Genomic DNA, 51,300 nt, shown 5'->3' on the forward strand with positions numbered 1-51,300 from the left:
CACGACGAGGACGAGGATCACGACCACGACGAGGATGAGGATCACGACGAGGAAGAAGACGAGCACGGACACGGCGAGGACGAGATTGAACGCATCCTTCTCGACTCACGGCGCCGGAATTTCCGCTTTACCGGGGGATTGCGCGACCTGGGGAAGGCCGTTGACGAATTCGTTCTGAAACTGAACCTGACCGACTGGAATCACAAGGAGATCGAGTTCTTCGAGAGCGGGGCACAGCATGTCGGCACAACCTTCGACCAGCAGGAATTCGTCTACCGGGGAGTCTTCGAGCAGAAAAAGGTTGGACCGTTGAGCGGTCGCTTCGGCTTCTGGGGACTGGATCGAGAATACTCGGCAGTCGGGGAAGAAGCGCTGTCACCCCCCATCGATCAGACCGGATTCGCCCTTTTTGCCCTGGAGGAATTGGACTTCGAGACCACCAGGTTCCAGTTTGGCGGCCGAGTGGAGACCCAGCGCTACCGGCCGGGTCTTACCGACCTCGGGGGAGATCATGCAGACGAAGAGGACGGTCACGGCCATGACGAGCACGATCACGGGGCCGAAGAAGGCGAGGAAGTCCCCGAGGCCGTCAATCGCACCTTGACCGGAGCATCGGCGTCAGCCGGCCTGCAGGTGGACACCTGGAGTGGAGGATCGCTGGTCGTCAACTACTCCCACTCCTTCCGGGCTCCCTCCCTGGAGGAACTCTACAACTACGGCCCCCACGCGGGGACGCTGTCCTTCGAGATAGGCGACCCGACCCTTCGCCCGGAAACGGGTGACGGCATCGAAATGTCCCTGCGCCACAACAGTCGGAGTCTGAGAGGAGAACTCAACCTCTTCTACTACAACTTCGACAACTTCATCTTTCCCTTTGCACCCGGGACAGTCGCAGGTGGGTTACCGGTGATCGAATTCACCCAGCTCAATGCCCGCTTCCTGGGAACGGAAGCCAACCTCGACATCAACCTGAATCCCAAGCTCTGGCTCAACCTCGGCATGGATTACGTGGATGCCCAGGAGACCGACCTGGGCACACCGCTGCCGAGAATTCCTCCGCTTCGAGGCAAGCTCGGGTTCGACTTCAACCACCGGGGATTTCGGGTCGCGCCGGAACTGATCATGGCCGCTCAGCAGCACCAGACCTTTACCGGAGAGACCCGCACACCGGGATACGCCGTGATGAACCTGAAGGCCTCTTACACCTTCGCCCAGCCGCACCTGGCCCATCAGTTCTCGTTCAAGGTCTTCAACCTGAGCGACCGGCTCTACCGGAACCATTCCTCATTCATCAAGGATCTGGCTCCCGAGATTGGGCGTGGCATCCGGGTGACCTACACAATGCGATTCTTCTGATCTTGAACTGGCCAGGACCGCGCTGGTGGCGAGGATGGAATTGGTAGGACAGGAAAGAAAAAGAGGAACAAGAGGATCCCGCGAAGGGACACTAGGATCAACTGAGGGGAATCGAAGCCAGAATTGAAAAAGTTAGGTCGGAGCAGCTCGTGAAGCGGCGAGGCCGAGGCGCTCTCACTCAAAAGCTGAATTTACAGAGCCGGACGCCGGTCATGGAACGGATCCCTCCGGTTGAGTTCGGGAAATAAGGAAAAGTCGCGGTCTCGGGTGAGCAGGAATTCAACGCCGTGGGCGAGACAGATCGCCGCAATCCGAGCGTCGTGCACGATGGCTCCCCGTACTCGCGACCGCTGAACCAGGACACCCAGAATCTCCAAGAAATCGTCTGTCTCACCGAGAAGCCGATTGCCTGGCGACGCCGTCCAGGCTTCGAGCTGCTGCCAGGCAAGTAGCGGCGGAGTGGCTGCCTCCCTCCAGATTCGGTGATTGGTCACGACGCTTAGAAACTCGTAGCAGCAAGGCCAGGGAATGGCCCAAACCCTGTCTCCTTCAGCCAACTCCCGCAAGACCTCACGAGCTGCCTTGTGCAATCGTGACTCCCTGCGGTGGGCATAGACCAGCAAGTTCGTATCGACCGCAATCAATGTCTCTCCGGCTCTCCGTAAATCATTCCACGCAGGTCCTGCCACGAATAGGCCTCCAGCGGGTCGGCAGCCTCCGGATTCCCAGTGCTCAGATCCGGCAACCGGTACCGGTTCCGTGATTCTGGCAGGGAGAGCAGTTGACGGAGACCCTCCTCCACCACGGAACGCAACGAACACCCTTTTTTCCTAGCGTGCTGTTTGGCGCGTGTCAGCAACTCGTCATGGATATCAATCGTCGTCTTCATGAAAACCATACTAGCAATATTGAAACGTATGGGCAAACCATATCCATAGTCGCCGGACCAAGTCGCCTAGTTTGCCCAGAACCGGTGGGCCCGGGCTAGGTAGTCCCATCCAGAGCTATTCAACCAATTTTCCGGAATCCAGATGGGCTCATTTCATCGCCGGGATCATTTCCGGATCCATAGGCCGGCACGGCTTGTGCTGCTCTCGGGAGAGGTAGTAATTGCAGGGCTTTGGCGGGCCTTTTTGCGACTTCTGAGACCTTGCCGTTGGCCGAAACATCCCCGTGTGGTAGGGTTTACGTTTTTCCGGGCTGCTCTTGAGAATCTCAACCGCCACAGGGAGGAAATGGCGGAAGCCTCCGGCAACATCCTCAGGAATCCGGGGAGTGCACGGCTGGTGTGGAAAGAGAAGCAGACTTGGACTGCGGCACGACCTCGGATGCCGGTGGCGTCTTGGCTACGTCGATCCTGCCACGGACGACGGCTCCGTCCTCAATGAGGATCCGCGGCGTCCTCACGTCGCCATCGATCGAGCCGGTATCGCAAAGCCTCATGCGCTCAAGGCAGACTATATTCCCTGTGATGTGACCAAGAACCGTCAGGTTCCTGGCTTCGATGTCGGCAATGATTCTTCCGTTGGGGCCGACGGTCAAGCTGTATTCCGGAAGCCGGATGGTTCCCTTCACTTCCCCGTCAACAATAACGTCTTCGAGTCCACTCAGAGTGCCCTCGAATCTGAGGGATTCTCCTATGTTGGCTGTCCTCATTTGACGGCACCTTCCGGATTCAACCGCGGCTTTCCTGTCGAATGATCAGGGGTTTGGTTTTCTTGGCCGCCGGGAAGTTCATGTCTTGTCCGAGGGACTCGATCTTTCCATGAATGACCGCTCCCTCCTCAACCACAATTCGGGGTGTCTTTACCGTACCCCTGACTGTGGCGGTCTTGAGAAGCTCGATCCTCTCCGAGGGAAACATTTTCCCGGTAACCCGCCCGAACACCGTGATCTTCCTGGCCTTGATGTTGGCTTTCACGTTTCCGTTGGGACCGATGGTCAGGTCGCTTTCCGGCAACTCGATGGTCCCTTCCACGGTGCCGTCAATAAAGACATCTTCCTGGCCGGCAAGGGTTCCGGTAAGCACCAGCGATTTTCCGATGGCCGCGGTTCTACCGGCGCCTCCACGGGCGGATCTTGCCGCAGCCGGAATTGCGGGAGACGATTGGACAGGCGGCCCGGGATTCAACGGGTCGGACTTCGACGACAAGGACTGGGATTCCATTCCAGAGCTATTCCCTTTCTGCATAGCGCCTCGCTAGTCTTCAAGGAACGTCAGAATGACCGCTAAACTAATGACTCTACATGAACTCACCCGGGATCGCCACGTTTTTCCAGGGCCATCTCAGGAACGGCGCCGGCTGCGAACCCGGATCGGTAGCGCCGTTCAGGACGCAGGCGCAACCGCTTCATCCACTCCTGTCTCACCTTCGGAACGTGCGATGATGGCCGCGCCGCAGGAATCGCTGAAGACGTTGACCACGGTGCGGTACATGTCCAGGGGACGGTCCACCGCCAGCATGGCGCCCACGATCAGCTCCACCTGAGGTCCTCTCAGGTTGACGGCCTCCAGAACAATGAAGATCACCACCAGCCCGGCGGAGGGCACGGCCGCCGCACCAATGGAGGCCAACAGCGCCGTGAACACCACCAGCAACTGCTGCTCCAGACCCAGAGAAACCCCCATCGCCTGAGCGATAAAGAGCACCCCTGCGCATTCGTAGAGAGCCGTGCCGTCCATGTTGACGGTGGCCCCCATCGGCAGCACGAAGGAACTGACCCGGTTAGACACCCCGACCTTGTTCTCCACGGCATTGATGGTGACGGGCAAGGTGGCACCCGACGAACTGGTGGAAAAGGCCATCACGATCGGCTCGACCATGTTCCGGAAATGCACGATCGGATTGATCCCGCCAAGGAAGCGCAGAACCAGCGGCAAAGTGAGCAACAGGTGTATCGTCAGGCCGCAGACCAGCATCAGGGCATAAAGACCCAAAGCCTTGAAGGCCCCCAGGCCCGTGGTGCCTACCAGGCGCACGATCAGGCCGAACACTCCCAGAGGAGCCACGATGCGAATGATTCCGCCGGTCAGGCGCATCATGGCTTCGAAGCCTGCCTCGAAAAAGTTCAGCAAGGGCTCACGGTAACGATCCCGGAGACTGCTGATGCTGATGCCCACCACGATCGAGAAGAAGATGATCGAGAGCATATTGGGCTTTGCCGCTGCCGAAACGATGTTCTCGGGCACGATGTCCAGGATCAGGTCCACGGGAGACTGGATGACGGTGAGATCGGGCATCTTCTTTGTCTCGGCATCCACAAGGTCTGCGCCGACTCCAGGACGGATGGTGTTTACCATCACCAGGCCCACCAGGCAGGCGGTCAGGCTGGTCATTACGTAGTAACCCAGGGTTTTCCCGAACAGACGCTTCAAGCCGGCCCCTGCCCCGACCGAAGCCACACCCGTAATGATTGAGGTCAGCACCAGGGGCACGATGATCATCTTCAGCAGACGGATGAAGAGGTCGCCCAGCCAGCCCACCTTGTCAGCCAGGGTCTCCCCGCCGATCAGACCGGCAACGATGCCCAGCAGCATCGCAATCGCGATCCGCCAGTGCAGCTTCTTGTGCCAGGGTTGGCCGGGTGCGGTGTCCATAACGGCGGGTATTCTACGCGAGTTGTTTCCTGAAAACAATCAGGCTGGAAGGATCTGCCGGTCGTTAACCCACTCTCGGTGTGGAAATGCGGTCCAGGGGATTGCGCCTCAGCCGCCGACCGGAAGCTTGGGTGGAATTCGGACGCCCCCGGTCAAGTAGGTGCTTTACTGAACTTCCACCCTGCCCCGCGAATCGTTCCGGAAAAAACGACCGATCGTCAATAAGGAAGAACCACGAATGGACACCAGCACAATTCGTCGATCCATTTATTGGTGTTCATTGGTGATTCTTCATCTCCCCTCGTGGGTGCCGACTAGAACTCCACTTTCAGACCGACCTGGAGGGTGCGGGCGGAGAAAGCCGAGCTGATCAGGCCGAAGTCGGTAGTGTTGGGATTGTGCATGTTGACAACCCCCAGGCCGGTTAGTCCCGAGGTGCTGGTCACGCTGAAGTTGGTGTGATTGAGGACATTGAAGGCGTCCACTCGAAGCTGCAGCCGCGATTCTTCCGTGAAGGGCAGCGCAACGCTTTTGCGCAGGCCCACGTCCAGCGTGGTGAACCAGGGGCCGCTGACAGGAGACATGGCCAGACTTCCCGCCTGCAGAAGGGCCGGATTCTTGAAAACGTTGGGATTGCCGAAGCCGCCCTCGGAAATGAGGCTCGAGTCGAACAGCGTCACCCGGCCGTCCGGGTGGCGGTGGGCCCCGGTCTTGGTCTGGAGAGCCTTGATATCGATTCCCTCCAGGTGCACGGTATTGGTCAGCGCACGGGAACCGCCGCGATTGATGGTTCCTCTTTGGGAGATGATGTTGACCACCTCTCCTGACCGCATCCTGAAGAATCCGCTGAGGTCCCAGCCGCCGGCGATAGTGTCCAGGATGCTGCCGCTGTTCATCCACCGGCGTCCGGCGCCGAGGGGAATCTCCCACACCCAGTTGCCGTTGAAGGTGTGGGTGATGTCGAAGCCGGGACGCAGGATCTCCAGCTCCGGCTGGGCGTTGTCGAAGAGCCCCCGGAAGTTGGACTGGCTGCCGGAGAAATTGGTCAGCACCTTCCCCCAGGTATAGTTGAACTGGCCCGTCAGTCCCGAGCGCAAGCGCCGCCTGATCTCGACTTGGAGGGCGTGGTAATTGGAGAAGGCGTTGTTGCCCACCACGTCGCTCACGAAGGCGTTGGGATTGCGCAGGAAGTAGCTGGCGGGCAGGGTGGCCCCGAAGCGCTCGCCTCCCTCCCCGTTGAGGAAGAAAATGCGGTTGGGGGCCACAAAGCCACCGATATACTGGCCGATCTCACCGTTCCGAATCCAGTTCTGGACGTACCCTGCCTGCAGGAAGCCCGCTAGACCCAGTTGCGGAAAGACCTGCAGCGGCTCGCCCACCCTGGGATCCCCGTTGGCCGCCAGGTTGCGTTGGGCGCGCCGGAAGTCCTCGATGAAGCCCGGGGGCAACAGCACCTGGTTGAGATCGATGGCCCGGGTCAGCTTGACGCCGTGGTTGCCCACGTAGCGCAACTCGACGGCCGTGTCCTGCATGAGCCTGTGCTGCACCCCGATGTTCCACTGCTGCACGTAGGGGGTGCGCATGTCGGGATCGATGGTGAAGAGGGCTGCCGTGGAATCGGCCAGAATGCCGTCCCGGGCGGTGCGGGGAATCCGGAACTCGGGAACCGGAATGGGAACCAGCCCGCCGCCGCTGACCGTGCCGCTGAGTCCCGACAGGGACACCGACTGGCTCAGGCCGTCGTTGCCCCGCAGGGCATTCAGCACCGTGGTAAAGCCGTTGTCGACCACGTAGTTGATGCCGTAGCCGGCCCGGATGACGGTCCGGTGCCCGGGCCCGGGCTGATAGGCGATCCCGATGTTGGGTGCGAAGTTGTTGCCGTCGCCGGTGTAAAAGGGCCTTCCGTTGGTGGAGCCGGCCAGATCCACTACGGCGTCCGGATCCAGCACCGCTTGCCACCCGCCCACCGGAAGGAGTGCCAGTCCCTTGGCCTCGTCGGGCACCGAGTGATACTCCCAGCGGAAGCCGAGGTTCAGGCTCAGGCAGCGGCTGATCCGCCAGGTGTCTCCCATGTAGAAGTTGACAAAGTTCTGCTTGAGCAGGTTGGTGTTGGAAGCCCCGTCGACGAAGCCCGAAATGGGCGAGGCCGCGTTAAAGGTCTGATCGGCGCCGTCGACAAACCCTCCCAGGGTTCCCAGGAGTCCGGAGGCGGCGCTGAGTTCGCCGGAAGCGATCCCTCCGGGAAAAATGTCGGGCACCAGCGGATCGGGGTTCCCGGGACCGAACCCCAGGGTGTAGGTGGGTACGGTGCCGGCGTCATTGAACTGATCCACCTGGGTCAGGCGCACGCTGCCCCCCACCTTGACGGTATGGTTCCCCTTGACCCAGGAAATGTGGTCCATGATGTCCACGTTGCGGGTGTCGCGCCCCTGAGCCATAAAATCCCGGACGGGATTGCTGAAACCACCCCCCAACGACAGCCGGTAGCCCAGGGGAAAAGTCTCATTGGTGAAGAAGCGGGGATTCGAACTCTGGTAGCCCACCCTGGCCTCGTTGGTGACGTTGGCCTTCAACAGGCTGTTCAGGGCAAAGGAAGCCAGCCGGCGTTTGGAGTCTTGCCCGGCGCCCGGCAGACCCGGAAAGACGGAGCCGATACTGTTGAAAACCGAGTTGGGGGTATCCAGCCGAAACTGGTGGAAGGTCCCGGTGAAGGAGTGGCTGGGGGTGATCTCATAGTCTCCCCGCAGCACAAACCAGTCGGCATCGCTCTTGTCGATGCTGTTGAAGCGAAAGCCGGAAGTGTTTCTTCCGTCGCCCACGCTGCTGTCATTGGGCAGCGGGGTCGTATCCACAAGGGAGGCGATGGCCGGGTCGGGACTGAACCCGGAGAGCTCGAAGAGGTTTACCGTGGCAACCTGGCCGTTGTCCTGCCTGACGTAGCTGAAATTGCCGGCACGGGCCGACGGGGTCAGGACGGTGCGGACCACCGATGCCGTACCGGGGCTGCGCTCCTCCTCGTAGTTGAAAAAGAAGAACAGCTTGTCCTTCAGGATGGGACCGCCCACGTTGAAGCCGAACTGGTGTATGAAAGTCCGTTCCTTGTCGAGGCCGGCGGCATTGTTGAAGTAGTTGTTGGCGTTGAGGGCATCGTTGCGGTGGTAGTAGAAGACCTCGCCGTGATAGGCGTTGCCTCCGGACCGGGTCACGAAATGGGTCTGGGAGCTTCCCAGGCCGGCGTCCACGTCGGCATTGGCGGTGGTAATGCTCACCTCCTCGATGAAGCTCTCCTGCACCGGAATGGTTCCGAAGAGGGCGTCGGTTCGAATGAAGGTGTCCTGGTTGTTGATTCCGTCCAGGGTGAAGTTGTTGAAGGTGCCTCTCCCCCCGTTGATGGAGACCGAGCGCGTCCCCCCGGGACTGGTCACGCCGGCCTGGGTAAGCGCCAACTGGACCACGCCGCGCCCGTTCAGGGGAAGATCCTTGACCTGCTCCCGGTTGAGGTTGGTACTGATTTCGGCGTTGACCTCGTTCATCACGGATTGAGTCTCGGCCGCCGTCACCACCACCGTCTGGGTCACCACACCCACCTCCACCACGATGTCGACATTGGCGGGGGCGCCCAGCGCAACCTGAACGTCTTCGACCAGGGCCGTCTTGAAACCGTCCGCGGCCGCTTCGACGCTATAGGTCCCCTGGGAGACGTTGGGAAACACGTAGAGACCTGAGCTGTTGGTGGTGGTCTCCCGGGCCACGTTGGTGGCGGCGTTGGTCAAGGTCACCGTCACGCCCGGCACCACGGCGCCGGTCTGATCCAGCACCCTGCCATCCACGCGGGAGGTCAATAGTTGACCGCCGGCTGGGATGGCCGCCGCAAGCAGCACCGCCGCAAGGACAACCACACTCCCACCACGCACCAAACCTTGAATTGCAAACGGTCTACCGAACACGATTCGCCTCCTGGGGCCACCCTGACCCGAACTTGTCAAACCAGAATTCTCAAGGCGGCCATAACCACTGTTGGCAGGGGGGCAATCGGACGAATAAGTCAGTCCCATCGCCAACTGTCCACCCTGCACAATCACAACTTCACCTCTCTCGATTGTGCATTAAGTTCACAGCCTTTGCAAGCGGTCTAGAGACGAGTATATGTGGGGAGAATGAACATACAGGCGGGGGCAAACAAGCTGCAAACCAGAGTCCGTCACCGGAAACATGGCCCGATTCACCCTACCCATTGCCCGGGGCTCGGGTACAATGCCCTTGGCGTGGGTACACGTATGCGGAGCAAGTCAGACGAAATCATCGACAGGTAGCGAGGAGCGAACAACATGACCAGTCAACAGGGAGATCAGCCGTTCAGAGTGGTGAATGTGGACTGCGACCGTCCGGATGAAGACAAGGAACGCCTCTATGCCCCGGAGAGAAAAGCTGTCGGGGACCTGGGAGGGGAGTTGATTCTGCTGTCGGCGCAGACCGAGGATGAGATCATTCGAGCTTGCGCCGGAGCCCGGATCATCCTGACCGAGGGCTTGTTCACACCCATTACCAGGAGAGTCCTGGAGGCCCTGCCCGATTGCTGGGCCGTGGGCCGCTACGGGATCGGAGTGGACAATATCGATGTCGAGGCTGCCACCGACTGCGGCATCGTGGTCTTCAACGTGGCCGACTACTGCGTGGAGGAGGTTGCGGACCACGCGGCGGCCCTGGTGCTGTCCTGTGCCCGGCGCGTGGTCATCCTCGACCGCCACGTGAGGGCTGGCGGTTGGGACCGACCTCCGCTGGAACACCCGTTGCGCCGCATCGGTCGGCTGACGCTGGGACTGGTCGGTTTCGGCAACATCGGACGCCACATGGTCCCCCGGTTGCAGGGATTCGGCATGCGCATTCTGGCCACCGACCCCTACGTGGATCCCCGCTTGGCTGCTGAAGCCGGCGTGGAGCTGACCTCGCGGGAACGGGTCCTGGGAGAGTCGGACGTGGTGTCCCTGCACACCTTTCTAGCCGCCGGGACCCGGCACCTCATCGGCGCTCCCGAGTTGAAGCTCATGAAGCCCTCGGCGTTTCTGGTCAATACCAGCCGGGGCGGCGTGGTGGACGAGACAGCGCTGATCCAGGCGCTGCAGGAACGGCGGATCGGCGGCGCCGGTCTGGATGTGACCGAGGAGGAGCCACTGGGGGCCGACAGCCCCCTCAGAAGGCTGGACAACGTGGTGCTCACACCCCACCAGGGATCCAGCTCGGTGGAGTCGGGCCAGGACCTTCGCCGGGGCGTGACCGAGGCCCTCTCCTGCATGATCCAGGGATACCTGCCTCCCTTCGTGTTTAATCGCTCCGTCAAACCCAGAGGGGAATTGAGCCCCAGGCCGGTGTAGCTTGTCTGAAACACCCCTGTTTCGCCCCGATGAGTCGTCCCGTCGTATGGGTCGGCAGCGCGCCTAGGTAAAAAGTGAATAGTGGCCAGTGGTTAGTGGCTAGTTATTTAATCGTCACGTTCAGCATCTGAAACAAACCTGTTTCACTCTCATATGATCGGCACGGCAGGGTGGAGGCGGGGCTGATCACTGACAACTGACCACTGATCACTATTCACTCCCTTCCTAACCCCAGGTCTTCAGCGGATGGCGGCGATCCTTGAGAGGCAGGTCCACCCTGGCTCCGGTCTTCTGCGACTGGTAGACCGAGGTGATCATTTCGATGGTCCAACGCCCATCCTGCTCGCTGCAGGCCGGCTTGCGGTCCTGCTCGATGGCCTCCAGCAGGTCGGCGACCAGCAGGGCGTTGCCCAGGGTGCGGCTGTCGGCCCGGAAGCGACCTGCTGCCGGCGGTTTCGCCTCGATGGGCTCCCAGCGGTGGGTCTCGTCGGGCAGCCAACCCGGTGAGCGCAGGATGTAAGGCCGGCCCCGCGGATAGACGTCGTTCGGCAGGTGAATCACGCCCCTGCTGCCATAAATCCAGAGGCCGAAGCGCTTCCGGTCGGTTCGATCGCTGGCCTTGGAGCCGAAGTAGGAGTGGATGCCGCCGGCGAAGCCGAATACCGCCGCGATCTGATTGCCGGCTACCGGTCCGACAGGTTCGGTAGCCTCCCTGGCCTGCCCGCGGCCCACCTCCTTGCCGTCTTCTGAGACGTGTGCGAAGACCCACTTGGGGTCGCCCAGGAAGTAGCGCATCATGTCGCAGATATGGGAACCCAGCACCATCAGGTCCTCTCCGCCGGCGCGCCGGTCCTCCTTGCCCCGTCCCCGCACCTCCTGGATCATGCCGATCTCGCCGGCTTCAATCATCTCCTTGACGCGGATCACAAAGGGAGAGGTCCGCATCTGGTGGGCCATCTGGACCTTAACATGGTTCCGCTCCACGGCCGCCACCATGCGGTCGGCATCGGTCAGGCTTGGGGCGAAGGACTTCTCATGGAAGATGTGGCAGCCGGCTTCGGCGGCAGCCGTGGTCATGGCCGCCCGCTGGTCCAGCCAACGCGGAGCGATGGCCACGATATCCAGCCTCTCGCGGTCCAGCATCCGGCGGTAGTCGCGGTAATCCCGCCGGGCGCCGGTGCGCTCCCTGGCCCGGGTGCGGCCCTCGTCGTCCGGGTCCGCCACCGCCACCACCTCGGTATCGTCAAAGACGCGCCACACCGTATCGAGCCCGTGCCCGTAGTTGCCGCGGCCGGTGTGGCCAATCACGCCGACGCGGTACTTTTTCCGTCCCGCCCAGCCCATAGCCGCCAGTCCTGCCAAGCTTGCCTCTAGAAAGGATCGCCGTTTCATTACAAGGTTTCCGAAATTATACTCGTCCAGGTTCAAAAAATGACAACGGCGGTGCCGCTGACGCTCACCATCAGCATGCTGCCCTTTCCGCCCAGCACTTCGTAGTCCAGGTCGATTCCCACCACGGCATTGGCTCCCAGGTCCCGTGCGGCCTGCTCCAGTTCTCCCAGGGCGATAACCCTGGCCTTGGCCATTTCCTGTTCGTAGGCGGCGGACCGGCCTCCGATCAGGTCCCGTATCCCGGCAAAGAGATCCTTGACCAGGTTGGCCCCCAGAATGGCCTCACCGGTCACGATGCCGCGATACTCGCGGATGGATTTGCCTTCGATCGAGGGAGTTGTCGTCAGGATCATCTATTACCTCCGGTTGGTCAACCCGCACTTCCCACCGGGCCGCTGGATGAGTGATAAATAATGAGCTTTTTGCAAAATTCGCAGCGAGGCAAGTCATCGTGCCGGCAAACCTGAGGTACTGCCTTTTTCAATATCGGGTGCGACTTGGTGAAAAATGCTGTCTAAGCACAAAAGTCACAAGTTGTGTTTTTGTGCCTTTTGTGGCCATTCCCGGCAAACGTCCCGCTGCCGAATCTTGCAAGAGGCTCGTGAAAAAAGACAGCTCAGGCCTGCTGCTCCGAGCGCGGTGCCGAGGTTACGCTCTGCTTGACCCGCTCGCCCAGGTGCCGCCAGAAGAGCCAGCCGGCAACCAAGGGACCTGCCGCCGCCAGGCCATAGTGCAGCAGGGCTCCCCCGTAGGGTTGGTCGACCGCCTGCTGGATCAGACCCAGAGCCAGGTAGGAAGCCAGCGCCAGAGGGATCAGGCCCGCCTCGGTCCGCAGATAGATATAGGCGGCCAGCAGCACGGCGCCCAACAGCAAACCCATGACCAGCCATTCCCCCAGACCCTCGACGTCGGCGCCCTGCACCGCCAGCCCCAGCAGGATCAGCAGGCCGCCGGCGTAGCGGCGCCGGCTCCAGCCGCGGGTCAGGACCTCCACGAGGGTGACCGTCACCAGCAGGACGCACAAGAGCGTGAGGTATTGGATGATCGCTTCCATCAGCGGACCGATTGCCGGCAGGTAGTCGTCCATCACTCTGAACTGAGGCCATGCCGGAGCCTTGGCGGCGGCAAAGGCGGTTGCCAGCACCTCGAGACCCTTGGCTGCGACCCCCATTGCCACCCCCAGCGCGATTTTTGCGCCGGTGGGTTCATCGCCCCAGAAACCCGAGGCCTTGACCCAGCCGAACAGCAAGGCCACCAGGAGAGAGAGAAAGAGGATCCCGATGAGGCTGCCCGCAATCAGCGCCAGAAGCTGGTGACTTAGTGGCGCGGCCGTGGTCAGATTCGAGGTCAATGCCGGCCATCGATTGAAAAAGACAATCAGACGGAGCAGAATCAGGATAGAGGCCAGCCAGAAGAATGTCCGAGCCGAAAACTTCCCCCGGCTCCACCGGATCAGCGCGACCACGGCTCCGACCACCGCTCCCAGCACCAGCAGGCCGCCGCCGACAATGCCGAGGATCCTGACAAGATTGCCGCGGCTGCGCTCGTCCCGCTCCCAATCCTCGGGCAGGTGAACCAGGCGGTAGACGTCGGACACTTCGTCTCCCGCTACCACAACCGCTACCCGGGCCTCGCCCTGCGGAAGCGACTGGGTCCGATCGGCAAAGACAAAGGTCCAGTCCCTGCGGGCCGGCCGCTGAGAGGGGTCGGCCGAAACCTCCTCGAGATCTCCCGTTGCCAGGCCGAAACGGCCCGAAACCGCGGCCTGGGCCTTGGACCGCGCCTCCTCCTCGGACAGGGCCGCTCCCTCCCGGGCTTCCGGAAGCCTGTGGATCACACGGGGGACCGAGTCCGGGTCGGCCACAATCACCCGGTACTCCTCTGCCCGCTCCTCCACGCTGCCTTCAAAGGTGGCATAACGAATCCTCCAGTGCGCCCCGGGCACGTAGGAACCGGCCAGTTGGCCGTGGGCCTCCCGTCCGGCCGTCTGCCAGACAAAGCGGCCGGACCGGGTCGGCTCCCCCCGGACGGAGACCATCTCCCGCCAGGACGGAGGAATCTGAACACCTCTCTCCTCCAGCGCATCCCGGGCGATCGTCACCGCCTGCTCCCGGTCCACCTCCAGCGCGGGCACGTCCGTCTGGAATCTCCCCAACAGGACCCAGACCGCCAGCCCGGCAATCCCGCCCAGGAGCAATCCGGACCGCAGAGCCGGAGACAGGACTGGAACGCTCGCCACCGGCGGCGCTTCCGTCTCGGACTCGGACTCTCGGGCCGGAGGGGGACTCCAGGCTCCGTTCAACTTGTCGGGCGTCAGAGCGCTCCATTCCCGGGACCGCCATCTGACCCACCCGATGGCGCCCAGGGGAACCAGGGTGAGCAGGACCACCAGGACCTGATCGATCCAGACGCCGGGCGCCTCGGACACGAACAGCGGAATGGCGAACCAGACCACGTCGAAGGCGAAGTGGAGCACGATGGCCGGCAGCAGCCCATACCTCAGGTAGATGGCGCCGAAGAAAAGGGACGGCAGGATCAACTCCACCACCCGGGCGTAGGCGGGTTGGGTGGGATAGGCCGCGTGGCCGGCCCCGAAAATCAGCGCCTGCAGGACCATGGCGGCTCCGATCCAGAGCGCCGGCTTCCCGAAACGACGCCCCAGCAGCGCAGCGCCCGCCAGGGGGACGGCCCGAAACAGGCACTCCTCCCAGAAACCGGCCTGAAGCGAAATGGCAATGGATGAAAGCCAGGGCAGATAGGTCGCCAGCACATCCGGCTCCAGCAGCGCATTGGAGGGGGACCACCAACCCAGCACGTTGTTGGAGAAGAAATAGAGAGCCACTTCATACCCGAAGAAGAGCGGCACCAGTAGATATCCCGCCACCGTGTATCCCAGGACCGGCCTCGTATTGGCCACTCCCCGAGATCCCAGTTTCCAGAATTGAATATGGTGGGGAAAGGCCTTCCGCGAGAGCGACTCGGCGGCCATGAAGGAGAGAGTCAGCACAATGCCCAGGGCCACGAACTGGACCAGGGCCCCCACGATCTGGTCGGCCAGGAATCCCTGCCGGGACAAGGCCGTGTCATAGTTCATCCAGGCCAGCGGCAACTGGTTGAGGGCCACCAGGCCTTGCAGAGAGGCAACCAGCAGACCCCAGAAAAGGGCTTGTTTCCACAGCACCCATCCCCGGCGCAGGAGAAAAAAAAGACCGATGAGACACCCGCCCAGGATATAGACCAACACCATGGCCACGCCTCCAACGGTCCCGATGGTGGTGTTGGAGGAGCGCATCTCCTGGTAGCGCCGGTTGAAGGACTCGGGCACCTTGATATAGCGCCCGATCTCGGTGAACCGGTCCCCGCTCACCGTCAAACGCAGCCGGTAGCGAGCTTCCCCGATATCCCGGCGCCGGTGCTCGTAGACCAGCCGATGATCGGTTCGCCCTCCCGGCTGCACTTCCTGGGCGTGCTCCACCAGTTCATAGGGCCCAAGTTCGATTCCCAGAATCTCCTTCAGCCGGGATTCGGCCAGATGTCGGGCCTTCTCTTCCGAGAGCGTGGCTCCCGGCTGGTCTTCCGGGAGCGTCTCGCGAAACCCCCACAGCTCTCCGGCCGGGGTAAAGCGAATCAGGCTCTCGGTGGTCTCCTTCTCGCGAAAGTGTCGGACTCCCCAGGTGTAGGCGGAGTAGAGGTCGCTGGCCATCACCCTGGTGAAAGCCTCCTTGCCCCCGCCCTCGAGCTCGATGAAGTTCTGCACCTGAGAACTCGAGCCGAAGGAGGCCGCCTGCTCATAATCCTGCGGGCCCCAGTGGTAGCGACCGGCCAGCTCCTTGGCCCGCTGCAGGGCGGTGGCCCGATCCATCTGAAGATCCAGGGTGATGAGAGGGAAAGCCTCCCCAAAATACCGGTAAGCCCCCACCAGGGAACTCAGCGAGAGCAGCACCAGCACGATCCAGAAGAGAGGGCGATTGGTTTTCATGGGTATTTGTCCAGATCAATGGTCGATCGATTGTGCAGGGCTTCCTGCAAACTGACACCTGCAGTGCGTCAAGAGCTTTTGGTGCAAGAGAGCGCGTTCCGAGACAGCGAAACTCATCCATCACCTGCTCGGCTGAGTGGAAGATTCAAAACGCCCACCTACCAGTCCGGCGTTCCAAAAAGGTGCCAAGCCCTGCCGATTATGCCACATGGACGGCCAAATGCAGTCGGACACCCTACAGCTCAGTCCCTGAATCGAAATGGATTATGAACAACCCTCACACAATTTACATCCGGATCTCTCCGGCGTGTCCTGGCGGCCGGGAGATGCGGGCTGGACAAAGCGATTTCCTCGGACATATTCTTGCAGAGCGGGCAGGGGCACCCGGGGAGAGGAAGGAGCACGAATCGTTGGCGGCCTCAGGAAAGTCGTATCATATCCGCGTTCAGCTTTCTGCAGCCCTCTGCAGATATGCCGGGTGTCCCTCGGAGCTGGCGTTATCGGCCGCCACTGTCGGCTCGGCCCTGCGGCAACTCGAGCCAAGCCATCCCCGGCTGTATCGCTCCATTTGCCAGGAGTCGGGGGCCCTTCGCCCCCATGTCAACCTCTTCCTCAACAGTGACCGAATCGACGAGTTGAACGGAATGGACAGCCGGCTTCAGCCAGGCGACATCCTCACCGTTCTACCCGCGGTTTCAGGAGGTTCTCCGTGCCGGAACGGGTAATTCTCTCGGTGGGAACCAAGAAGGGACTCTTTGTGGCCGAAGCGACCAAGGACCACAGCGGGTTTGACCTGCGCGGGCCGTTCGGAGCCGGCGCACCGGTCGATGCCACCCTGATCGACAGGCGGGGCGCCCCCCGCATCTATGCCTCCAGCCGCAACATGTTTTTCGGCATGAAGATCCTGGTCTCCAGTGACCTGGGCCGTAAATTCCGGGAGACGGGGTCGTCGCCCGCCTTCTCCAAGGAGGATGGACGCACCCTGACCAACGTGTGGGCGCTGGAAGCGGGCGCCGCCGAAGGGGAGCTGTTGTCGGGAGTCGAACCCGCGGCGCTCTTCCGAAGTCGGGATGGCGGAGACTCCTGGGAGCTGGTTTCCGCCATCAGCAACCACCGGCACGCGCCTCACTGGCAGCCTGGCGGCGGCGGTCTCTGCCTGCATACCATTATCCGCTCGGAGAACCGAGTGCACCTGGGGATCTCGACAGGAGGCCACTATCTGAGCGAGGATGGTGGAGAAACCTTTGACGCCTCCAACCAGGGAATCGCAGCGGCATTCCTGCCGGACCCCTATCCGGAGTTCGGCCAGTGCGTCCACAAGATCGCCGTGCACCCCGACAATCCGGAAAGACTCTACATTCAGAATCACGGCGGCTTCCCCGAACAACCAGGCATCGGCGTGTTGCGCAGCGACGACCGCGGCCGCAGTTGGCGGTCAATCGCCGAAGGGCTTCCCTCCGATTTCGGGTTGCCGATCCTCATCCATCCCCACGACCCCGAGACCGTCTTCGTGATGCCGCTGGAACCCGTGACCCGCACCTGTCCCGGAGGCGCGCCCGCGGTCTGGCGCAGCCAGGACGGAGGCGGTTCCTGGAGACGCCTGAACCGGGGACTTCCCGAAAGAGAGAGCTACTTCACCGTGCTGCGGGATGCCATGGACTTCGACCGGCTGGCCTCGCCGGCGGTTTACTTCGGGACCACTACCGGGCAACTCTGGATGGGTCGGGACGGCGGGGAGGACTGGACGTGCCTGTTCCATTCGCTGCCGCCGATCCATTGCCTCAAGGCCACCGTAGTGTGACAGGGGCCATCTTGGGCACAGGGCAGAGGAGACCCATGTCAATCCCCTCAAAGACCGTCAACCGCCGGACCTGGCTGGCCGGCGCTCTGTCTCTGAGCTCACTGCCCCTGGCCGCCTGCCTGAACCGCCGGTCGACGCCTTCGGAAACCACCGCCACCGACTTTTCGCGCTCTTTCTGCTACTACATCCCCAAGAACCAAAAGATCCTGGTCCGCATCCAGATCGAATGCCGGTGCGAGGTCTTCGACCGTTCCAGCGGCCGCTCCGACGAATACTTTCTGACCGTGCGGACCCAAACCGGCCTGAGGACCGACCCGCCGTCCGCCCACCTCGATCCGGGTTACGACTTCTGGATGATATTTTCCGGAAAGCATGTGTTGATCCGGCGCGTCCATACCTCCTCCTACAACCTGAACCCCAGCCGGCCGGCAGTGGATCGGTTCCATTCCAGCGGTTGGCGCCTTCAGCCCAGTCCGGCCAGGTTGCTAAGCTCCGGAAAGGAGATTCGCGAAGCCGTCCAATCCTGGCGTCCCCTGGTGGCCGTCAGCGAGTTCGTGGGCGATGATCCTTCACGTGGCTACCGGATCGAGTACCCGGTCAAATGGGCGGACGGAAATCCGGATGACACCTTCCGCGTCGAAACCGGCCCGGTGGTGCTGCTGGACCCCGATCGGACCGAGGTGGGGCGCAGCCTGGAGTTCGACGATTTTCAGTGGGCCTACCTCGACTATCGCTCGTTCGACCGGGTGCGCTGTTTTCTGGAGAAGCCGACCTCCATTCTGTCGGGGGCCACCTATCAGCCGCCCGACCGCCTTCCACGCCGACATCCGGCCCTGACGGGCAAACAGGTCGCCCAAATCCGGAAGCGCCTCTTCAGCGGGTGGAAATCGCCCCTGCCCTTCGACCGATTGCGCAAGCTGTTTCAGACCGATCACCATTCGGCCGTCGACCATCGACCGGTATCCACCACCCTTTACGCCCTCGATTCACCGGCTGATGAACCGATGGCGCACAACGCGGCTCGTCCCCGGGCAGAAGAGATCGCATCCTGAAAGGAGCTTACCCGTGAAGACACGCCTTGCGCACTACCTGCTGGCGGCAGTAATGCTGGCCACTCCGACTTGCGGTCCGGGCTCGATCGGGCCGGACGCCGGCCAATCCCGGACCGGTCTCTTCGAACAAACCGACGTGTTTGTCGCCGGTCAGGACGGCATTTCCCAGTTTCGCATCCCGGTGCTGCTGACCTCCACCAGCGGGACTCTGCTGGCGTTCTGCGACGCCCGGGTGGAAAAGCCGGGAGATCCACCCAACAACATCGACCTGGTCATGAAACGGAGTACCGACCAGGGCAGGACCTGGGGACCGCTCCGGGTGTTGCTGGACGTCGGCGAGGGCGCCACTGCCGATTCCTGCGGGCTGGTGGACCGGCAGACGGGCACGATCTGGATCTTCACCGTCTACTGCCCGGTGGGAGTCGGCACCCGCACGGCCAAGCCGGGACTGTCCGGAGATACCTTCATGTACTGGGCCATCAAGAGCACCGACGACGGCCTGACCTGGTCGGACAGGATCGACTTGACCCCCATGTTCAAGAAAGCGGAGTGGAACTCCGGATCCCCCGGACCCGGCAAGGGCATGCAAATGCGAAGCGGACGCCTGATCGTCCCCAAATATTTCGTAAGGGACGGCTACGCCGCCTCTCACGTGGTCTTCAGCGACGACCATGGAGAGTCCTGGACGATCGGCGGCGAAGCCTATACCAACGGGACCACCAACGAGAGCCAGGTGGCGGAGTTGAGCGACGGAACCCTATTGCTGAACATGCGCGGGACCGAGGGGAACCGGCGCAGAATCAGCAGAAGCAGCGACGGCGGGATGAGCTGGTCGGAGGTTGCGCTGGATCCGGCTCTGGTCGAACCTCGCTGCCAGGCCAGCCTCTCCAACTTCACCAACCGGCTGGACCACGACAGGGACCGGTTCCTCTTTTCCAACCCGGCCGCCCTGGAACGCAGGAACATGACGGTTCGTCTCAGCTACGACGAGGGCCGCACCTGGCCTGTCTCCCGGCAGATTCATGCCGGGCCCTCCGCCTACTCCTGCCTGACGGTGCTGCCCGACCTGACGGCAGGCTGCCTCTACGAGCGAGGCGACCGGACCCCCTACGAAAGGATCACCTTCGCCAGGTTCGACCTGGAATGGCTGACCCGCGGCCAGGACAGGATGAAGGGGGAAGTTAGAAGTTTGAAGGGTGAAGGATGAAGTTTGAAGGATGAAGTTTGAAGGATGAAGTTTGAAGGATGAAGGATGAAGGGTGAAGGGTGAAGGGTGAAGGGTGAAGTTTGAAGGATGAAGTTTGAAGTTTGAAGGATGAAGGGTGAAGGATGAAGTTTGAAGGATGAAGTTTGAAGGATGAAGGATGAAGTTTGAAGGATGAAGGGTGACTAGTGAAGAGTGGAGAGTGAAGAGCTATTTGATCGGCACGCAAAGCATCTTGTCGAACTCGGCGCAGTCCTTCCATTAAGCGCAGGCAGTTCATCAGGCCCTTTTCGGTTGCCCAAGCTCTCGACTGACCACTCTCCACTCTTCACTTTTCACCTAACCGCGCCGCCGTCCCATACGACGGGGCGGCTCACAAGGAGTGAAACAGGGGTGCTTCAAGAAAGGCCTGGCCCATGAACTCTCTCATCTCCGACAGCGTCTACCTTCGCGTGGGCAACCGCCGGCAGTTCTTCTTCGACGACCTGCTGCTGGAGCAGACCCAGAATCTGACGCGGCGCTTCCATTCCCCCCAACCGGCGGGTGATCGCCCCCTCCTGGTCAAGGACCGTCCCTGGGAGCACGTGCTCTATTTCACCTGCAATACCTGGAACGTGATTCAGGATCCGCAGGACGGCCTCTTCAAATGCTGGTACGAGGACTGGCAGATCGACGATTTCTCCAGGGCCGTCTCCTGGGTCCGCCCCTCGGACCGCAAGCTCTGCCTGGACCTTCACCGTTCCTGTCCCTCCCGGGTGCTGTACGCCCAATCCGAGGACGGGATCGCCTGGGAAAAACCTGACTTTGGGATCGTGACCGAAAAGGGCCGGAACACCAACGTGGTGCTCGGCGGCTACGAGCCGGTAGGACCGGCCCACTGCGCCTATGTTCTGCTGGATACGCTCGAAACCGACCCGTCCCGCCGCTACAAGGCAATTTTCGAAAGCGGGGCCAGCCAGGAAGCCGAAGACCCGAGCGGCGGGACCTTTCGCAGCGCTTATTCCAGCGACGGGATCCACTGGAAGGTCCATTCGGAGCCGGTCCGCTACGGCCATTGTGGATCGGTTGCAGGCGACGTGGTGACGGTTTCCATCGATCCGGAATCGGGCATCTATCGTCTGAACGGACGCCACCCCAACATGGGCTCCAACGTCGTCCAGGACATGCGCAACCCCACCGACGGCGGCTGGATTGCCCCCAGCTATCCCCATCGGTTCGGACAGGAAAGGCGGCGGCGGATTTACCGGATGGAGAGCAGCGACATGATCCACTGGTCCACCCCGACGCCGCTGGTTGTGCCCGACCACGAAACCGACAACATCGACGACGAGTTCTACGGCATGGAGCAGTTCCGGATCGGGGACGACTGGCTGGGACTGCTCAACGTCCTCCACAACACCGACAACACCATGGACGTCCAGTTGACTTATTCGCGCAACGGGAAGGACTTCAAGCGGATCCGTCCGGGACAGCCCTGGCTGGCTCCGGGGGCCGAGGGAAGCTGGTATCCATACATGGCCACCGTGTGCAGCAAGCCGATCGAGGTGGGCGACGACCTGTACGTGTACCACGGCGGCGCCAATGTCCATCACGACTGGTGGATGGTGGGATTCCACGAGGGGCTGGAGGTCGCCGAGAGCGGCAAGCTGGAGGGGGTGAACTACGCCCTGGGCCTGGCCAAAATGAAGCGGGACCGCTTCGTCTCGCTGGCGGCGGGTCCGGCCCGCACCGGGATTCTGGCGACCCGGCCCATCTTTCCCAACGGCGGCAGCCTGGTCGTCAACCTGAAATGCCATCCAGGAGGCCGGTTGCAGGCGGCCATCGCCGACGGACAGGGAAAAGTGCTGCCCGGATTCGAACGCCAGAACTGCCGGACCGTCGCGGCGGATGGCGTGAGTTTGCCGCTGCGGTGGCAAGGCCAATCCAGGATTCCCGCCGAGAGTTTCCTGAAGCTGCACTTCTTCCTGCAGAACGCCGAGCTGTTCAGCTTTCAATTCGTCGAGGAGGGTTGAGGGGGACCAAAACTAACACCCAAGACCCTGTGACAACTGACAGTAACTGGTGAGCGGGACGGCGCACATCCGATTCCAGTCCGATTTGTCGATGACCGGCCGGTTCATCAGCTCGATCATGTCGTCGAATCTGCGAAGCGCGGCGCAATCCACCAACTTGGGGTCCGCCGCCGTTCGGTGCCGCGGCCAGGCGTGGTCGCGGGCGTGGCGCCAAAATCGGCTGTCGTGCTTCGAGCCGCAGGAATAGTGCCAGCCGACGAACAGGCCGTAGCAGAGCATGTTGTTGACGAGAAATCGATTGACCACCGGAGCGTCGCGCTCGAGATACTCTTCCGAACGGTTGAGCCGCATTTGGAGAACCATCCCGATCTGGAACTGCGCTGAAACGATCGCCGTTGCTTCCAGGGGTTCCATGAAGGTGGCCGCGTTGCCGATGCGGGCCACCGTGCCATCGTAGATGTGACGATGGACGAAATTGGGAAACGGAATGACGGAGCGTTGCTCGAATTCCGTTACGTCATCTGTTTCAAGGAAGGCGTCAAAGTCCGATTCGACTTCGGCAAGGCTGGACAAGTCGCGGTTGAAGATGTACCCGTAGGATGTGTGTACCGTCAGCGGAATGACGAATATCCAACCGTGGGGACGCGCAACCGCGCGGGTATAGGTGTGCCGCAGAACCGGCCCCTCCGGCTCTTCCCTGACGATGGCCGGACAGCGACGGATGACGGCCGTATTGGTGGGGATGAAGGAGATGTCGATATGCTGTTCCGGATGCAGTTCCCTTGGAAAACCGCGGGCATCGAACACCAGGTCGTAGCGTTCCGGCGCCAGACCCTCGAATTCCACTTGGGCGCCGCCCTCCACCCTGGCGATGTCTAGCACCTTGGCGTCGATGTGGCGCGCACGCGTGCTTTCCTCCAGCAGCTCCGCCATGGAGTCGGCGGACAGGTGGTAGGCGTAGGAAACCTGTTGCGGCGTGAAGTAGTGGGTGAAGTCTCGATGGCGCCGACCCCATCCCTCGAACGCCACGCCGTACTTGCGAGTTCCATTCAGGCGCTGCTGGATGGTTTCATGAGGAAGATCGGTCAGTTGCCGCAATTCCTGAACCAGGCTCGGCCAACTGCCTTCACCCACTCCGATGACCGGGATGCGGGAATCGTAGATGTGGTGCAGCTCGTGGTCGCTGTCGGGATGAAGCCGGGTCACGCTGGCAGCCGCCATGCACCCCGCGGTTCCTCGCCCGACAACCGCGATCTTCCGTAAGGATTTACTTCCCGGCTGTATCACTCCACACGACTTCCATGTATGTCGGTTGACGGCCCCGTGTTGGGATACCTGAAGGTGCTGTAGGCACAACAAGCTACCACAATCCCGCAATCGTCGTCCTTGCACTTGACCTCGGCTCGGCGGGATTGCGTATAATTCGCTGAATCTTTCGCCCAAGCCGGATGAGATTTTCCTTGTCAGTGCTTGTTCTGCATGAGGTAGCTGCCCAAGGCCGTGTTCAATAATCCATTTGACTCATTTCACAATACGGTTGCCGAAGCCAAGGAAGAGCGCGAACAGCTCGACCGGCTGCTGACGATTTCCACACCGCGGGAACGTCTGCTGGTCTCCGTCGTCGGCCTGGCTTTTTTCGTCCTGGTGGCGTGGTTATTCTTCGGCAGCGTAGCCCGTAGCGTTGCGGTTGACGGTGTGCTGGTAGAGGCCGGCGAGAACCCGGTAGTGGGCAACCGGTCTGTGCGGGCGCTGGTCTGGGTTCGGAGCGACGTGGCGCCGCAGATCGAGGCCGGCATGCAAGCCGTGGTGAAACTGCCCGCGGCAGATGGAGAAGCGAAAACACTCGATGGACAGGTTGCGGGCATTGCCGCCGTACCCTTGTCCGATGGGCTGGCAGTCTTTGAATCCGCCGGACCGGCGTCTGTGCACCGCGTTGAAATCGCGCTCGATGAAGGCCTTGATATTGCTTCCCTTGCGGACAGGAAATGCCGGATCGTCATCCAACTCGGCAAGCAATCTCCCTTCGCACTTTTCCGAATGAGGCGAAATTAGGATGCCGCCGAGGGTCTCCAAAAGGCGAAGCAACAAGGCCGCGTCCGAGGTCTCCAAAAGAAGGATAACCACGCCAATTCTGTTGCAGATGCACGCATCGGAATGTGGCGCCGCCTGCCTTGGCAGCGTACTGGCCTACTTCGGTCGCTGGGTGCCGCTGACCGAACTGCGCGAGAAATGCGAGGTGAGCCGCGACGGTAGCAGCGCCGCCAGCATCTTTCGCGCCTCCAAACACTATGGGCTCCGCTGCAGCGGACTCAGCCTTCGCGCCAATCAACTGAAGAAGCTGCAGTTGCCCCTGATCCTCTTCTGGCAATTCAGCCACTTCGTCGTCCTCGAAGGGTTCGACGGCGACCATTTCCATCTCAACGACCCGTCCACGGGGCGGCGCAGGGTTCTCGCCGAAGAGTTCAACAAGAGCTACAGCGGCATTGCGCTGCGGTTCGAGCGGGGCGCCGATTTCAGACCCGGTGGCGAACGGCCCGGCTTGTTCGGGCAATTGGCCGGTTTGCTCGCCGGATCATGGAGTGTGCTCGCCTGGGTGATTGCCTGCGCGCTCATGCTGGCGTTGCTGGCGCTGGTTGTTCCCGCATCTCTCAGTGTATTCGTGGACGATGTTCTGCAAAGCCACGGGCCCTGGGGTGGGTTGGTGGCAGCGTTGCTTGGCGGCGGGATCCTGGTTTACATCCTGTCCCTGCTCAAGCACCGATTCCTGAAGCGTCTCGCCATCCGGATTTCCGTGATTGGCTTCAATCGTGGCATGTCACGGCTGCTGCGGTTGCCGGTGGAGTTTTTTCAACACCGGCTGGTCGGCGATTTGACCGATCGAGTTTCATCCACCGACAGAGTCGCGAAAAATCTGACGGACCAGTTTCTTGTGCTCGTAATCGACATGGCCATGAGCGCGGTCCTGCTCATCGCGATGTTTGCCTACGATGTCCTGCTCGCGCTGATCGTGCTGTCTCTGGCCCTGCTGCACGGATTGCTGGCCCACTTCCTGAACCGGCTCCGGACTGTTCGAAGCCAGGCGATGAGGCGCGAACAAGGATTGCTGATTGGCGTGGGCATGCAGATGTTGAGCCATGCCGACAACCTGCGCATGACCGGATCGGATGACCGGTTCTTCTCTCGCTGGAGCGGTCAGCAGGCGCGCGAACTGCAGGCGCGCCAGCTCGTTTCCGAACTGGGCTCTGTCAGTACGGCGCTTCCGGGCCTGATCACGACACTTCGCAGCGCGGCGGTCCTGGGCATTGGGGGAAGCCTGGTCATGACCGGGGACATGACCCTGGGGATGCTGGTTGGGTTCTATATCCTGGCCGAGATGTTTCTGGCGCCCGTGGGGCGATTTTTGGAGTTCGCCGACAAACGCCGGGCGCTCGAAACCGACTTGCAACGACTGGAGGACATCTTCAAGACGGCTGAAGACCCCGTTTTCAACCGCCGCAGTCCGGAAACGGCGTCAATCCCCACCTTCAATGGCCGGCTCCAACTTGCAGGCCAGCTCGAAATGCGAAACGTCTCCTTCGGTTTCAACAAGAGCCGGCCACCCTTGATCAAGGACTTCAACCTGGTGATCAAGCCGGGACAGCGAGTTGCCGTGGTCGGCCCCAGCGGTTCCGGCAAGTCGACTCTGGCGCGCCTGGTTTCGGGCATCTATCAGCCCTGGTCGGGCGAAATCCTGTTTGACGGCCATCCGCGGGAAGAGATTCCCGAGGAAGTCCTGCGGCGGTCCATTTCCATGGTGGATCAGGAAGTTGTGCTTTTTTCCGCGTCCCTGCGCGACAACATCACCCTTTGGAACCCGGCCGTTCCGGATACGGCCATCGTCGACGCAACGCGAGATGCCTGCATCCATGACGAAATCCTGGTCAGGCCACAGGGATATTCGACCCTGGTCGAGGAAGGCGGGGTGAATTTCAGCGGCGGCCAGCGGCAGCGGCTGGAAATTGCCCGTGCATTGGTGGGCCATCCGACGGTGCTCATTCTGGACGAGGCGACCAGCGCGCTGGATGCAGCCACGGAGGAACACGTCGACGAGGCCTTGCGGCGTCGCGGTGTCACCTGCCTGATCGTGGCCCACCGTCTGAGCACCGTGCGGGATTGCGACGAAATCATCGTGCTGGACGAGGGTGTCGAAGTGCAGCGCGGCACACACGACGAGTTGATTGCGGACCGGGATGGCGCCTATTACAAGCTGGTGAGGTCGGGCTGATGCCGGAATACAGGTCAATAGCCGAACTCGCGGGACGCTCCGGCACAACTGTGCCTTGCGCCGGCAACCTGCCTTTGAAACTCGACGACCCGGACAGCGTCTGGTTCATCGATCAAGGCGCCGTCAATCTCTTCCTGGTCGAGTTCAAGGACGGGGTGGAGCAGGCGGCGCCGCAGCACCTGATGCGCCGCCAACCGGGCCGGTTGCTGCCGGGTGTCGCACCGGACCAGCGAGACAACGACGACGACACCACGCTCAGCCTGATTGCCAAGGGATCGCCAGGCACGCTTCTGAAGCGCCTGCCGGCATCCTTGCTGTCCGAAGTTCATCCGGCAGAACTGGCGGAACAGATCGATACCTGGCTGACCGCCATGACCGACACCCTTTCGCGTTTTGCAGTCCGCCTTCCGCGACCGACCGCTCTGGCCGAACCCGGACTCACGCAGACCCTGGGCCCTTGTACGTTATCGGCACGGCGAGGCGTGGTATGGGTGTCGGAACCGCCGAGTGGCGCAAGCCTTTTCATGGACATGGTTGACCGGGCGGAGCTTGCCGAGGCAAGCGGCCCACGGGAAGCCATGATACCGCTGACGCGGACAGCCTGGCTCACCTTGTTCGACGAGGCAACACTCTCGGGCGAATCGACTGAAACACTGGCCAAGCAAGGCAAGCTGCTGCCGGCGCTCGCCTCCTTTCATTCGGTTGCTTTCGGCATGGAACGCCTCAACCGGCGATTGGCCGTGGTCGATAATGCCAATCTCGAACGCGCGCGCACAACCAGCCGCCACACGGCCGAAAAAGCCGCCCGGCAGCGGCTGTTCAATATTTATGACCTGCCGATGGACGGTGATGCCCGCGTGGAGGACACGGCTCTGGCGGATGCCCTGGAAATCATCGGCAGGTACCAGGGAATCGATTTCCGGATTCCAGTCCGTTCGGGATCTTCCGACTCTCCGGTGGGCCTGGTTGACGTTCTCGATGCGTCAGGAGTACGCGCCCGGCGGGTGAGATTCAGAGCCGAGGGCGCCTGGTGGCGCGGCGACAGCACCGCCATGCTGGCTTTCCGCGCCGAGGACGGCCGGCCGGTTGCGCTTTTGCCGGGAATGTTCGGACGCTACCGGGAAATCGACCCGATCAGCAAGCGCAGCGTTCGCATGACGGCCGATCGCGCCGGAGCTTTGGGGACGGAAGCCTGGATGTTCTATCGGCCATTGCCGTCGGGGAGCGCGAAGCCGGCAGACCTGCTGAGAATGGCTCTGCGTGGATCGGCCGTGGATATGGCGCGGTTGCTGATTGCGGGGCTTCCGGGAGGCCTGATCAAACTGCTGCCGGCACTGGCGCTAGGATTTGTCGCCAACCATATCGTGGCGGGTGGAAGCGCCGGAACGCTCTATGCCGTGGCCGTGACGCTGGCCGGGTTCGGTCTGCTCGGCGCGCTGCTGCACCTGCTTCAAAGCACAGCCATGATGCGGCTCGAGGGGAGCTCGGCCTCGCGGGTCGAAGCTGCCTTTTGGGACCGCCTCATGCGCCTCCCGCCAAGCATTCTGCGCCGCCACCCAAGCGGCGATCTGGCCATGTCGGGAATGACGTTCCAGAATCTTCGCGATGGCATACGAGAAATCGTCGCCGATGGCCTGCTGTCGATCATCTTTTTGCTTCCGGTTTTCGGCCTGATCTTCTTCTACGATTCCACCCTTGGGGTCATCGCTCTCATCTTCAGCCTGGCTTCCTTGCTGGTCAACCTGGCCCTTGGGTTGCGCCAGATTCCACCTTACGGGCGGATGATCAGCGCCACACGTCGCGTAGCCGGCCGGCTGTTCCAGATCGTAGGCGGAATCGCCAAGCTGCGGGTGGATGGCGCGGAAGGGTCGGCTTTCGCCATCTGGGCGCGGGATTATCGCGAGCAGAAACGGGCGGAGATTGAAGTCGGCGCACTGGAGGGACATTCGCGGGCATTCGGCGCCGCGCTCCCCTTTCTTGCCGGTGGGGTACTGCTTTTCGCGGTGGCTGCCGGGGACGGCCGCGGCGTCCCGGTCGGCGATTTCCTGGTCGTCTACATTGTATTCATCGCCTTCCAGTCCGCCATAGCCCGGCTGGGCGAGTCCTTCGGTACCGTTGCCGCCATGCTGCCGGCGTTCGATCAGATGCGTCCGCTGCTCGCCCCGGTTCCTGAAACCGAGGTCGAAGGAGAGCCGGTCGAATTTCTGGGCGGCGACATCCTGTTCGACCACGTTTCCCTTCGCTACGATCCCGACGGTCCTCTGGTTCTCGAGGATGTCACCATTCACGCCGGCCCTGGTGAATTCGTCGCGATTGCGGGCGAGTCGGGTGCGGGCAAGAGCACCCTGTTCCGCCTCGCGCTTGGAATCGACCGGCCATCGGCCGGCGCCGTGTATTACGATGGGCGTGATCTGAGGCACCTGAACCTGAAACAGGTGCGACGGAAAATCGGCGCGGTGCCGCAGTCGGTCGGACTCCATCCTCAGGACCTCTGGGACAACCTGGTCAGTCACCACCAGGAAGTGGCCACCGAAGAAGTATGGTCGGCGGTCCGGCTTGCCGAAATCGAAAAACAGATCAAGAGCATGCCCATGGGCATGATGACCATGGTCGGCACCAGCGGTGCCGTCCTTTCAGGCGGCGAGAGTCAGCGGGTCACCATCGCCCGCTCGGTGATCGGCGCCCCGCGAATCATGTTGCTTGACGAGGCAACCAACTGGCTGGACAACGAATGCCAGGCCAAGGTCATGCAGAACCTGGCTGCCCTGACCTCGACCCGGATCGTCATCGCCCACCGCTTGTCCACGCTGGAACAGGCTGACCGCATCTACGTGTTGCAGGCTGGAAGGGTTGTGCAAAACGGCTCCTTCAAGGAACTCATGGAGGTCGACGGGGTGTTCAGGGAGCTGGTCAAGAGGCAGATCGCCTGATCCGAAGTATCAGAGTGGAAGGCATCCATGAAAAAGGTCATCGAGGCAGCAGAATTCCTCGAAACCAGAGCTGGCGAAGACAACGAATTTCGAGCACGCCTGCTCGCAAGTCCGAAAGATGCCATCGAGCAGGAATTTGGGGTGACGCTGCCCGCGGACCACGAGATTCACGTGCACGAAGAATCCTATAACGCAACCCACCTGGTGCTTCCGCCGCCTGGCAAACTCAGCCGGGAAGAACGGGAGGAGGCCAGGACCGGCGCGGCCTCACTCGAATTTCTCAAAAAGACCATGCACGATCCCGCGCCTCCGATTCGTTCCCATGACCCGAAGCCGCAGGCTGCCGGGGTGCATTCCCTTGCACCCGAGGCACTCTCGAAAGCAGGCCGAGAGAGCATCCGCCGCGGTCTCGCATTCCTGGAATCCACTATCGACGACCATGGAGCCTGGCACTGCATCCGGTACAACGTAGCCAACCCCGATGTCCCACGGCATTTCGAAAAACCTCCGTTTGTATCGGCTCTCTGCGTGCTGGCGCTGAAAAGTTGCGATGAAGCGCGGGCCAAAGCCATGTGCGCGGCTACCAGGGCCTATCTTGTCAACACCATCGAGTATCCGGGATTCTGGCGCTACTACCGCCATCTACCCCAGGATCTCGACAGCACGACACTCTGTTCGCTGGTGATCGGAACTCACCCCTGGATTCTTCTTGGAAGGAACGTTCCGGGGATATTGGCCAATCGCGACAAGGAGGGTCGTTTCAAGACCTGGATGCTGGCGAAAGACGAACCCAATGTGGTGGCGACCTTTCGCTTCGAAGCCGACCCCGTGGTCAACGCCAATGCCATTGCCTACCTGGGCGACCACCCCGAAACCAGGCGTGCCCAACGATGGCTGGAGTCCTTGATTGCGGAGGATGGCCTGGAAGGCTCGTCGAAGTGGTACCCCGACACGGTCGCCATCTACTACGCAATCACCCGCGCCATGGTTCGCGTGCAGCCTGCCCTCGATCGCCTACGTCCCGTTATTGCGGATCGAATCCTGGGCTTGCGCGACCGGCAGGGAGAATTCGGCAACATCCTTCAGACCGCTCAGGCGGTGTCGGCGCTCCATAATGTCGGAGGGCTTGAAAGCATCGACGCCAGGCGCCAAGTGGAGAAGTTGACAGGTTCACAACGTGACGACGGTAGCTGGCCGGAGCTTCTTGCGTTTGGCGACCAGTCGCTGAAGTGGGGCGCGGCAGGGCAGATAGGACATGGCTCTGAATCCGTGACCTCCGCGTTTTGCGTCGAAGCTCTGGGGCGCCTCGTCGAAATCCTGGGAGCCTGAAGGATTCGCAGGTTACGACTTCCGATGGTAAGATGAACCTCCATCCAGGGAATCGATAGCCCAACAGAGACACTGCCATGCCGCAAGATACGGCCATGGGTAAAGGTTTGGGCCCGAACAAGGCCGACGTCACACCCTACATCGAGCCGTCAATTCGCAACGCCCTCCCGCACTATCTGCCACTGGGCATTTTCCCCTTGATTCTTGTCGCCGCCATCTATGGCGGCTGGTGGTTGTTGCCGGCCTTTCTCTTCATGAGCGTCGCGGGGCCGCTGGATCGCGCACTGGGTCTGGACGGGCGCAACATGGACCCGAGGAACACACCGGAACGCCGGCTGCTGTGGCACAACTTGCCGGTCTGGACCTGGGCGTTTCTGTGGCCACCGACCCTCATTTTCGGCCTCTGGCAAATCCTGGTCGCCAATCGGTTCGCCATCTGGGAAGACGTGCTCCTGGCGATCATCTTGACCATGGAAGCGCAGGCCGTATTCGTCGTCGGTCACGAACTGATTCATCGGCGTTCCGCCTGGGAACGGCGGCTCGGCGAATTCCTGCTCGCCTCTGCATCCTATCCGCAATATGCCACCGAGCATGTCTACATCCACCATGCCCAGGTCGGCACGCCCCATGACGTGGGATCGGCTCCAAAAGGAGAGAGCTTCTGGAGATATTTCCCCAAGGAAGTGGTAAGCAACCTCACCAATTCCTGGGAAGCCGTTCGACAACGCCTGGCGCGGCGACGTCTGCCCCGGTGGCACTACAGCAATCCCTTTTGGCGCTACGGCCTGGCGGTCGCCTTCTGGTATGGACTCGTGTTCTGGATGAGCGGGATCCTGGCGGTGCTGGTCTTTGCCTTCCTGGGGCTGAGCTGCGTCTTTTCCATGAAGATCAGCAACTACTTTCAACACTACGGTTTGCGCCGGGTCCGACTTCCCAACGGCCGCTGGGAAAAGGTGATGCCGCGCCATTCCTGGAGCGCCGACTGGAAGTTCAGCAACTGGATGTTCTTCAACATGCAGCGCCATGCCGATCACCATGCGGTGGCATCCCGCCACTATCCGCTGCTCCAGGTTCGCGGCGCCGATGAATCGCCGGAATTGCCGGGAACCTACGCCGACATGATGAACATCGTGCTGCGGCCGAAGCGCTGGTTCGAGAAAATGGATCCGTTGGTGGACCAGTGGCGCAAGCATTTCTATCCGGAAATCGATGACTGGAGCGCCTACGACAGCCCGATTTCCGCGGCCCGTCCCGACGCCTTCGAGGCAATCGTCGAAATCTTCGGCGCCGCCCCGCGACTCGCCAGATCGATCGAACGCAATCCGGAACTTCTCGACAACTTGCAGGACCGGGAGTTCACCGATCTCGACCTGCCGAAAGGATTCGGACCGAATCAGGAATACGAAACGATTGCCAGGCGCGGGCTTACCAGGCTTTATTGGACGCACGAAATGGGTGTCCGGGAAATGAAGGACCTGATCGCCGAACTGCCGACGGCCGATGCCGGGGAAAGCGCCGAAATCGTGCGAAACTGGTCCAACGACAAGGCATTTCAGGTCGGTATGCACCTCGTGCGGGGAAACCTGTCGCCGGACGAGGCAAAGACCGCGCTGTCCCATCTTGCCGAGGCTTCCATATCGACCGTGCTTGCCGCCGTGGTCGCGGATGTTGTCGACAAGGTCGGGCCGTTGCGGGCGGGTGGGGTGGCTGCCATATTCCTGGGCGATCTTGCCAGCCGGGAAGCCTATCCCGGAGTGGCGATCGACATGCTGTTCGTCCACGACGGACGGAAGATTGGCGAAAACGATCGTCTGTGCCGGCGCTTCCGACAAGCCCTGACCGACCTGGCAAAGGACAACCTCCTGTTCTCCCCCGTGCGGCCCGATTCGAATTCCCTTCTGGCGCTGCCGCTATCCGAACTGGCCGAGCATAGTTGCAGTCCTGCTTCCGGCAAGGTTCCCGTCCTGAGCAGGGCGCGCTGCGTGTTCGAGTGCGGCGATTCCGAAATCGGCCGCCGCTTCGGTGAAGCCCGGCGCGAAGCCCTGGCCGAATGCGGCGCCAACGAGTCTCTGATTGCCCGGTTGCAAGTGCCCTCGGAAGACCCCGCCGAGCCGGGCGTGTCCGCATACCTTCATATGCGCGGCGGGCTGGAGGATGTCGAAAGGGCCGCACGATACCTGCAGTTGAGGAGTAACGGAGCCGGTCTCGACGATCCGGCTCCGACCGCCGCAGCGGTGTTCAAGGGCGCCGGCTCCGAGCCGCTGGCTCAAGCCGCGGCCATGTGGCGGGACTTGCAGGGCATCACCAGCCTCATCGGCGAGAAAGGATTCGACCTGGCCGGGGCAAGGCCGAAGGTCAAGTCTCTTGTTGCCAACGCTTGCGGGCACGAGGATTTCGATGCGCTGGAGTCGCTGGTCACCGAAACCGCGTCCCGCGCTGCCGCCGAGATCGACAGGCTCCAGGCGCGCGCATGAACGCGCCGGCCGATCCGGCGCGGAAATCCCAGATGCCAGTCCGGACGGACACGGAACCCCGACAGGGAATATTGGTCAAGACGACCCCCGCGGACCTGGGTCCGGTCGAGCTTCCCGCTCTTACCCCCCATCTGCAATTCCACCCTGTCGGCGTACAGCAGACCCTGCTGGTTTCCGAATCGTTCAATACCCTTCTGCACGGCAAGCTGTACTCCGATCTGCTGCCGTTGCTCGACGGCCGGCGCCAGCAAGACACGATTGTGGCGGCGCTTGAGGGAGCCCACGCCGCCGCCGATGTTCTTGCCGCCATCGTTTCGCTCTCTGCCAAGGGCTATGTCGTCTCCGGCAACCATGGCATGGACCGATGCCGGGCGGCCTACTGGTCGTCGCTCGGCGCCTCGCCAGGCTGGGTCGAACAACGGTTGGTGGAATCGCGCGTCGCAGTTGAAGGTGACGACGGCCGCCTCATCCGGCATCTGGAAGCGAGCGGCGCCGGCATGGGGACCGGCGATCCCGGGCTCACCGTCATTGTCTGCGACGATTACCTCGGAGCAGGCCTTGGGGAAGTGAATCGGCGCCAGCTCGAGGCGGGAAAGCCCTGGACGCTGGTGCGGCCGCGTGGCATGGAAGCGCTGTTCGGCCCCGTCTTTCGCGCCGACGGACAAGGACCCTGCTGGGACTGCTTGGCTTTCCGCCTGCGCGGCCATCGGGAAGTTCACCATTTTTTGCGCAACGTTGCCGGCGAGGAGTCCGCCTTCAAGCCCTTCGCAACTCAACCCGCGGTTCTTGAAGGGCTGTACGGCTTGATCGCCGCGGAAATTGTCAAGTGGCTGGTGCTGGATGAGGCGGCCCCGATGGACCGACAGGCGATCGCGTTGAACGTCGGCACGTTCGCAAGTTCGCACCATCGGGTCATGCGCCGGCCTCAGTGCCCGACCTGCGGCGACGAAGGGATGCGCCGGCCGGATCGGCTTCCGGCCCCGCTGTGTCTGAAATCCAGTCCCAAGACCCATCGCAACAGCGGCGGCGCGCGCACGGTGGCGCCCGAAGTCACCCTGGCGAAATACCGCCACCTGGTGAGCCCGACCAGCGGTGTCGTCACCTGGCTCAAGCGTACTACCGATGAGACCGATCCCTGGCTGCATGTCTACTGGGCCGGCGCCAATCTCGGCATGAGAAGCCGGAGCCTGAGCTCGCTGAGGCGCAGTCTGCGCAGCAAGAGCGCCGGCAAGGGCAGCACACGAGAGCAATCCGAGGTCAGCGCCCTGTGCGAGGCGCTGGAGCGCTATTCGGGCGCCCGTCATGGAGACGAGATCCGCACCCGCAAGCGACTCGCCCAGTTCGCCGGGGGAGAAGAGGCCATCCATCCCAACGATGTCCAGCTCTTCAGCGACCATCAGCTTGACAACGCGGAGAGCATCAACGCCAAGGGCCACCCCTACAACATCGTCCCGGCGCGTCTCGATCCCGACGCCGCCATAGACTGGACACCGGTATGGTCGCTGACCCGGCAGCAGCATCGCTACCTGCCCACCTCCATGCTCTACAGCATGCCGGCCGAAGAGCGCGGTCCCTCGGACCTGGTCGCCGATTCCAACGGCTGCGCCGCCGGCAATACCCTGGAAGAAGCCATCCTGCAGGGCTTCTATGAACTGGCCGAGCGCGATGCCTTCGCCATCTGGTGGTACAACCGGCTGCGCGTGCCGGCGGTCGACCTCGTCAGCTTCGACGACGATTACCTGGCATCGGCCTCCGACTACTACGCCCGCTGGGAGCGGAGTCTATGGATGCTCGACGTCACCTCCGATATCGGCATTCCCACCTTGGTTGCGATCTCGCGCAGACCGGACGCCCAAACCGAGGACATCATCTACGGCGCCGGCGCCCACTCCGACCCGCGCATAGCGGCCCTGCGCGCCATTTGCGAATTGAACCAGTGCCTTACCTGGCTGCCGCGCCCCGGGAGGGGCGACGGGCGGCCCATGATCGACGATCCTCTGGCGCTTTGGTGGTGGAAGACCGCTAGACTGGCTGATTGCTCCTGGCTGGCGCCTTCGGCAGAAGAACCTCTCCGCCAGGCTTCGCAGTATTCGGCGATTGAAACGACGGACACGCGCGAAGACCTGGAATATTGCCGCGCGCTGGTGGAAGCCAGGGGAATGGAATTCCTGGTGCTGGATCAGACCCGGCCCGACATCGGCATGCCGGTGGTGCGAGTCATCGTTCCGGGCATGCGCCATTTCTGGGCAAGATTCGCGCCCGGGCGCCTCTACGACGTTCCGGTCACCATGGGCCGCCGCGGGCAACCTCTCGCTGAAGCCGATTTGAATCCCGCACCGGTAGTCGCATGAGCAGACGAAATGGATATTGACCAGGCAGTCACATTGACTCAGGACCGTCTCGCCCAAGAGGGCGACACCATGGGTGAATTGCTCGGGCACTTTCGGAACAGCATCTCGCCGATTCTTATCGGGGATCCGGAGTGGGACCGCATCCTCGACTGCGCCGGGAATCTTCCGATCGCATTGGGCGCCCTTCCCTTCGGTTTCGAGCTGCCGCTGCATGTACGCAGGCCCGAGGCGGACTTCGGCGTTTCAGTGGCCGGCGGAACCCGATCGGCGGCATTCTTCCGCGAGCGCGCACGGACCGACCGGAACGATGACACCGCCAGAGCGATCACCCGCCTTTTCAGGCAAACGGATGCCGAGACCTCCCCTCTGCGCGACATCGTCGGACGCAAGTTGATGCTGGAATACGACATCGGCTCGGCCCGGCAGGCTGAACGTCCGCTTCCGGGAATGTTCCTGCGGCCCGGCGAACGCCCGATTGTCGGAGGCCGTGGTCAGGTGGACGATGTCGGCAGGGTGGTTGACGCTCTCGTTTCCTGCGTAGGTTGGGAGAGGAATGACGCCGAGCGGGAGAACGTCGAGCGAGCTTACCGGGCGCAGCCGGGAGATACCCGCCTGGATTCGTTCGGCGTATTCCCGTCGCGCTCACGGTCAATCCGACTGGCGATCATGGGCTTCAAGGCCCAGCAGGAACTATGTGCCTACCTGGAAAAGACGGGTTGGCCCGGTCAACTCCCGGCTGTCGAATCCGTTATTTCACGCTTCAAGGAACGTGCGAATATCGTTAGGACCGGGGTGAATCTTGACGTGCGGGAAGAAGGTCTCGGTCCGACGCTCGGCCTGACGCTCATTGTCAAGCAGCGATATACAAAGGACTCACGCTACTGGCTCGACGGCCTGACCGACTGGGATCCCTTCCTGGATGCCCTGAGCCATGAGGACCGTGTCGTTCCGGAAAAGCTCGGGGCGCTGGCCGGCTGGGTTTCCAGACCGACGACGCTTTTCGGGAAGTCCGGGCGTTTTGTGCTGCTGCGCGGCATTCACCACATCAAGCTCGTGATATCCGGAAATCAGCTTCGAAAAGCCAAGGCCTACGTGTTCATGGTGCTTTCCGCAGCGGTCTCTTCCTGACGCGGGTAAAAGACAAACCCCCACCAGCCCCGCAATGCAACGGGAGTGATGGGGGTTCAGTTCAAGCTACGCAGGAATGCGGACTCGGAGTATTCCGCATCCAGCCCGGCACCTTCAACGGCAATTGGGACTTACCAGCAGCAACAAAGACCGGCTGAGACGGCCTCGAGCTGTTCCTCGGTAATGTTCGGATCCGGCGGCAAGGCGAGATGCACCGTCTGCATGTCGCTCTCGTGGACCTTGATGTTCATCGAATCGGGAATCGTGATGCCCAATTCCTCGCTGATGGTCGTCTTGGGGTCAGCGAGAAGCTGTTGCCTGAAATCCGCATCCAGGGCGGACTTCTCAACAATCTGCTGCAGCATTTGATCGCCGCTTCTCATGGCAATTCTCCTTCCGTTGTCTGTGACGAACGAGTGCCAGACAACGTCAAAGTGTTCACTGGCTGGTCACAACACATATATGCCGCAACTCTAACAAAAATATGCCGCATATTCAAGTCCGAAAAATGCCGAAAAATTCGGTCCGGTGTGCATCGGCTCAGGGCGAAGGGCCTTTTCAGCCTGGTGGTTTGGATGGAAGTTCCCTCCGCGGGCTACCATCCGGTGGGGTCGGCAACTCGTGACGGTGGGAATGGACAAAGCCCCTAGCCGTGCCGTGCCGATCATGGGGACGCTGGGCCCGCCTACGCGAGACGGAGATCCGGCCGCGGGCAGGATGAGAATAAGTCAACCCGGGGTCATGTAGGAAAGATCCCAGTCTCCGAGCCTGGTGAGAGTGCTTCCCGGGCGCTCCAGCCCGGGAGAGCCCTGGCGAACCCAGGACTGAAGATCCTCGCGTTGGCCCAGGCGCCGCAAGGCGTTCCAGGAGGTGCTGAAGTCGTTGCGGGAGTTTGTGTCCCAGAAGAACAGGTGGTCGATGCCCGCCTCGTAGAGGGCGTGAGCCCGTTTGCGGTAATCCTCCGCATCCACCTGACGCGGCATGAGGTTGAGCGCCAACCGGCAGGAGGTGCCTCGGGTGATCCGCTGAAAGAACCGAGCGTCGCCGGGGTCCATCCAGGAAACGGCGCCGCTGTTCAATCCCGTCACTGAGGTGTAGGGGATGATGGCGTCCACCAGTCCCTCCCGAACCCAGCCTTCCACGTCCATGGCGTAGTAGAGGTTCTCCTCCCGGCTGCTCATCACGATGGCCGTGACCTGGATCGGCTTTTCCCGGTTCTGCTCGCGGGCCGCCTCATCCATGGCCTGGCGGACCTCCCGCATGAACCGGGTCAGAAAGGTGGCGCGGTAGGAAAGCCAACGGGCGTCTTTCGGATCCAGCCCGGTTGGATCCATTCCGTACCGGGATTTGAAGCCCTCGACTACGGGAGGCTCGTATTCCACCAGCGGCGGGCGCCGATTGTAGAGAAGACAGACTCCGTCGACGGGATAACCGGCGACTTCCTGCAGGATGGAGACCACGAACCGCCGGACTTCCGGGTAGGCGTAGGAAAGGCGAGGAGTATTGCGACCCCGGCGATCCACCCCCCGCCACTCGGGATGGCGATCGTAAAACCCGCGACTGTTCCACTCCCGGTGCGGAACCGGGAAGTGGAACCCGGCCGTCCGGTAGGCGGCGTGAAACTCCAGGCCGGCCCCATGGCAAGCCTCCAGGGCCACCCGAAAGGGATCGATATTCTTCCGCCGCAGGGTGCGCCAGCTCTCCGCGGCCAGCCGGTCCCCGACCCGGTAGGGATCCTCGATCCAGTCGTCCGAGGGCATCATCCCGATCCTGGTGAAGTAGTTGCAGCGATCCCCGGAGGCGGCTTCCCAGTACAGCCTGGAGAAATCGGTGTGGCGAAAGGGCTCGACCTCACGCCGGATGTCGGCCACGCTGACGGGTCGAAAGGAGTAGTGATAGCTCCAGGCATCGTTGTGGGCCCAGAGCCGCCGGTTCTTGCCGCCTTCCCGCTCCTCCTTCAAGCGCCGGACTGCCTCCTCGGACAAGGGCACCAGCTTGATGTAGGCCACCCAGGCTCCGTGGGAGGGATTGCCCACCGAGCCGGGATCATCGGGGACCACCCGGGAGGTCCATTGCCCCATGACGATGTCCTGGCCCGTCAGGTCGGCCGCCTTCCAATAGACGTCGTCGACGCGGTACCTCCGGCTCGGATTCGAGCGGTGGGATATCAGGGAGAAGGCGCTGTCCGTCTTCAAGCGCACCAGCAGCCGGGTGTTGTCCTCGTTGTAGCCGTAGGATCGAATGCCGAAATAGATGGCGTGCCAACCCTTCCGGTCCAGGGGACAAGTTACCGGAGGCGCCGCCGTGTTCTGTCCGGCAACCAGCATGGTCCCTTTCAATCGATCGGTCTGGTAGTCCAGGAGTCTCCAGCGATTTCTCCGTGGTTTGCGGGAAAGCACCGACGCCGGCCGGCAACGCCCCAGGTCGGTGAGGTAGATCGCTTCTCCCGATTCCGAGGAGGCTGCCGCGGACCCGGGTGGCGCAGCCTTCAAGGACGACAGGGCCGCGGAAGCGCCCGATACCATGGCCGCTGCCTGCAGGAACTGGCGGCGGCCCACTGTTCCCCGCCCGGGGGCGTCTTGGCTGTTCATGGTGGCGGCGATAATATCGAGCGGGGGTTCTGCGGTCAATGGTAGCGGACCCAGAGCTCGACCTCGGTCAGCTCCAGCTTGGCCGTGACCATGGGATTGCGTTTTTTGAGGAAGAAACGGACTTCGTTGCTGCCGGGCTGGGGGTAGGGGCCCTCGGTCAGGTCGATCTCGATCCAGCGCTCGCCGAAGGCCACCGGGTCGGCCTGGCAGCGATGCCGGTCGCGGGGAATGGGCGCTCCGTTCAGATGGACCTCCCACTCGTCGCTTTCCGGGGTGATTCGGGGAACCCCCAACTTCAGGCCAACCTCCTTGACCAGCCCGGAGGCTGCTGCCGCCGGGAGGTCATCGCCCACAATCAGGGAAACGGAATGGCCGCCGGCCCGGGTGTCCAGCGTCCTGGGAATCTGCCTTGGGATGTCGGCAAGGTCGTGCCTTGCGTTGGGCAGCAGGAAGTAGTGCTTGTCCCGCAGCCGGATGCCCTCGGGGTCGCCGATCTCGCGCAGGATCCTGCGGTCGTCCTGGCAGAGGGGGTGGGGTCGATGGTTGAAGAAGTTGTAGAGGTAGAGGCTGTCCACCCCTGCCTGCCAGTACCTGGACGCCGCCGCCCGGAACTGCTCGTCGCTCACGTCCATTCTCTGCTCCAGGCAGGGCGCCACCGTAATGGAGGTGCCGGAGGCCAGCTCCAGGAATTCTTCCACCGGGACCTCCATGTTGAATCGAATGTAGTGCTTGGGCACGACCGAATCCACCAGGCCTTCCTCGACCCAGGCCCGCACGTCCAGTCCGATCTGCAGGGCCCCTTCCAGGGTCCTCGGCACCAGCACCTGAAGCTGTAGTTCCCTGCCCTTCTCGCGCGCGATTTCCTGCATGCGGCGGCGCACCTTCCTCACGAATTCCGTCATGACGGGAGCCTTGCCGCGGGCCTCCTCCGGCTTGAAATAAAAGGGGTGCCTCAGAAAGTCGAGCTCGAAGCCCTCGATGTCATAGCGCTGGCAGGTTTCCTCGATGATGGCCAGGTGAAAGTCGTGGATCCGGCTGTGGGAGAAGTCGAAGAGATGCCTGGAATAGTGCTTGGAATTGCCGCCGATCCGCAGTTCCGGATGCTGGTGCCAGAAGGTTCCGGTCCAGAAGTTCTTCTCCGGTCCCTCCCTGGAGTAAGCGAAATGGGCATCGTTCATGCGCTGCGAAACAAAATACTGAAGCCCTCGCTGGTGAGCCCGATCGCCCAGCACCCGCACCGGGTCATTCCCCTGCTCCACCAGGTGGCGGGCGTTCTCCCCTCGTCGAAAATCGGCGGCGCTGGAGTACTTCCCCTTGGCCAGGTCCCAGGCCCTTTCGCCCACCTTGGTGTCATGCAGGAAGACCCGCGGGAGCACCAGGCAGTAGACGTAGCGGTCGACCGGGGTTCCCGAGAACTGGTCCACCAGGTCGGTGAGCTCCTCCACCTTCATGGGGTAGCGGTGGGGGATGAACACCACGCTGTTGCCGTCGTCGTTGTAGATCAGGCGCGGCTTGCCGGTCTTGCTCCGAGTCGTGCGCCCGGCGCCCGGAGTCGGGGCCGCCGTAAGCAACCCGGCGGCTCCGGCGCCGACCTTGAGAAACTGTCGTCTTGTGGCCATGGGATAGATCCGTTCAAGGTTGAGCGATCAGAGGCAGGTGAGGGACATCCCCCGATGGTCTTTTCAGGGTCAGGTCCTCGAAGAGAAGCTGGGGCACGACCAGAGATACCACCGCGGACGACACCGGACCCGAACCCCTGAATAGCAGTGAAGACAAGGAAAAGCTCGGCGGGGGGCGAAAGGTCGTATGGTAGGCGGTCAGGGTCTCCGAGGCGGCCACGATGTCCCGGAAGCTGGACTCGCTGATCCCCAGCAGCTCGGCCTTTCGAATCAGCTCCTCCCGGCCGTCCGGGAAGATCTTGAACGCGAGGGTCACCGGCTCGAGGTTCGATCTCCCGCTCTCTTCCGGCAGCATGAACGCGAACCGTCGCTCCCGTGACAGCGTCATTTGCGGGTTTCCGAGACGGCGCACGACGATCCCGAAGTCCAGTCCCCGTTCCTCGACCAGGCCAAGCAGTTCCTCCCTCATCTCATCCCGGCTCATTCCACCCCGTGGAACCACGAAGAGATTGGAGGGGGACGGGCCCACGCTCCTCCGATTCCCGGTGCTATTCGACACGCCCGGAACCGGACTGCGGGTCGCCAGCAGGGTCTTCAGAATCCCCCGCTGCACCAGCCGGGTCTCGCCGGCAGGCACGCCCTCGTTATCCACCTTGTATCCGCCCAGCAGCGGGACCTGGCCATGGGTTTCCACGGTCGGATCGTCAACGATGCTGAGAAACCTCGGCAGGACCCTGGCGCCCAGCTTGTCCAGGAACGGGTTCTTCGGCCCGGCCCCGAATCCGCCGAACGGGAGGAACCGCGGTCCGTCGGTCACGGGAGTCGGCAAGGCGACAAGTCTGGGCACCAGAACCTGGTTCACCAGTTCCGCCGCCGCCTGTCCTTCGAACAGGACCGGCCCGTTGTAGCGGTCGACGAACTCCGCTTCCCGGAGTTGAACCAGCCGTTCCGCCATTCCCCGAATCCGTCCCGCCAGGTCCGTCCGGTCCGGCAGCTCCTCCCACCGGCGACCATGGGCCGCGACGAAGTCCTCCAGCTCCGTCCCATCGACCGCCCGCGTGCCCGCCAGAGCGTGAACGGAGACGGACGGCGACCTCCGGGTAAAGGAAGACCCTTCGCTGTTGACGAAATAGGTCGTCCCGAGCCGGAGATCGGCCCGGACGTTGGACGTAAAGACGCCCGCAATGCCCTTGAAGACGGCTGAAAGCCCCTTCACCAGCGTCTCCACCCGGGCCGCATCCGGCAGTCGGCCGGAGGGGCTGTCGTCGGTGTATCGGTAAGGCTCCTCCCGGCTGAAGTCGGGAACTTCCTCGACGCGAGTCCTGTTCTGTAGAACGGCGCGTTTCTTGGCGAATTGATCCAGAGCCTGCTTGTAGGCGCTGTCGGTGGCCAGCCAGACCTGCCTTCTCAGCTCCTTGTAATCGTCGGCCAGCGGCAGGCCGCGCATGGAGCCGAATCCGGATTCGAATCCGGACAGATCGAAGAAATTGGTGTTGTCGAGATCGTAATCCCCCACCCTCACCTCCACCGACAGGTAACGGTTGGAAGAGCCTTCTCCGCGGTTGAGCACTCCCCCCAGGCTGGCCGCAATCCCGATGCTCTTCGTCTCATGAACCCAGTAGGCGACGTAATAGGGTTTCCGCATGCCTTCGAGTTGCAACTGGTCCATGGTTCTCGCCAACTCGTCCTTCAGGGCCTTCATCAGCACGCTTTCCTCCGCCTTCAGAGCAGGGCCTGTCGACAGAAGGGTGAACGAGAGGACACAGAGGTGGACACATTTCATGAGATTGCTCCTCGAACGCCAGCTCCCGACGCTGCGGTTACTCCCAGGGGGCAGGAAGTATGGGTGCCCGTTCCTGGGATTTCATCTTCTTCTGGACCTCGATCTGTGAAACCAGCACCGCCGGGGAGACGCCGGCCACCGGTACGCCCCCGGACTCGGCCCCACAGATGCCGTTGAAGGCTCCCAGGCGATTGTCGGCAGCGGTAATCTTGCTGAACGTGGTCAGGGGGGTGCCGATCAGGTCCACGCCGCGCACCAGTTCCTCCCGGCCGTCGGAGTGGATTCGATACACCATGACCGGCAGGACGTTAAAGGCATTCGGAGTCCTTCTCCCAGTATAGGTGAATCCCCCCTGGACGTCTTCGAAGTAGAGCCCAAAGGACTTGCCCTCCTTCTTCACCAGGTCGATCAACTGGCTCTTGAGATCTTCGCTGGAGTGGGGCTTGCTGACTTCGACGAACAGGTTCGACTGGCGCGCCACCGGCGCCAAGCCCGCCTGCTTGCGGCCGTGTCCATTCGAACGGGAGAACCCCTCGACCGGCGTCCGGGACATCAGGAAGTTCTTCAGGACGCCGTTCTCGATGACAGCCACCCTCCGCGCCTTCACGCCCTGGTTGTCAAAGCGATAGGAGCCAACCAGATCCATCGACTCGATGCGCCTCACCGTAGGATCGAAGACGACCGAGAAGATCTCCGGCAACACCTTCCGGTTCACCATCTTCTTGAAGGTCTGGGCGTCATCCTCCTCCTTCTGGCGATGTCCTTCCACCCGGTGGCCGAGAATCTCGTGGAAGAACACGGCGCTGGCCCTGCCGGAAAGGATGGCGGGGCCGGTGTAAGGATCGACGACAGGGGCGGTCCTCAGGGCTTCAAGATCGTCAATCATCTCCCCGACCGTCTTCAGGATGGAGTCGTCGCCGGGAAGCCCGTCCGGGGTCAAGGAAAAGAAAGACTCGTAGCGCGGCAACTCCATCCCGTCCTCGGCCTTGGTAAGAGCGGAAATGAACAGGCGATAGTAGGGTTGCGAGGTTCGGATCTCGGTCCCCTCGCTGTTCACATACCATCGTGTCTCCACGTTGGCCGAAACCCTGGCATCTGCCGAATAGATGTGAGCGGATTGGGAAAAAGGCGCCGTGTATTTTTCCAGCTTGTCCTTCCACAATGCCCGATCCAACGCGAGCGAAACCGGCTCTTCCGTCGACTTCTCGGGCTTCTCGGCCGTGAAATCCCCCGCCTGATCCTCTTCTTCCACCTTGATCCTGACATCGGCCCTGACCTTTGCCAGCCGCTCGACCGCCTCCTTGTACTTCTTGTCCGTCTGGTACCAGAGGATGCTTCGAAGCGCCTGGACGTCATCCACCGGCACCGCAACACCCCCACGGCCAAAGCGCTGGGAATTGCGACCGAAGCGTCCACGGATGGTGTGGGTGTTGTCGAGATCGTAGCTGCCCACCCTCAGGTCGATGTCGGCCAGTCGGTTCCGTCCCTGGGAGCTTCCCGAGAAATAACCAAAGGACGCCCCCAATGACACCCGAACATTTTCGGTGACCTCGTAGCTGAGAAAGTAGAGCGGCGTCGGCTGTTTCGAGAACGCCTCGACCGAGCGTTGCAGCTCTTCCTTCATGGCGTCCAGCACCGGAGTGGCGCCGCGGGCCGGATGGCCGGCCAGGATCGATGGCGCCACCAGCAGGGTTGCAAACAGGAAGCCTCGGCGGGGTGATTTCATTCCATACCTCTCATCAAGAACAAATCGAAACGACCGTGATTGATAGGATTATTGAAACCATTGTAACCGTAAAACCGAACACCGACCAAAATACCTCCGGCAAGTCCGGCCTTGCCCTGCCGGGCAGACCATTCGAGCAAGAAACTGCCGATCGTTGCTAAAGACGAACCACGAATGAACACCAATAGACACAAATACCGATGGACCCTCCTATGCCGCGACGACGTCATGGGATGAAGCCCACCCGGGAACGCGGGCGTCCCGCCCGCACAAGTCTTGGCACAGCCTCGGCCAACCTTTCCACCCGGGTCGACCGGCAACGACTCCAGGACTCTGCTTCGGCCGAGCCCATCCCGTTCCCGCCGGCAGGGTGGCCGGGTGCCGCATCGCAGGGAAACTGAGCGGCGCGCAACGGGAGTGCATGCGGGCGGGACGCCCGCGCTCCCGGGTGGGCCGCTTCCCATCACTCTTGCTCCTCGATGGGGGGCGCGCCGGCTTGCCGGGCCGCAGCCCTGCCCATGCGGCAGATCCGTTTTGCTCCGTGTCCTTTAGTGGATCACTCTTTTTTTCGCTTGTTTCAAATCGCCACACTAGCCGTCAGCGGGGCTGATTCCATTCGAGGTGTTTGCGCAGAAAGCGGAAGGTCCCTTCCCCGTGGATCTCGTGCTCGCCTTCGAACCACTCGATCTCGGTGCGGCTGCCCAGGCCCAGTTCCCGGTAGAGACGCCGGACTTTGGCGTATTCGTGGGCCACCCACTCGTCCAGTCCCACGGCGTCCCGGTGCCCGCGCTCCACCATGAAGGGTCGGGGGAAGATCAGGTAGGCCATCTCCGCATAGTTGAAGCTCGTGCCCAGGCCGAATTCCGGCATTTCGTACTCTCCGGTAAACATGTAGCTGTTGGGCCAATCCACGGTCACGTTTTTCCAGAGCCACTGGTTGAAGTCCCCGGAGCAGATGGAGAGGGAGTAGTCCTCCAGAACCGCCGGGACTCGCATGGCGGTCTTGCCGCCGTAGCTGAGGCCATAGAAGCCGATCCGCTCCCCGTCCACCCAGGGAAGGGTCTTCAGCCAGTCCAGGATCCGGCGGTGCTGGCCCACGATGAAGGAAAAGATGGAAAGCTTGAGAGGGTTGGCCTTGCGCTGCAGCACCCGGAAGCGGTCTCCTCCACGGTAGGGGTTGTGGGGGGCGAAGACGATGAACCCCTCCTCGGCCAGGCGGGCAGCAAAGGCCCGGTAGTAGCGAAAACCATCGCCGTCCGTCCGAACCACGTCCTCGGGAAGCCCCTCCAGACCATGCTGAGCCACCACCACCGGGCGGCGTTCACCGGGTCGAAGGTCCTTGGGGACCAGCAGGAGACCCCAGGCGAAGACATCGCGCCAGACGTCCAGCACCACCTCGTATCCTGTCCACTTCGCGGTCTCCCGCCACCGGCGTGAACGCGGGTTGGCGGCAACCATGGGGTCTTCGATCTTGCCCAGGATCTCCTTCCAGAAGGTGGAGCGCCAGCGGGTCGCCTCGCGGGTGAAGGCCTCGGCCGACTCCCGGCTGGCCCGCTTCAGATAGCGCTGGTCCCGAAGCCGGTCCGAGATTCGCAGCAGGTGCTGAAGCCTCCCCTGGATGTCGCGGACCAGGCGCTGCTGCCGGTCGACCGGATCGGGCCCATTCCCCATGCGCTTTGGAGCCGCACCCGGAACTGCCGCAACCACCGCACCCTCCGCCAGGGGCGCCAGCAACCCCTGCAGCCCCGCCTCCGACCCCACCGAGACCGAACCGGCCCGCGGATCCTGGGGCACCAGCCGGACCCGGGACCAGGCTCCGGCGGGAAGGGCCGCCGCCCACTGCTCGAGCCGCTTGAATTCGGAGACCACCAGCTCGGCCGCCGGAGTTTCGATCCTGCCGGGAGCGGCCACGGACATGCGACCCTCTACAGGGGGTGGGGGACCCTCGACTCGAGGGGATTGCGAGTGCTCGATCACCAGGGTGCGCGGCAGCACCAGGCTCCCGATTTCGGCATCTCCGAACTCGGTCAGCAGGGCCCAGACGTTGCGGTAGATCGGCTCCTGCCAGACCGGTTCTCGAGCGGAAAAATAGCCGCTCACCAGGCAGGCATCGATCCTCGGATCGACCGCAGCCGCATAGAGAGCAAGCAGTCCTCCCTCGCCGTGCCCGGCCACGCCGATCCCGACTCCCGGCGGGGACCCCTCCTTCAGCCAGTCCACCAGGGCCAGGACCTTCTGAACTTCATACCCGATGGGGTGGCGTCCCAGCGGGTAGGCCATGCGGTAGAGCCATTCCCGGTGAGTCATGTTGGTCATGGCGCGCCTGGCGGGCTTGAGAGCCGGGTTGCCCGAAAACCGGCTGCCGCGGTCGACCAGGGCCGGCACGATCACCTGGCAGCCGGATTCCGCCAGGCGGAGCGCGAATCTGTCCTCGGGCCGAACTCCCGGTTGCAGGCCCACCAGTTGCTGCGGGGTAATGTCGGCATCCGGCAGCGCAATCACCCGGGCGATGGGAGTCCGGTTTCTTGGACTGAGCAGCAGTCCCTCGCCCTTCAGCCCTGGGATTACGTCCCAACGGACCTGCCGGACGGTCACCGTATCGCTCTTCGCCAGGGGCGCCCCTCCCTCGGACGAGAGGAACTCCAGCCGGGCCGGAGACCTGCGGTCGACCACTCCGATGATCTTGCGGAAACGCTCCCGGTTGGCCTCGATCGACCGGGCGTAGTCGGCCTCGGAGGAGAAGTCTCTGTTCCAGAAAGCCGCTCGCCCGTCAGGGGCCGCCTCCAGTCGGCGCATTAGGAAACGGTCGATCCCGGCCACCATTCGTGCCGACAGATCGCCCTCCCAGGTCAACTCGGCGGTGCCGGAAAGGTGCACGGGTTGCCGGGACAGGACCGTCGGTTCAGACGGCGCCGCCGAGCGCGCCGGAACCAGCAAAACCGCTCCGATAAGAAAAAGTCGCTTCCAGATGCACATGGGCTCACCATTTTCGCCTGAAACGCAGACTCCTGCAAAGGGAGTAGAATACGTTCAGCAGCTTCCCCCATTGGAACAGCCCCAAAAAAGGAAGATTAATGAAGACCGCGAGAGATTTTGCAGAATCGGCCAATCCGGTTCGAACAGGACTTGGGACCTGCCTGGCGATAGTTCTGACTGCGGCCGCGTGCAGCGGACCCGCGCCCGCCGAATTGGAGGTCACCGCCTCCCAGCGCGTGCATCCGGTGCTGATCCGGAATGAGCACAATTCCCTGATGCGGCTGGCGGTCGAAGCTCGAGAACCCGGCCTCAGCGTCCGATCCTTCACTTTCCGGCTGAGCGGCACCGACGATCCCAAGGATATCGAGTCGCTCGAGTTGTTCTATTCGGGCGACGGGAAGGATCTTCAGGCCGGAGACCGCTTCGGCGATCCCGCCGGCCCCGGGCCCGAACTGGTCTTTGAGGGCGACCGGGAACTCCCGCCGGGGAAACACGTCTTCTGGCTCTCCGTTCGGCTGCAGCCCGACGCCGACCTGGGGCACCGGGTGGACGCGGTCTGCACGGCCGTGGAAACCTCGGCGGGAACGGTGAAACCCGGGGACGAGACTCCCGAGGTCAGCAAGCGCATCGGGGTGGCTCTGCGCAAGCACATGGAAGAAGGGGTGCACACCTACCGCATCCCCGCTCTGGCCACCACTCCCAAGGGAACGCTGCTGTGCGTCTACGACTTGCGGAGACGGAAGTCGCGGGACCTGCAGGAAGACATCGACGTCGGGCTGAGCCGGAGCACCGACGGCGGCCGGACCTGGGGGACCCAGCGGGTGATCATGGACATGGGCGAATGGGGTGGGCGACCCCAGGAAGAAAACGGCATCGGCGACCCTGGCATCCTGGTCGATCCCAAGACCGGAGAAATCTTCGTCTGGGCCGTGTGGATGTGGGGCAAGCTGGGCAAGCACCAGTGGGTGGAGGACGGCTCCGAACCCGGCTTCGACATCGCCAAGAGCGCCCAGATCATGAGGGTCCGTTCCAGGGACGACGGCTTGAGTTGGACCGAGCCCAGAAACCTCACCCGCAAGCTGAAGCAACCGGAGTGGTGGCTCTTCGCCCCGGCGCCCAACCAGGGGATCGCTCTTTCCGACGGTACCCTGGTGATGCCGACACAGGGGCGCGACCGGACGGGATACCCGTTCGCCAACATCACCTACAGCCGCGACCACGGCGCCACCTGGACCGTGAGCAACCACGCCTTCAGCGGCGGCAATGAATCCCAGGCGGTCCAGCTCGGCGACGGGTCCATCATGCTGAACATGCGCAACGACCGCAGGGAACCCTACCGCGCCGTCTACGTTACCCGGGACCTGGGGAAAACCTGGGAGCCGCATCCCACCAATCGCAAGGCCCTGGTGGAACCCAACTGCAACGGAAGCCTGTACCGGTTCGACTACCGGGAAGAGGGAGAGTCGAAGATACTCCTGCTTTTCGCAAATCCCAACTCGAAAGAAGGGCGGCACCATCACACCTTGAAGCTCAGCTTCGACCAGGGCATGACCTGGCCGGAGGAACACCAGATCCTGCTGGACGAAGGCCGCGGGCGAGGCTACCCCAGCATCAGCCGGGTGGACGACCGGCACATCGGAATCGTCTACGAGGGAAGCCAGGCCGACCTGACATTCGAAAAGCTGTCGCTTGAGGAACTGCTGAAGCGGTGACGGCGAGGGGAGCGCACCTGCCGCGCTGAGGGCCCGAGAGACGGCTCAGGGCCAGCGAGCCGTCTCAGGGCTTGGCTGCGACCACCCGGTTTTTCAGGACCCCGACTCCATCGATTTCCACCGTGACCACGTCGCCGGGCTGCATTCCCTTGGTGGTTCCGGGGGTGCCGGTGAAGATGAGGTCCCCGGGTTCCAGGGTCACGTATCTGCTGATAAAGCTGACCGTCTCGGATATCCCGTGAATCATGTCGGAGATGCCGGCCTGCTGGCGCACTTCCCCGTTCAGCTTGAGGACCATCTTGAGCCGGCTGTAGTCCACCCCCGAGAGGATGTAGGGACCTGTCGGACTGAAGGTGTCGGCGCCCTTGGCCCGCCACCACTGCACGTCCCCCCTTTGCCAGGTCCGGGCGCTGATGTCGTTGCCGCAGGTAATCCCCAGCACATGGTCAAGGGCGGCCTCCTCGGAGACGTTCCGGGCCCGCTTGCCGATAACGACCACCACCTCGGCTTCGTAGTGCACCGGATCGGTGTCTGAAGGCTGGACGATCTCCCCGCCCTGACGCAGCAGTGAGGAAGGCAGCTTGATGAACGGCTGAGGATGGGGGCTCGGCTCGGCGTCCTCGTCGAGGTGGGACTTGTAGTTGCCCGCCAGTGCCAGCACCTTGGAGGGATTCCTGCTGGGCACCAGGATAGTGACGTCGGCTAGAGCGTGGGTGGTCTCGGTCTTTTCCCAGGTTCCGAACAAGTCGCCCTTGAGCTCCCGGACCCGATCCCCCTCCAGGATGCCGTAGGCTTCGTGATCGCCCAGGCTGAAGCGAAGATATCGAGTCCCTCCATCCTGTCGCGCCCCGGCCTGGCAGGACTGCGCAAGCCCCATGCCGGCCAGCAACAGGAAAACCGCCATCCGCTGCCAAATCATACCGACCCCCGTTAATTCGCAGAATTCATGAAAGGGGCGCCAGCATATCCCGACGCCTCCGGCGCTGTCAACGTGGGCGGGGGGTGCCGGACTAGCCGGAGGGTTTCAGGGCGCGGTTGCTGCCCGTGGCGCTTTCGCCCCCGTCGGCAAAGAGGCAGGCGCCGGTGACGAAGGAGGCCTCGTCGGAAGCCAGGAACAAGGCGCAGGCAGCGATCTCCCGCGGCTCGGCCGGCCGTTTGAGCATGGTGGGCCGCCCGAATTCTTCCCTGAACGCCTCCAGAGTCTTGCCGGCCTCGGCGGCGCGCCGACGGTGAAAGGGGGTCATGGTGGGCCCCGGGCACAGGGCGTTGACCCGGATGCCGTCCTCGGCATGGTCCCGGGCCATGGCCCGCGTCAGGCCGGTGACCGCCGCCTTGGTGGTATCGTACTGAACCGAGTGGTAGCTGGCGATAAACGCGCTGTTGGAGGCGATGTTGACTATGCTCCCCTGGCCGGAACGACGCAACTCCGGGACGGCGGCCTGGGCGCAGAAGGCGTACCCCTTGACGTTAACGCCCCAGATCGTGTCCCAGCTTTCCTCGCTGGCGTCTTCCACGGTGTGGTAGAGGCGGATGGCGGCGTTGTTCACCAGGATGTCCAGCCGCCCGAAGCGTTCTACCGTGCGCCGGATGAAGGCCCGGGCTTCGGCCTGACGCTCCATTCGCGCCTCCACGAAGAGGACTTCGCCTCCATCGGCCCGGATCTGCCGGGCGAGGTCACTGCCAGTGGCGCCGTCCCGGTCGGCAAAGACCACCCGAGCCCCTTCCGACACAAACAGCCTCACCGTGGCCTCGCCAATGCCGGAAGCGCCGCCGGTGACCGCCGCCACCTTGCCGTCCAGTCTTCCCATCGGTTCCGTCCTTGATAACGTCGGTGGGGCAAGCGGGCAGGCCCGCACGCACGACCGATCAGCCGGGCGCCTCTGCCGTGGGGAAATCCGCCGGCATGCAGATCTCGATCACTTCGAAATCCTCGGAGAACTCCAGCACCTCGTGCTTGATTTTGGGAGGCTGGTACCAACTGTCGCCGGCCTCGAACCGGACCTCGCCGATATCCTCGAACTCGACCCGGGTCCAGCCGCGCAGCACGTAGTTCATCTGGAACTCCAGGTCATGGGTGTGACGGCCGCCGGGTCCGCTGCAGGATTCCGTGGCCCGGATGCAGTGGGCCAGAACCTTGCCCTTGGTGGCCGCGACGATGCCGAGATCCCGATACTCGAAGTAGGAGCGGAGGCCGGGTTTCCACTCCGCCGACTTGTGAAACGCCATAGTGGTCATGGTGACTGACTCTCCCTGGGTTGGACGTAATTGACAAGGATAGGCAGGCATTCTAATCCGAACCCGACTTCCCCGCCCCATCAAATTTGCGGTAAGGGGTGCCCCCGCCCTGCCGGGCAGATCATACAGGGTGAAACAGGGGCCTCTTACGAACCTCTGAGACTGCCCCCCCACCGGTTCGACTGCGGGCAGGATCTCCTATGTGGCGATCTCGCCGATTCCGTCCCCCCCACCGGTTCGACTGCGGGCTTCGCTTTCGGGGCGCCGCGTTGGCCCCCCTCCGGCTCGGCTGCATGCTGCGGCCTGGTCGAAGGGACGCCACGTTTGCCTCGCCGACTCCCCCTCAAGGGGGGAGTGATTGAGGCCAGCACAAGGCTTCCAGTAGAACTCTATCACTCCCCCCTTGAGGGGGAGTC

The 51,300-nt window shown here is 62.5% G+C and carries 33 protein-coding genes; 14 read left to right on the forward strand and 19 right to left on the reverse strand.

The genetic code is table 11. The features are described 5' to 3' along the window. Positions 1-1,356 (forward strand): TonB-dependent receptor (locus OXI69_12620; GenBank protein MDE2666985.1); only part of this gene is annotated, 1,356 nt, incomplete at its 5' end. Between the two features lie 191 nt (positions 1,357-1,547). Here the strand turns inward: OXI69_12620 and OXI69_12625 are convergent. The 6 genes from OXI69_12625 to OXI69_12650 form a co-directional block, all read right to left on the reverse strand. After that, positions 1,548-2,000 carry a PIN domain-containing protein gene (locus OXI69_12625; GenBank protein ID MDE2666986.1) on the reverse strand — a complete coding sequence of 151 codons (453 nt, stop codon included), beginning with the start codon at positions 1,998-2,000 and terminating at the stop codon, positions 1,548-1,550. After that, a complete protein-coding gene (locus OXI69_12630; GenBank protein MDE2666987.1) occupies positions 1,997-2,245 on the reverse strand; it encodes a type II toxin-antitoxin system VapB family antitoxin in 249 nt (82 codons plus the stop codon). Before OXI69_12630 ends, OXI69_12625 begins: the two co-directional genes overlap by 4 nt. A gap of 371 nt (positions 2,246-2,616) precedes the next feature. Next, complete coding sequence (locus OXI69_12635) at positions 2,617-3,012, reverse strand: polymer-forming cytoskeletal protein (GenBank protein MDE2666988.1); 396 nt, start codon at positions 3,010-3,012, stop codon at positions 2,617-2,619. Between the two features lie 19 nt (positions 3,013-3,031). After that, the gene (locus OXI69_12640) at positions 3,032-3,523 is read right to left on the reverse strand and encodes a polymer-forming cytoskeletal protein (protein ID MDE2666989.1); all 492 of its coding nucleotides are present in this window, start codon (positions 3,521-3,523) and stop codon (positions 3,032-3,034) included. A gap of 162 nt (positions 3,524-3,685) precedes the next feature. Continuing rightward, a complete protein-coding gene (locus tag OXI69_12645) occupies positions 3,686-4,954 on the reverse strand; it encodes a dicarboxylate/amino acid:cation symporter (protein MDE2666990.1) in 1,269 nt (422 codons plus the stop codon). 314 nt (positions 4,955-5,268) lie between these two features. Next, positions 5,269-8,901 carry a carboxypeptidase-like regulatory domain-containing protein gene (locus OXI69_12650; protein MDE2666991.1) on the reverse strand — a complete coding sequence of 1,211 codons (3,633 nt, stop codon included), beginning with the start codon at positions 8,899-8,901 and terminating at the stop codon, positions 5,269-5,271. Between the two features lie 381 nt (positions 8,902-9,282). Between OXI69_12650 and OXI69_12655 the strand changes: the two genes are divergently transcribed. After that, on the forward strand, positions 9,283-10,326 hold the full coding sequence (locus tag OXI69_12655) for a C-terminal binding protein (protein MDE2666992.1): 1,044 nt from the start codon (positions 9,283-9,285) through the stop codon (positions 10,324-10,326). A 225-nt stretch (positions 10,327-10,551) separates the two neighbouring features. Here the strand turns inward: OXI69_12655 and OXI69_12660 are convergent, their stop codons facing one another. The 3 genes from OXI69_12660 to OXI69_12670 all read right to left on the reverse strand — a co-directional run bounded on the left by OXI69_12660 (position 10,552) and on the right by OXI69_12670 (position 15,697). After that, positions 10,552-11,718 (reverse strand): Gfo/Idh/MocA family oxidoreductase, encoded by a 1,167-nt coding sequence (locus OXI69_12660; protein ID MDE2666993.1) that lies wholly within the window; start codon positions 11,716-11,718, stop codon positions 10,552-10,554. A gap of 32 nt (positions 11,719-11,750) precedes the next feature. Then, positions 11,751-12,071 carry a heavy metal-binding domain-containing protein gene (locus tag OXI69_12665; protein ID MDE2666994.1) on the reverse strand — a complete coding sequence of 107 codons (321 nt, stop codon included), beginning with the start codon at positions 12,069-12,071 and terminating at the stop codon, positions 11,751-11,753. 263 nt (positions 12,072-12,334) lie between these two features. Further along, complete coding sequence (locus OXI69_12670) at positions 12,335-15,697, reverse strand: CPBP family intramembrane metalloprotease (GenBank protein ID MDE2666995.1); 3,363 nt, start codon at positions 15,695-15,697, stop codon at positions 12,335-12,337. A gap of 709 nt (positions 15,698-16,406) precedes the next feature. Between OXI69_12670 and OXI69_12675 the strand changes: the two genes are divergently transcribed. From OXI69_12675 to OXI69_12690, 4 genes are all read left to right on the forward strand, one after another. Then, positions 16,407-17,498 carry an exo-alpha-sialidase gene (locus tag OXI69_12675; GenBank protein MDE2666996.1) on the forward strand — a complete coding sequence of 364 codons (1,092 nt, stop codon included), beginning with the start codon at positions 16,407-16,409 and terminating at the stop codon, positions 17,496-17,498. Between the two features lie 35 nt (positions 17,499-17,533). Beyond that, positions 17,534-18,550, forward strand: coding sequence for a hypothetical protein (locus OXI69_12680; protein MDE2666997.1), 1,017 nt, complete (start codon positions 17,534-17,536; stop codon positions 18,548-18,550). Positions 18,551-18,563: 13 nt separating this feature from the next. Beyond that, positions 18,564-19,757 carry a sialidase family protein gene (locus tag OXI69_12685; GenBank protein ID MDE2666998.1) on the forward strand — a complete coding sequence of 398 codons (1,194 nt, stop codon included), beginning with the start codon at positions 18,564-18,566 and terminating at the stop codon, positions 19,755-19,757. Positions 19,758-20,170: 413 nt separating this feature from the next. Continuing rightward, positions 20,171-21,766, forward strand: coding sequence for a hypothetical protein (locus tag OXI69_12690; GenBank protein MDE2666999.1), 1,596 nt, complete (start codon positions 20,171-20,173; stop codon positions 21,764-21,766). Positions 21,767-21,778: 12 nt separating this feature from the next. Here the strand turns inward: OXI69_12690 and OXI69_12695 are convergent, their stop codons facing one another. After that, the gene (locus tag OXI69_12695) at positions 21,779-23,053 is read right to left on the reverse strand and encodes a tryptophan 7-halogenase (GenBank protein ID MDE2667000.1); all 1,275 of its coding nucleotides are present in this window, start codon (positions 23,051-23,053) and stop codon (positions 21,779-21,781) included. Positions 23,054-23,266: 213 nt separating this feature from the next. On the opposite strand from OXI69_12695, the gene OXI69_12700 reads away from it, so the two are divergent. The 7 genes from OXI69_12700 to OXI69_12730 all read left to right on the forward strand — a co-directional run bounded on the left by OXI69_12700 (position 23,267) and on the right by OXI69_12730 (position 36,242). Continuing rightward, positions 23,267-23,818, forward strand: a complete 552-nt coding sequence (locus tag OXI69_12700) for a hypothetical protein (protein ID MDE2667001.1) — start codon at positions 23,267-23,269, stop codon at positions 23,816-23,818. A gap of 1 nt (position 23,819) precedes the next feature. Then, the gene (locus OXI69_12705) at positions 23,820-26,030 is read left to right on the forward strand and encodes an NHLP family bacteriocin export ABC transporter peptidase/permease/ATPase subunit (protein MDE2667002.1); all 2,211 of its coding nucleotides are present in this window, start codon (positions 23,820-23,822) and stop codon (positions 26,028-26,030) included. 74 nt (positions 26,031-26,104) lie between these two features. After that, the gene (locus OXI69_12710; GenBank protein MDE2667003.1) at positions 26,105-28,960 is read left to right on the forward strand and encodes an ATP-binding cassette domain-containing protein; all 2,856 of its coding nucleotides are present in this window, start codon (positions 26,105-26,107) and stop codon (positions 28,958-28,960) included. 27 nt (positions 28,961-28,987) lie between these two features. Beyond that, complete coding sequence (locus tag OXI69_12715; GenBank protein ID MDE2667004.1) at positions 28,988-30,289, forward strand: hypothetical protein; 1,302 nt, start codon at positions 28,988-28,990, stop codon at positions 30,287-30,289. A gap of 77 nt (positions 30,290-30,366) precedes the next feature. Next, positions 30,367-32,763, forward strand: coding sequence for a fatty acid desaturase (locus OXI69_12720; protein MDE2667005.1), 2,397 nt, complete (start codon positions 30,367-30,369; stop codon positions 32,761-32,763). Between the two features lie 32 nt (positions 32,764-32,795). Next, positions 32,796-35,114 carry a TOMM precursor leader peptide-binding protein gene (locus OXI69_12725; GenBank protein MDE2667006.1) on the forward strand — a complete coding sequence of 773 codons (2,319 nt, stop codon included), beginning with the start codon at positions 32,796-32,798 and terminating at the stop codon, positions 35,112-35,114. Positions 35,115-35,123: 9 nt separating this feature from the next. Then, entirely contained in the window at positions 35,124-36,242 is a 1,119-nt protein-coding gene (locus tag OXI69_12730; GenBank protein ID MDE2667007.1) for a hypothetical protein, read from the forward strand. A gap of 131 nt (positions 36,243-36,373) precedes the next feature. Here the strand turns inward: OXI69_12730 and OXI69_12735 are convergent, their stop codons facing one another. The 6 genes from OXI69_12735 to OXI69_12760 form a co-directional block, all read right to left on the reverse strand. Continuing rightward, complete coding sequence (locus OXI69_12735; GenBank protein MDE2667008.1) at positions 36,374-36,625, reverse strand: NHLP leader peptide family RiPP precursor; 252 nt, start codon at positions 36,623-36,625, stop codon at positions 36,374-36,376. A 345-nt stretch (positions 36,626-36,970) separates the two neighbouring features. Next, a complete protein-coding gene (locus OXI69_12740) occupies positions 36,971-38,833 on the reverse strand; it encodes a family 10 glycosylhydrolase (GenBank protein MDE2667009.1) in 1,863 nt (620 codons plus the stop codon). Between the two features lie 35 nt (positions 38,834-38,868). Further along, entirely contained in the window at positions 38,869-40,452 is a 1,584-nt protein-coding gene (locus OXI69_12745; GenBank protein ID MDE2667010.1) for a hypothetical protein, read from the reverse strand. Positions 40,453-40,465: 13 nt separating this feature from the next. Next, a complete protein-coding gene (locus OXI69_12750; GenBank protein MDE2667011.1) occupies positions 40,466-42,235 on the reverse strand; it encodes a metallopeptidase TldD-related protein in 1,770 nt (589 codons plus the stop codon). Between the two features lie 37 nt (positions 42,236-42,272). Further along, positions 42,273-43,961 (reverse strand): TldD/PmbA family protein, encoded by a 1,689-nt coding sequence (locus tag OXI69_12755; GenBank protein ID MDE2667012.1) that lies wholly within the window; start codon positions 43,959-43,961, stop codon positions 42,273-42,275. A 597-nt stretch (positions 43,962-44,558) separates the two neighbouring features. Further along, positions 44,559-46,937, reverse strand: coding sequence for a hypothetical protein (locus OXI69_12760; GenBank protein ID MDE2667013.1), 2,379 nt, complete (start codon positions 46,935-46,937; stop codon positions 44,559-44,561). 98 nt (positions 46,938-47,035) lie between these two features. On the opposite strand from OXI69_12760, the gene OXI69_12765 reads away from it, so the two are divergent. Next, positions 47,036-48,649 (forward strand): exo-alpha-sialidase, encoded by a 1,614-nt coding sequence (locus tag OXI69_12765; protein MDE2667014.1) that lies wholly within the window; start codon positions 47,036-47,038, stop codon positions 48,647-48,649. 64 nt (positions 48,650-48,713) lie between these two features. Here the strand turns inward: OXI69_12765 and OXI69_12770 are convergent, their stop codons facing one another. From OXI69_12770 to OXI69_12780, 3 genes are all read right to left on the reverse strand, one after another. Beyond that, positions 48,714-49,568 (reverse strand): fumarylacetoacetate hydrolase family protein, encoded by an 855-nt coding sequence (locus tag OXI69_12770; protein ID MDE2667015.1) that lies wholly within the window; start codon positions 49,566-49,568, stop codon positions 48,714-48,716. 91 nt (positions 49,569-49,659) lie between these two features. Further along, positions 49,660-50,457 (reverse strand): SDR family NAD(P)-dependent oxidoreductase, encoded by a 798-nt coding sequence (locus OXI69_12775; protein ID MDE2667016.1) that lies wholly within the window; start codon positions 50,455-50,457, stop codon positions 49,660-49,662. 58 nt (positions 50,458-50,515) lie between these two features. Continuing rightward, on the reverse strand, positions 50,516-50,884 hold the full coding sequence (locus OXI69_12780; protein MDE2667017.1) for a cupin domain-containing protein: 369 nt from the start codon (positions 50,882-50,884) through the stop codon (positions 50,516-50,518). Positions 50,885-51,300: the final 416 nt, after the last annotated feature.

The sequence above is a fragment of the Acidobacteriota bacterium genome (assembly GCA_028875575.1).
GTDB lineage: Bacteria > Acidobacteriota > Terriglobia > Versatilivoradales > Versatilivoraceae > Versatilivorator.

What these genes read in the sequence shown, in the direction of transcription:
- OXI69_12765 (MDE2667014.1), top strand. Translation starts at nt 47,036, where the DNA reads ATGAAGACCGCGAGAGATTTTGCAGAATCGGCCAATCCGGTTCGAACA.
- OXI69_12755 (MDE2667012.1), bottom strand. Translation starts at nt 43,961, where the DNA reads ATGAAATCACCCCGCCGAGGCTTCCTGTTTGCAACCCTGCTGGTGGCG.
- OXI69_12640 (MDE2666989.1), bottom strand. Translation starts at nt 3,523, where the DNA reads ATGGAATCCCAGTCCTTGTCGTCGAAGTCCGACCCGTTGAATCCCGGG.
- OXI69_12630 (MDE2666987.1), bottom strand. Translation starts at nt 2,245, where the DNA reads ATGAAGACGACGATTGATATCCATGACGAGTTGCTGACACGCGCCAAA.
- OXI69_12670 (MDE2666995.1), bottom strand. Translation starts at nt 15,697, where the DNA reads ATGAAAACCAATCGCCCTCTCTTCTGGATCGTGCTGGTGCTGCTCTCG.
- OXI69_12740 (MDE2667009.1), bottom strand. Translation starts at nt 38,833, where the DNA reads ATGAACAGCCAAGACGCCCCCGGGCGGGGAACAGTGGGCCGCCGCCAG.
- OXI69_12715 (MDE2667004.1), top strand. Translation starts at nt 28,988, where the DNA reads ATGAAAAAGGTCATCGAGGCAGCAGAATTCCTCGAAACCAGAGCTGGC.
- OXI69_12645 (MDE2666990.1), bottom strand. Translation starts at nt 4,954, where the DNA reads ATGGACACCGCACCCGGCCAACCCTGGCACAAGAAGCTGCACTGGCGG.
- OXI69_12705 (MDE2667002.1), top strand. Translation starts at nt 23,820, where the DNA reads ATGCCGCCGAGGGTCTCCAAAAGGCGAAGCAACAAGGCCGCGTCCGAG.
- OXI69_12635 (MDE2666988.1), bottom strand. Translation starts at nt 3,012, where the DNA reads ATGAGGACAGCCAACATAGGAGAATCCCTCAGATTCGAGGGCACTCTG.
- OXI69_12775 (MDE2667016.1), bottom strand. Translation starts at nt 50,457, where the DNA reads ATGGGAAGACTGGACGGCAAGGTGGCGGCGGTCACCGGCGGCGCTTCC.
- OXI69_12760 (MDE2667013.1), bottom strand. Translation starts at nt 46,937, where the DNA reads ATGTGCATCTGGAAGCGACTTTTTCTTATCGGAGCGGTTTTGCTGGTT.
- OXI69_12680 (MDE2666997.1), top strand. Translation starts at nt 17,534, where the DNA reads ATGTCAATCCCCTCAAAGACCGTCAACCGCCGGACCTGGCTGGCCGGC.
- OXI69_12745 (MDE2667010.1), bottom strand. Translation starts at nt 40,452, where the DNA reads ATGGCCACAAGACGACAGTTTCTCAAGGTCGGCGCCGGAGCCGCCGGG.
- OXI69_12660 (MDE2666993.1), bottom strand. Translation starts at nt 11,718, where the DNA reads ATGAAACGGCGATCCTTTCTAGAGGCAAGCTTGGCAGGACTGGCGGCT.
- OXI69_12725 (MDE2667006.1), top strand. Translation starts at nt 32,796, where the DNA reads ATGCCAGTCCGGACGGACACGGAACCCCGACAGGGAATATTGGTCAAG.
- OXI69_12735 (MDE2667008.1), bottom strand. Translation starts at nt 36,625, where the DNA reads ATGAGAAGCGGCGATCAAATGCTGCAGCAGATTGTTGAGAAGTCCGCC.
- OXI69_12690 (MDE2666999.1), top strand. Translation starts at nt 20,171, where the DNA reads ATGAACTCTCTCATCTCCGACAGCGTCTACCTTCGCGTGGGCAACCGC.
- OXI69_12730 (MDE2667007.1), top strand. Translation starts at nt 35,124, where the DNA reads ATGGATATTGACCAGGCAGTCACATTGACTCAGGACCGTCTCGCCCAA.
- OXI69_12665 (MDE2666994.1), bottom strand. Translation starts at nt 12,071, where the DNA reads ATGATCCTGACGACAACTCCCTCGATCGAAGGCAAATCCATCCGCGAG.
- OXI69_12780 (MDE2667017.1), bottom strand. Translation starts at nt 50,884, where the DNA reads ATGACCACTATGGCGTTTCACAAGTCGGCGGAGTGGAAACCCGGCCTC.
- OXI69_12750 (MDE2667011.1), bottom strand. Translation starts at nt 42,235, where the DNA reads ATGAAATGTGTCCACCTCTGTGTCCTCTCGTTCACCCTTCTGTCGACA.
- OXI69_12770 (MDE2667015.1), bottom strand. Translation starts at nt 49,568, where the DNA reads ATGATTTGGCAGCGGATGGCGGTTTTCCTGTTGCTGGCCGGCATGGGG.
- OXI69_12720 (MDE2667005.1), top strand. Translation starts at nt 30,367, where the DNA reads ATGCCGCAAGATACGGCCATGGGTAAAGGTTTGGGCCCGAACAAGGCC.
- OXI69_12655 (MDE2666992.1), top strand. Translation starts at nt 9,283, where the DNA reads ATGACCAGTCAACAGGGAGATCAGCCGTTCAGAGTGGTGAATGTGGAC.